Origin of the sequence: Martinezella rhizogenes, assembly GCF_000799715.1 — a bacterium.
In the GTDB taxonomy this organism is placed as follows: domain Bacteria; phylum Pseudomonadota; class Alphaproteobacteria; order Rhizobiales; family Rhizobiaceae; genus Rhizobium; species Rhizobium rhizogenes_C.
On record NZ_JUHG01000001.1, the window covers coordinates 113,997 to 171,364 of the forward strand.

Sequence of the window (57,368 nt, forward strand, 5' to 3'; positions counted from 1 at the left end):
GCAATCGGGATTGTCGATCTACGATACCGTTACCAGCATGTCGCTGCGTCGCTCCTGGTTGCGCGGTGACGGCGGCCCGCCCCGCGACGGCTTGCCGCTGACCTATGGATTGGCAAGCCAGGCGCTCGGATAGCATTCACTCGCCGGGGCTTCGCCATCAGGACGATCCTCTCCCTTTCGCCGCGTGCCATGGAAGTGCGCGCGGCGAAGGCAAGGAAGCCGGAATGGCTGCGTCCGGACATGCCGATGAACCGAAAAATCCGGCTCTCGAACCGGATGGATTATAGCGACAAACTTCGGCACTTGTTTGCTAAGCATCCATGACTATATTGGCCGTGCGCTCGGCCGCGTCTGTTTAGGCCGAGATTGCTCATGGCTGCATAGCTGCCTTCACCCGGCATTTGGCTTGCCGGTGGACTTTGGAAGGAGAAATTCATGTCCATTACCCCCAACAACCTCAATAGTTCGAAAGCTTCCGTGGTTCCTCATTCTGAAATCGGTACCGCCGTCAGGCGTTCCCGCGAGGCCATTGGCTATACGATCGCCGATCTGTCGGAGACCTGCGGCCTTACCCAAGACGAGATTTCCGAGATCGAGCTTGGTGCTGATGCAGATCCGGCAAAACTTCGGCGGCTCGCCGCTGCATTGCAGGTTGCGCCATCGACCTTTCTGGTCATGTGAAGACGGGGCGCACCCGTTCGGGTGCGCCACCCCACGATCGTTGCACGCTTTCCACAACTAGGCCATGTATTTCAAATGCCTGTAATTGGTGATTGAAATGCGTTGTCAGATTGCGTTGCCCCGTCGTGTCAGCTCCGACTTCATCTGGTCGAGAAGATTGCCGATCATCTGTTTGAGTTCATCAGTTGCCATGCTTTCCGGGTAGGAAATGGCGACGCCGATGATCTCGCCGCTCTCGGGATCGCGCAACGCAATGCCTTGAGAGGAAACGCCGTGCAGTGTTTCGTTGGAGGCGGAGGAGCGTCCTGTCGCCCGGATTTTCTGGATGCGTTTGAGAAGGGCATCGTGGTCGAGTGGACTGTTCGGCGATACGAAGGGCAGGGGATCCGGTAAACGGTGGCGCCATTCCCGATCGCTCAGCAATGCCAGCATGGCGCGACCGCTTGATGTCGCATGCAACGGCATGCGGTGGCCTGGCACCGCCGCGATCGCCAGTGGGCTGGAGCCGCGAACGATCCTGAGAGCGACTATCTGTGTGCCGTCGAACACGGAGATGTATCCCGTATGCCCCCCGATCCTGCAGATGTCTTCCAGGCGTTTCTGGACCATATCCAGAAAAGCATGATTGGCGCGACAGATCTGTCCGAGTTCGAAGAGCCGGAGGCCCGGAGAATAGAGTCTGCCTGTCGGTTCAAACTCCAGGATTCCACTCTCGCGCAAGGTGCGCATGACGCGCGAGACCGTCGCCTTCGGGCGCCCAACTCTCCGCGTCAGTTCTGCCTGTGTCAACGCCGGTTCTTCCGGTGAGAAGCAAGCCAGAATAGCGACGGCATCCTCAAGGGAACTCATTTTGACAGTCCTCAATGATGGCGGCCAAGTGTTCCAGTATTGGAACACGATGTCAAATATGAAACCGACGCTGGACACCACAACCAGAAAGTTTTATAAATATGCAAATCTAGAGAGAAGCCTAACAATTCGACACATACCAACGGAATGACTTTTATTGGTATTATGTCTGTCAAAAAATGCCGGACGGCCCTAATTGGGCCATGAGAATTGCTTTAGTGTGACTGGAATTATTAGTGAAGCACTGTATCGCGGCTGTGCAGGTCCGCTAGGGAGCGGGTTTGGTACGCAATTGTTAGGACATATTGGCATGCGGCAGAATAATAAGAGCCTTCGCGCCGACCTCGATATCGGCGGCACTTTTAGAGATTCTATCCCACTCGATGTCTCCCAATTTGCGATCCATACCCAGCCATGTTTGGCAATGTCAAAAGATCCATTGTTTGGTGGCTTGGAGGATGCTGGAACTGCAACCTCCGATCGCGATAATGTTGCTCATGGCGCGACGATCGAGAAAAAAATAGAGAAGATCGGCCGGGTAACCGCCAAACGTTTTCGAGAAATGCTCGAAAACGGCGTCGATTCGGCAGACGGCAGCCTTCCAGGCTTTGCGCCAGTCCAGATCGCGATCCGAAGTGGCGGCGGATACCTCGTTGTTGATAATGTCGAGAAAGCCGTCGGATGTCTTACGGATCTCTGGCCGGCTCGCAGCAAGGGCCAGGCTTTTGAGGAGGCGCTTCAGGCTTGCATCGATGGCATCAACCATCGGGTTTCATCGGAAAGCGTCCGGCAAGCCTTCATCAATGCCGCCAATGAGGCAGGCATCCGCATTCTCCTTTAACATGTCCGATCCCTGCCGCTTTCGATGGATCGCGCAGGCGTTCGCTGCGCGGCATGGGGGATGAGTTTTCCGGGAAAGTAGCCGAGATTGTTCTGCTTGCCGGCTTCTCAATGTTTGCCGGGCAAGCGAAGGACGGGTGATGTCGTCCTTTCAGGTGGTGGAGGTCCGACCACCGCTCCGAGCAAATAGCCGAACCTCCTGCCATCGCAATTTGGCGGTTGCGACAGCGGCCCAGATGTGTACCGCTTGCCGCGGTCAGTCCATGCGGGAAACGACAGCAGAAGTCTGATTGCGTCCGGAGGCTCAAATCCACGGTGGGGGCGAACGACCGGAGACGGTTTGTGCACGCCGAGACGCCATTCATCCGTAAAATCCGACATCGCGCCGAAATGGCTTCAGGGCTGTCGGTCTGGCTTCGACATGTGGGTCAGCATCGCCTCTCCGGTCGAATCAATGACAAGCAGAGCAGACGCATTGGAGTTTCAACGGATTTGTTCGTTGGAAGGTGCGGCGGCTTGGGTGATTAAGGGGAGGCTCAACGACCCAATTGAGTGGTCCGCCCCGTTGAGCCTCCGGCTGCCACAAATCTCAATCCGTAACAGCAGGACAAACCTGACGATTGTGGCAGAACCGGTCTATTTGAAAAACGACAGCACGGGCCCGATGACGTCAGCACCTAAGCCCATGATTGTGGATAGCAGTAAGGGGGAAGGTTTTTGTGCCGGACGAAGACGCCCGCTGCTTTGCTGACGCAAAACTGCCTGACGTCGAATCGGAGCCGACATATCGGCCTCTCGCATCAGCGAACAAAACGCGCGCATCGGCGCGAATATGGTCAGCTCTAAAAGGATAGTTCGCAATATTTTTCAATACGAATTACGACATACTTATACATGGAATGCTTACATATCGGAAATATATATGCGAATGTTCGTATTTACACATGTAATCAAGTCTATATTATGGCTGCGACGTCAACTTGCTGAAGTTGCATGTTAATCCATGATTTGCCTTGAGGAGAATTTTGAATGCATAAGCTACTCGGATCCACCGCTTTCCTTTTCGCGTTTGGTTTGGCGAGTGCGAGTTACGCAGCAGATCTCTCGGTTGAGACGCCGCCGGTGGCGCCAATCGAGCAGCCCGTATTCACCTGGACAGGCTTCTATGCCGGTGTGAACGGCGGCGGCGGCTTCGGCGTCCATGATGATTATGGTTTGCATTCCGGTGGCACCTTTCTTGGCAAGTTCGGTAAGCTTGAAGGGTCCGGCTTTTTCGGTGGTGGCCAGATCGGCTACAACTACCAGGTGGATCCGAACTGGGTGGTTGGCCTCGAAGCCGATTTCCAGGGCGCCAATATTAACGATTCACTTAGCAATGATGGTGCGCGTGGATCATCGAAGATCAACTGGTTCGGCACCGTTCGTCCGCGCGTCGGTTACGCCTATGACACCACCTTGTTCTATGCCACCGGCGGTCTCGCCTATGGGCATATCGACTACAAAGGATCGCTGGCTGGTGTCGGCAGCTTTGATGAAGACAAAACCAAGGTTGGTTGGGTACTCGGCGCCGGCGTCGAGCACGCCTTCACGGATCACGTGACCGCGAAGCTGGAATATCAATACATCGACTTTGGGAAATTCAATGCTGGGGGAGATAACCTGTGGAGCAAGGCAACCCCTGATTTCCACAGCATCCGCGTGGGGTTGAACTATAAATTCTGACAAGTGGCTCGTCTTAGTCTCAGAGAGAGGACAGTAACATGGCGTTGATTAATATTGGTCTCATCAATAATGGTACAACTACCATCGACAGCAGTAATGCTGGCACCGCTTCCGATACCATTGCACTCGGTCTGGTCTCCAACGGCACGGTGATTGTCGATGGTGTCGATGTCACCATCACCAACGTGATCGGCGGCGGTATCGTCTCGAACACGACAATCCAGGCGATCAACGGCGCCCACGTGCTCGTCAACAGCGACCTTGCAGGTGTATCGGCCGGCTCGACCTTCGTTTACCAGCCCGGAGCAAATTCCAGCGTCGAAGTTCAAACGGGCCTGCTTACCATCGGTCTGCTGAACGGCGTCACCGTTGACTTCGCCAACGCCAACGGCACCGGCACCTTCATCTATAATTCCGGCGGGATCAATCTGAACCTTTCGACGCCGCCGAATGTCATCAATGTTCAGGTCGGTGACAAGATCGAGGTTGTCGGAACGACCGCCGTCTCGCAAACGGGCAATACCGTTACCTTCACCACGCCTGGGCTCCTTGGTATCCCCACCACGGTCGCCTCCTACACGATCCCCGCTGGCGTCACCTATACCTACGACGACGCCACCGACACGCTGACCTTCACGAGCTGCTTCCTGCGCGGCACGCTCATCCGGACGCCGGAAGGCGATATACCGGTCGAGGAATTGCGCGTCGGCGATCTCGTGATCACTCACAAGGGTGTTGCGGATATCAGATGGGTCGGCCGCCGCCGGCTTGATCCGAAGGCGATCGACAAGCCGCGCGATACGCTGCCGGTCCGCATGAAGGCAGGCTCGATCGCGGAGAATATTCCGGAACGAGACCTCTTCATTTCTCCGGATCACTGCATGTTCCTGGAGGGGTCGCTGATTCCGGCAAAGTTCCTCGTCAACGGAACGACCGTCACCCAGGAGACGGCGCTCGACCCGTTCGAATATTACCACATCGAGCTGGAGCAACACAGCGTCGTCCTGGCGGAAGGCGCCCAGACCGAAACCTACCTCGATCTTGGCGGACGTCTGTCCTTCCTTGAGCCTGGCGTTCTGCGCTTTGGCGCATTTGGGACCGGGGCATCGCGGAACTGGAACGACTGGTGCTATCCGCCGGTCTACGCCGGAGCCGTCCTCGAAAAGGCCCGTCATGCTCTCAGCGTACGCGCCGAGGAACTGGGCTACATCGTCGAAGATGCAAAGGCTTCCTAAGCCTCAACTTGAGCCATAGGGCGGACGGCTTTAGCCGTCCGCTTCAAAAAAAATGAACCGGGAGGCGGTGATTCGGGCATTCAATCCTTCGTACAATAGGCGAAGCTTTGTTTCGCGCGGCATCCCGCCTGTTTCTTTTGTTGCGGGGCTTGGGAGTGGTGAATGCGTTATGAAGGTGCTGTGTCGCCCTATTCGCTTGATGCTGGTGGCATTGAGGAAAAATTATTAGTTGAAAAATTTGCCGGCAAAACCGTCTTTTACGACGGAGTATTCAAAGGCGATTATAGCCTTGCCATCGTCAATCGCAATTTCGCTCGCGCGCTGATTGATCTCGGCGTGAACCTGGTCTGCCACACGCCCGAAGAGGATTGGCAAACCGACGCCCGCCTCGTTGCCGCGCCTGACATCATGAGTCATATGCGCGAGGATTATCCCGCGAACGAAAAGTTTGACATCCATCTGAGAAATACCTGGCCACCAGCAACCCACGACATGGTTGGGCGTATCAATGTCTACGGCCCCTTCGCCTGGGAAGAGCTCGAATTCCCACAATATCTCGTGGACAGATTCAATCGCGATCTCGATCTCGTTATGGTGACGGCAAACTTCATCAAAGAGGGCTTTGCGCGCTCCGGCGTGACAATTCCGATCGAGGTCGTCGGGGCAGGTTGTGATCATATATCCAAATCCATCGATCATTCGCTGTCACCATTGCCGGAAAATGGGCGCAAACGTATCCTTCATGTTTCGTCCTGCTTCCCGCGCAAGGGCATTGATGTCCTGATCGAGGCGTTTCTGCGCAGCTTCCGGTCGGACGATGCGGTGGAATTGGTGATCAAGACCTTTCCGAACCCGGACACCATACTTTCATCCGTGCTTGCGGAGAGGCAAGACAGGTTAGCCGGCGCGCCTCCGATCACGGTTATCGATCAATATTATGATGAAGCCCAACTGCAGGCCCTTTATCGCTCTGCCGCCATGGTGGTTGCGCCCAGTCGGGGCGAGGGTTTCGCTTTGCCTCTGGCCGAGGCCATGCTGCTGAATATTCCCGTGGTGACGACCAATTACAGCGGTCAGCTTGATTTTTGTCGTCCCGATACCGCCTGGTTGGTCGATTTCCATATGTCCGCATCGAGGGCCCATGTGGCTGGCTCCTATAGTCTTTGGGCCGAGCCGTCGGTGGATCATCTGGGCGCACAGATGCGTGCCGTGCTCGATCATCCCGACGAGGCGCGCATGCGCTGCCAGCAGGCACAGAAGCTGCTGGCTGCTCATTTCACCTGGCGTTCGGTGGCGGTTCGCGCCCTTGCCGCCTTGGCCAAGCCGCCTGTCGTTGCCGCCGAGTCCAAAGGTGACTGGACCATCGATCTCGTTTCCTCATGGCAACAGCAATGCGGCATTGCCACCTATTCGCAGCATCTCTATTCGCAGCCTGCCTTTTCGAACAGGATCGACCACGTCTTTGCCCGGCGGATCATGAACGACGATCTGCCGGAACAATCGCCTGAAGAAGCCGATACCTCGCATCGCAGCATGTCCCGGCTCTGGGGCTACGATCTCTCCTCGCTGAAGCGTCTCGCCGGAAAGCTGGAACATGGACGGGCGGACGTATTGTGGATGCAGCATCATCCCGGCCATTTCTCCACGCCGGATATGGAACTGTTGGCGCAGGTGCTGCCATCAACCAGGTATCGGTTGCGCGTTCTCACGATGCACAGCGTGAAAGAGGCGCTTCGCGGCGGCTCGTTGCGGTGGACGAAAGCTTTTGACGTCGTCTTCGTGCATTCGGCGGAAGACGCCGCGACACTGTCCGCGGCGGGGCATCCGAACGCAATCGTGATCCCGCATGGTGTCCTTGTCGAGCCGGAGGGCGCGCCTAAGCCGGACCCGTCGCAGTTCACCATTGGCTCTTTCGGTTTCCTGATGCCACATAAGAATATCGATCGCCTGGTGCTCGCTTTCGCGGAAGCTCGGACCTACGATCCAAGATTGCGGCTGAAGTTGTTGAACTGCATGGTTCTAAATGATGAATCGCGTGCCGCGCGTGCCGCGATCGAGAACCTGATCGAGTATCTGGGTCTTTCGGAATATGTGACCGCACGTTTCGACTTCGTGCCCGAAGAGGAGTTGCGTCGCGAACTCATGACCTGCGACTTGCTTTCCTTCCTTTATGGCCACTCCACCGAAACGGCGACAGGGGCCGCGCGCATCGCGATGAGTGTGAATCGTCCGCTATTGTGCTCCCGCTCGCCGGTCCTGCGCGATATGTGGCCGATCAGCCATGTCATTAAAAGTACGGAGATTGAGTGCATCGCCGAGGCGCTGCTCAGTCTCGCCCAGAACCCGCTGTTGCTGCGAATGCGTGACAACGAACGCATTCAAGCGGCGCAATGGTATTCCTACCCGCGCACGGCTGCGCGGCATGTTATCGCGATCGAACAAATGTTAGGGGGCAATATTGACCGTCGCCGAGTTGCATAGACAACAACCCGTGAATGTTGTTCCGAAGGACATATTCACTTTGCCAGCCGAATCCTTTGTCGATGCCTGGGCATCGGCATTGGACTTGACGGACACCGATTTGACGCCGGATGACAGACTGTCCTTTGCGAACGCCATTCGCGGTGGAACCAACCGGCTGCGCATCGTCGATGCAATGAAGGCGCGCCGTTCTGTCCCGTCGGCGCTCAACGAACGATCCGGCATTCAGGCGATTCGTCGCGAGCCGGATCACTTCGCCATATTGGAGAATTTCACGCGGTTCGCGCCGGAGGACGATCCGACCTTCCTCCGCTATGCCTTTTCGCGGATATGTGGTCGCGAGCCGACATCGGCCGAGCGTCTTGGGCTGGAATTCGATCTCAGGCGCGGCGTGGTCACGCGGGCGGCGGTGGTGAAAAAGATCGTTGCCCTCGCACGCCGGGATGGCCAAACGGCTTTCTGGGACACGCTGCTGCCCGGAGATGAAAGCAACGCTCACGAAGGCTCCGATCCGTCCAATGCGCGCCTTTCACCAGCGGGCCTGCTGGTGAACATGGAGGGGCAGGCGACGGCAATCTTTGTGCGTGAAGTCGAGAATGTCGGCTGGATGATTGCTCCCGATCATCTTCGCCAGCCGCTTGAAATCAATGACGGGAACTGGAAGGTGCATCCCGGCTGGCTGCTGACTGGCCCCAAGCGCAGTTTTGCGGAGGGAAGCTGGCTGCTGGATCTTGATCTGATCCAGGCAGAGAATGCCAAGCTGGATGTTGAAATCGTTGCAAACTCCGGCTTGGATTTCCTGCAAAGTATCACGCTGACGGGCTCGTTTTCGGGAACCTTGTGCGTCGCCATTCGGCGGGAGCATCGGTTCATCGAGTTGCGTATACGCGTCCACGAACGCAGCCCGGAGGATTCCTGGCTACGTCCCCGCAACATCTCCATGCGGCAGGCGCCATGAGACGAGAGCTTCGTATCGCATCGACACTCCTGCGCGTCGGCCATGTGGCAGAGACCGAGATACAGGCCAATGCATTGGCTGAGGCAGATGCCGCTCGCGACCGGCGCGACTGGGAGAATGCGGCATTTTATTATCATGAGGCGCTGCAGCAGGATCCGACGCGGATAGGCCTGTTCGTACAACTCGGGCATGCCTATAAGGAACTCGGGGACTTTGACGCGGCGCTGGAAGCCTACGGGCAGTTCCTCGACAAGGAGCCGCATGATGCCGACATCCATCTGCAGCTTGGCCATCTTCACAACCGGATGAATGACCCCAGAGCCGCGCTCGAATGGTACAATCGTGCGCGTGCATTGGCTCCGAATGATCCCGAAATCGCGCGGCATGTCGATGCAGCAAGCCTGCGTCTGTCCCGTTACGGCATAGAGCTCCGGCGCCAAAAGGCCCTGGATTTCGTGCAGTCTGGACAATGGCAGCAGGCGCGCGAGCAGTTGCGGAGGTTGGTCGCGGTCGACGGAGAAGTCGACCTGATCGCCGTCTATGCGAATGTGACCAAGGAGGCCGGTGATTTCGAGGAGGCTCTACAGCTCTACGAAGCCTATCGTGCTTATGCCAAGGCCAATCATCCGACATCGCTTGGTGACGTTGATATTCAACTTGGGCATCTTTACAAGGCCAAGCGCGACGTGGGCTCTGCCTTGCAACACTACATTCGCGCCCGTGACGCGGAATTCCAACTATATGGCTACGTCGCGTCCGATTCCATCTGCGAGCGCGAAATCCGTTCGTGCATGGGTGAAATCTACACCTGCTTCTGGCAGGCGGACTGATAGGGCGGACCGACACATGGCCGACTGAAGTCGGCCATGTGTACCTTGCTTAGCCGTGGTCGTGATCCCGGATCGCGGTGAGCAGGAGCCAGCCGAGCAAGTAGGCGAGGCTTGTGGCCAGGAATACGATCAGGATATTCTTGAGAGCCAGCGGCAACTCGGCTTCGTCGGGCAAATGTGGTGGCACGACAACCTCCAGATAAAGCTGCTGTCGTCGCGCGTCGGCCCTTGCCACTTCGAGCGAATCGAGGGCTGAGACCATTGCTTTATTGGCAAATTCCCGCATGAGGACCAGGCTCTCATAATCCGCGATCCGCGGCGCAATGGAGCTATCGCTACCAACCATTTTGCTACGTTCCGACTCGATTTGTTGCTCGAGTGCGGCGATCTGGCTCGTTACGAACGGCACCGCGTTGCTGTCCGGAGCGGTCTTGCGCATCTCGGCGAGGCGCGCCCGCGCGTTGGCCAGCTGGACGGATAATTGGCTGATGAGTTCGACCATTGAGGTGGAAGTGGCGTTCGGATCGATCATCAGCTCCTTGTTGCGGAAGGTTGTGATTTTTTTCTGCGCATCGATGACCTGCTGTTCCGCTTCCTTCACTTCGTTATCGGCAAATCGGACGGCGTCGCCGCGGGCGCGATCGTTCATGCGCAGCAGCAGACCGCCACCAAGCGTAAGCAGCGTATTGTTCAAATCGTAGGCGTCTTGCGCATGGAAGGCGGTGGTGCGCAATACCGTGATGCCGGTCGTGTCGTTGTGGATGACTTCGACACGATCCGAATAATACTGGTAGAGTTCCTCTTCGCTATTGTTTTCCCAGAAACGCGGATAGCGCATCAGCCGGTCGGCCTGCGGACTTCCGAAAATCGCGCGCACGGGCATCTGTTCGCCAAGTTCCTTCAGCGCATCGCGCGAACGCAAGTATTCCTGAACGGAGAAAGTGTCGTCCTGCGAACGCGTTATGCCGCTGTTTTGCAGCAGGGAGCCAAAGGCACTTGAAGATGGCGGTGCGGCCATACGCACCACGAATGAAGCTTCCGATACGAAGATCGGCGCTGCGAAGAATGCATAATAGATGCTGACCGCCAGCGTGGGAAGCAGGACGATCAGCAGGAACATGTATCGCCGCTTGGATCGCTTTCGCCGCTTGCCGACTTTCGCCGGCTCAAAAGCCGGCGGCGTGGTCCGGTAAGCGAACGGCCGCGGGCGCTGCTTTTCATCGGGCATCTTGCCCTCGGCCTCGGGGTTCAGGAGAGCCATGGCAGCACCTTTCTAGTTGATTGTTTACTAATACGCCCGGACTTCCGCGCGTTATGTACCGTAATTGTCCAAAGCTGACGCAAAGAAGATTGAGCGGAGAACCTTGGCCGGTATCGTGGAACAACCCGCCGATAACGCACGGGTGAAGAAAAGGAGTCTTCCGCATGGACCCGATATATGGTGAAGCTCATGGCCGCGGGCAGTTCATCACGGGATTGAAGATTCAGGCCCGTGTTCTCGGTGCCATGATCATGCGTGAGGTGGTAACGCGTTACGGGCGCGAGAATATCGGTTTTCTCTGGCTGATGCTGGAGCCGATGATCCTTACGGGCGGCGTCATGATTATGTGGACGCTCCTGAGGCACGAAGCCCACGGGCTCACGGTCGTCGCCTTTGTTCTCAGTGGTTACATGCCGCTGACCCTCTGGCGTCATGTGACGGGTCATGCGGTCTCGTGTCTGCGCCAGAACCTGCCACTGATGTATCATCGCCAGATCCGCCTGGCTGATGCACTCATTTCCCGCGCGCTTCTGGAAATCGGTGGCACTACGACGGCGCTGATCGTCGTCTACATTGTGGTTCGACTGGCGGGGTTCATGCCACCCTACGAAAATCTCGGGATGCTCCTGGCGGGTTGGCTGTTCATGGCATGGTTCTCCTTTGCCGTCGGACTGATTTTTGCCGCTGGCTCGGAAAGATTCGAATTCGTGGAAAAGTTTGTGCAGCCGTTGCAATATCTCACGCTGCCAATCTCGGGCATGTTTTTCATGGTGGCGTGGCTGCCGAGTGGGGCGCAGAAGCTGGCGCTGTATGTTCCGCTCGTTCACTGCTTCGAAATGTTCCGTGCTGGCGTGTTCGGCGATACGGTGAAATCCTTTTATGATGTCGGCTATCTCGTTAAGAGCTGCCTGTTCACCACTGCCGTGGGCCTCTTTCTCGTCAACTGGGCACGTCGTCATGTGAAGTTCGAATAGAACGTCGTTGGTCATATGCCTGGTGGGTTCACTGCTTGGCATAATATTGCACCTGGTTCTGGAATTCGAACGAACGCAGTAGCGTGTCTCGTAGCTCCTTGCGGTTAGCGAGGGCGTAGTGGTTGAGAAAGGTCAGGGCCGATTCCGGCTCGCGACCGAGGATCCAACGAAAAGCCGCGACAACGTCGTTCGATTCGACGGGGTCGCCAAAATGGTTGTGTGCGGGGCTTTGGATTTTCGCAAACAAATAGGGCAGCGCGCCGTGCAGGATATCGAGCCCGAACCGCTGCAGGTTCGGGTTCGATAGGGCGGTCTTGGAAAAAGCATCCATGAGACCGGAATAGTTGGTGAGTGTCGACACAAGGTCGCACGAGCGCGACAGACCGTCAAAGCCGCCATTGGCGTGGAAGATTGCCGCCGTTTCTATCCAGACCTCCGCTGCATAATGCATCGGCGCCGGCCCATAGAGAGCCGTGTCGTCGGAGTAGATGGAAACTGGCGGTGTCAATACTCGGCTGTTTTTGATGCGTACGAGGCAGAAGTCGATCAGCATGCGGCAGATCGGATAGCGCATCTGCCACCGGCAGAAGTCCGTCATATAGGTGTTGCTGTCGATAAGGGTCCCGCGGTAGTCGGCCGTAGGCGGGACGTCGAGAAAGATCACTTCCGTATCCGGCAATTCCGCGTTTAGGAACTCGCAGAATTTCTGCATGGCGTCGGTTGCAAGCTGCCAAAATTCGCGACTTCCAAAAGGCACGATCTTGAAAAGGCTGAACGCTTCGAGCTGCTGATGTGAACCGGCCTCGAGCAATTCATAGGGGACGGTCAGTACGCTGTTCTTGTAGCGCATGATCGAGGCCCGCGACGCGCGGGAGAAGTCCACGACAAGCGTTTGCGGACCGGCTTCCTTCAGCCTTTCGCGAAAACCCTTCTTTGCCTCGTACAGCAATTTCTTTTTGATCGGCTCGGGCCACTGCTCGATACCCTTGATGCTGACCTTTCTGTGATCCATGAAGCTGGCAACGTTTATCCCATAGCAGAAGAAACCGAGCCTGCTTTCCGGAAAGGCATACTTCACAAATTCCTCGCTGGGACATGAGCCATAATAGGCGATGACGCTCATGCGATTGACCAGTTCATTGAATACTCCCCCTTATCAAGCATTGCCCGTCCGGCTTCCCCGACGAAGCCGGACGGAGATGTTGGTTAGAGCGCAGCCTCCTTCACACGGCCTCCTTGGCCTTCGATTTGATCGCCCTCACAGGCTGCTCAAACGCTTTCGCTTCCGAGGACCTTGCCGATTTCATCATTAGTTCTACGCCGGAGGACAGGAGGCGATCACGCACCTGGCCGAGACGATCTTGATGAATGGCCAGAATATTTCCGACCTTGCCGACCGAGAAATCCATGTCGAGTTCAGCGGCGGTCTCTACCTGGATCACCTGATCCTGGTCGCTATTCCAGATGCTGTAGCCCAGTTCAGATAGACGCCGGTGGATGGAGCCGGGCGTTGTTTTCGACAGGACGGCGAGCATGTCGCGGTTGATCTCCATCAACAGCGTCGGTTTGTGTGCAGCGAAAGTGCGTTTTGCGCCCTCGAGGAAAAGGCCTTCGGCACCTTCGATGTCCACTTTCATCGCGTCTGGTCGCATGTCGCCGACGACGCGATCGAGCGTTTCAACCTCGACCGTCCGTCCGAATTTCGCATCCTGGTTGTCGGCAACCAACCGTGTCGCTCCGGCATTGCTGGTGTCCTCGGCATTGTTGAGCCGCATTTCTCCCGGCAAATCGGCAAGGGCTTGCTGCCGGACACTGACGCGGTCGGCGAAGCCATTCTCCTGGATGGAGCGGTTGAAGAGGTCCCAAAGTTTCGGCAGCGGCTCGAAGGCAAGTATCTTGCCTCTGAATGTGGGGCGAGATGCCACGGAGAGCGAGTAATAGCCGACGTTGCCGCCAACATCGATGAATTGCCCGTCATCCGGCACGATTGCCTTGACCAAGTCGATGTCGAACTTCTCATATTCGCCACTCAAGATCCCGAAGGAAATGTGGTACTGCCTCAGGTCCAAATACAATTTGAAATTGTATTTGGTCTCGAAGAGTACGACGATCGATTTCGGAATGAAATTGTTGAAAAGCAGCTCGCCATGGCGATTGTGAAATTCGGACGAGGAAAGGAATCGCTTGCGATGCTCCTCCAGCGGAATGTCGGTGAGCTGCAGGAGATTCTTGCCAATGGCATCCCTTTCGTCTTCGTTGAGCGGACGACCAAGGATGAATTTGTAGCAGTTCTCAATATCGTAGTAGCTGGTCACGTTGCTGGCCCTTCCTCCTGCTGGAGACATGAAATTGTTCCGTTCCCTTGTGATGCGGATATCGCCTTTTGCTGAATCCACGTTACTGTTCATGACAACGCTCCCATCGGCATAGCCAAGGAGCGCTGCGGTGCACGTTGCGCGGAATAGCGGTGTGCCGCCACGTCGCTTTCGATCAGGGTTTCGAGATCCCCGAAGTGCATATCCCATCGGTTTGCAGCGCTTATTCTGGTCCGACGCAGTGGCGATGCCGTGATCGCATCCACTGCCGCGCGCCAGCTAAGGCCGTCGAGGGGGTCTAGGAAGGTCGCTTCATCGATACCCGCGGCCTCGCGATGCGACGTGATATTGGAGGCAATGACCGGCGTGCGCAGTGCGAGCGCTTCGGTGATCGGCATGCCGTATCCTTCGGCGAAGGACGGCGCGAGCAAGGCGGCGGCGCCAGAGATGAGCCGAGCCAGTGCCGCGTCTTCCAGCCCCGGCACCTCGATCACGAGCCCCGGCAAGGCAGGGCAGCGTTCGAGCATCGCAAGGACATGGCTGTTCTCCCACCCTCTCTTGCCGACGATCACCAGGCGAGGTGCTTTGGGGCCGTCGCGCTCGGCCAGATGTTGCCAGAGGCGGAGCAGCAATATGTGGTTCTTGCGCGGCTCGATGGTGCCGACCGTGACAAAATAGGGATTCTGAGGGCGCTGGATGTCTTGCGACGCATTCAGGAAGCACTGCTCGACACCCGGCGGCAGCACGGCAATCGAAGGCAGCTTCCGATTGCTCTCCTGAGCGTAGGTGCGAAGAGCTCGGGCGGTAACCTGCGAATTGCAGAGGACGAGCGCGGCATGCTGCAACACGGTGTCCATCCTGCGGCGATGCCGTTCGGGCTCCTCAGGCCGGACAAATTCTGGATGGGACAGCGGAATGAGGTCATGCACATAGAATATGCCATTGCGACCCGTTTCCTTGAGCCAGGAAAAAGCGGAGGTCCGCTCGAGCCGGCTATGGGACACATGCACGAACGACGCGTCGCGCGGTACCGCCGGGCCATGGGAAAAGTGGCTGGCGACCGCATGCGCAAGCTTCCGCAGCTTCTGCGAATGCGCGCCGCCGTCCTTCGTCGCTGCTGTCGGTTGCCAGGGAATTTTGCCATCGATCGCCGCGAAGATTTTTTCCAGAAGCGCTGCCTGGGAAGACGAGATTTCGGTTGTGGCCCAGCGCCCGTTGAGGGTGGAGATCAGGCCATCTGCCCGATCGGTTCCAACTGATATCGCTCCATGATAGCCGGTCTCGATGAACGATGGAGATTGCGAGAGCTGGATAGCATCCGATGGGATAGCTTGTTTTTTGCGGCGCTCGTTGAGCCAGAGCGCGTAGTGCAGTTCGTAGCGATCAATACCGGTCGGCGTCGGGCAATGCGCCCGCTCCATGAGCCGGGAAATATCCATGACAACAGAGTTCATCGCAGCCTTCTTATTCCAGACATGTGGATCATATGCGCCAGCCAGCGGCGCTTTGAGGGGTCCGGCGCCGTGCCCTGGCGGGCGCGGTACAATTCGGCAATGACATCTTCCACCTCGCAAGGCAGATCAGCGATATTCGACCAATAATGCGGGTAGAGGATGAGGGCGCCGGCCACGAGCGCGTCGAGGCTCAAGGTTCGTTTGCGTCGGAGCGAGACGACGGCGTCGTTGGTCAGGCCCCAGCCGGCGTAGAAAGGTAGCCCGTAGCACCACACCGGCCGTTCCCGCAGGAGGGCTTCGAAGCCGATCTGCGAGGTCGCGACATGGACTTCATCGGCTGCGTGAAGCAGGCCGTTCAGATCGACATTACCGACGACAAGGTCGGCGATGTCGTGTGATGGCCGGTTTCGGGCCGGATGCATGAAGGGCTCGGCAAGAAGGTCCGGATGCTGTTTGTAGACAATGAATGCATCGCCGCGGGCGCGCCGGACGGCGTTCAGAAGTTCGGCATCGGAATCGTGGCTCGCCATGCCAAGCCGCAGCGAGGCATCGTTTGGCACCTGTCCGGCGACGAGGACAACGGCTCGTCCCTTGGCTTGCTCGCGGTAATCGGGTGAGAGCTGCGCCGGCAAATTATATTTGGTTATGCCCATCGAGACGATGGTTTGACGGAGCCTTTTTGCGCGTTCGAGGAGCACGCTGTCGAATTCCGTGGTGCTCAGCATCATTTCAAGCCTGCTTGGCTTGGAGGCATCGAAATAGATGCCCTCGGCATCGAAGCAAAGCGAGGAGGGCGGAACGAGCGACGTTCCGAGCCCGGCGGAGCGGATGAACCCGTCTTCCACCCGGATGATCGACCGCCTGCCCCCCTGTTTCCATAGGGTGCTTTCCTCCGGCGGAGCGCTGTTGCCCCACAAAACGATCTTGTCCGCCGCCTGGATCTGGGCGACCGTGGGTCTGTTCGCGAATTGGACCTGGGAGCAGGGGCTTGTCAGGTAGCGACGCAGGACCGAGCGCTTGTGCAGAGAGAAATTGACGCAAAGGTAGCGACCGGAGAGTGAGGACGCGCGGCGACGCCATTCCAGCAATCGTTCGACAGCCTGTTCCGCCACGATTGGCTGGCGTGTAACCGGATCGACGTAGAGTGAATATTGAAGAAGCATGGCGTCGGCGAGCTCGTCGATGCCGACGCGACGTGTTCGGCGCGCGCGCGCCGTAACCGCGACAAGGCTGTCGGCGCGGTCCTGCGTCAGGCCCCATCCCGCGTAAGCAGGCATGCCGAATGTCACGACGGTCATGCCGCGCAGCAGCGCGTCCAGGCCGAGCTGGCTCGAGACGGTCCAGACTTCGTCCACGATATCCAGAACAGAATGAGGAGAAATGGCGCTGTCGACGAACTGAACACGGCTTTCGCGCGCATACGAGGCCAGATAGCCTTTCGCACGGCCAGCCACGACATCGGGGTGGCTTTTGATAATGATATCCGCGTTGCTCTCGGCGCGCGCGGCACCCAACATCCTGAGAAAGGTTTCGGCATTGGCACCCGAGCCGGCAATGGAGCGGTCACCGACGACCTGATCTACAAGCAGGATGCGCTTGCGACGGGTAGGGCGAAGCGAGACGTTTCCCTCGGGCAAATGATTGTATTTGGAAAGCCGCTCATGGACGATCCATTCACGCAGTTTTTTGGCTCGCGCCAGATCGGCGCCCGGCGTGCCGTCTTGCAGCAATGTTTCAAGCCGGGACGGCGCATGAGCCGAGAAATGAATGCCGAGATCATCCGCGATCAGGGAAACGGAGGGGGCACCGGCCTTGCCGAGGCCGACAGAGCGCAGGAAACCGTCTTCCAGGGTCCAGTAGGGAAGTTTGCGCATGTGAGCGTAGCGGCGAGCGAGGCGAGCAAGCGGCTTGTCACCCCAGCCAACCACGCCGTCGGCCTCTCGCCCGATACGCTCGATCGGCTGAAGCGACGCGGAGAGAGTGGAGCCGATCAGCGGGAAACGCCAGCGTGTCGGAAGGAACGCTAGAAGCTGTGCATCCGTCGGCGGCAACCAGACCGCGCGCTCATTCGGCTCCGCCGGTATTGGCCGCTGCTCGTTGGGAAAGAGTGTGAAATCCGAAAACATTTGCAATCTCCCGATCTCACTTCACGATCTGCTGCGACCGCCGAAATCCGGCTGTTCCAGCAGTGTTGTGTTGTCCGGGCGCAGAAAAGCGATCGTCTTGGCCCGAGCGGTGGAGGGAAGTTGCAGGCGAATGCGCTGCACGACGCGCTCGGCGGTGTCTCCGACATGGGCGCGGAGATAGAAACTGCCGTTAATAAGGCTCTGGCGATACATGTGGCGAACGAATTGCTGCACCCGTTCCTTCTGCGGAGCGATCGGATTTTGCCAGAAGTCGTCTATCGACCTGGCGGACAACGCATCATTCTTGGGCAGGGTTGCAAGTCCCTCGGCACCATAGAAGGTGTCGCCGAGTGCGAGGAGCGGTTTTCCATGGTTGAGCGCAAGAAGGCCGGATGTGCTGTTGACGGTGATCAGGCCGAGTGAATGACGGATGAGAAGGCCGATCGATCCGTCGTCGAGCACCTGCACGCGCTCCTCACATTTGCTGAGCAGGGCCAATTGCTTCACGAAGGGCCGATAGCTCTTGTGTCCGCGATCCATGGGGTGAATTTTGAAGACCAGTTGATGCGTCGGGTCCGCACAGCGCGCGAAGGATCTGATCGTCTCGGTGATCAGCCGTTCCATCGTCCAGCCGCGACCATGGCTCAGAAGCTGCTGGTCATCATGGACCTGCAGCGCGACGACGAAGTAGTGGCTTTCCTGATTCTCGATCAGGTCGATCGTCAGGTGGTTGTTTCTGGGGTAGTAGCGCAGTTTGCGATAGAAATTGCGCGCCCAAAGGATCACTTCCGACGATATTGCCCGGTCGCGGTGATGCTCGTTGCCGAAGAAGAATGGTGCTCCCACCGCTTTCGCCAGGTAATAGGCGATACCTTCCATCGCCATTGACCGAAACAGATTGCCCCGCATCAATTCCGCGGGCTCCAGTTGCGTTTCCGGATCTGCGGCCGCGGGTGTGTTGATGCGTAACGGCGAGCGGGCATTGTTGCCGCCCCACTCGCAGGAAATGAAATGGGGGCGGGCATAGCCTTCTTCAAAACAAAGTACGGGCACGCCCAGCTGCCCCGCGACGTTGATAGCCGTCCGATGATACGGGCGGCAGTCACCGAAGAGCACAATGACCAGTGGCGCGTCCCTCTTGATGAAGGCTTGCAGCCAATCTGCCCAGGCATCGGTCGTGCCGCAGAAATTCACTGTGCCCTTGCCATGGGAAAAGACCCAATCGCCGCCATTGAAGTTGACCTTCAGCGTGTCATAGCCCCCCGCCCCGAGAGCTCTTGCGAGAGTATCGAAGAATGGGCCGACCGGCCCCTGCAGAAGGAGAACGAGGGATTTCGAAGCGGACGCGTCGCCACCGGGCGCTTGGGAGTGATTGGCCGCCCTGAAGTTCATGTGATCGCGCAGGTTTACAAAGTTGCTGCCGCGATCCGAGATTCCTCCGAGCTTTCCCATTCCGAATTCCTTGAACAGCAATGAAGGAGTAGCGGCTAAGTGACTGACATTTATTGCTGCGACATTTTACCCACGCCATACTGATCGCGCCGCCAAAGTATTAATTACGACAGAACGTCATCTATTTGAATTTATAAGGAGAAAAACTCAGTTTACCGCGAAATATATTTGACTTTAGAAGGATATATGGGAATCTGTCGCGTAAATGCGTGTCTCTCTTGGTGTTGTACAGCCGTGAGACATGATGATTTGGCTCGTTCGAGATGGGAGGCTCTCTGACGTCTTGATGATGACTCCGGAAAACTACAGAGATGTACCCATTATTCTCCGAGAGAGAGATTTGACGGCCCTCAAATGACCCGCATCGAGAACAACAGAGAGTTCACCGATTTCGTCACTCTGGTAACCGTGCGTTCGTCCGCTACGGTCTCCGGCGGAGATTTGAGCTGGTGGAGCGCGTTTACACGTCGGCTCCGGCCGCATTTTCTGCTGCTTCTGCTGGTCGTTATTCCCGGATTGCTCGGCGCCGCCTACTACGCTTTTATCTGTTCCAATCAGTATGTATCCGAAACGCAGTTCGTTGTTCGTAGTCCCAATCGGAATGCGGCGGGGCTGCTCAGTGGCTTCCTGCAGAGCACCGGCTTCGTGCGGGCGCAGGACGACAGTTATATTGTCAGCGAATTCATGATGTCGCGCGCCGCCGTGGCTGAACTCGTCGCGAAGAACGGTTTAGAGGATATCATGTCTCGCCCCGAGGGCGACTTTTTGAACCGGTATCCGCTGCCGTGGACCGAGGCGAACAATGAGGAGCTATTCCAGCACTACAAGAATTTCGTCAAGGTCGATACGAATAGCGGCAGTGGTGTGACGACCTTGGAGGTTCACGCCTTCCGGGCCGAGGACTCCTTCAATCTTGCGAATGCCCTGGTCCAGCATGCCGAAGAACTCATCAATCGCCTTAACGACCGGGCGCGAGGGGATGCCATCCGCTACACGCAGGTCGAGCTGAACGACAGTCAGGACAGATTGCAGGCCACGCAAAAAAACCTGACTGATTTCCGCAATCGGGAAACGCTTATCGATCCCACCAAGCAGTCGGCCGCGGCGCTCGACTTGATCGCGCGGCTCTCCGACGATGTGGCCGACAGCAAGGCGCGACTGGCGGCACTTGATGACCAGGCGCCCCAGAGCCCACAGGGGGAGGCATTGCGGGCACGGGTGACCGCGATGGAACGTCAGGTCAGCGACGAGCGGGCGCGGGTCGTGGGTAGCGACAGTTCGATGGCGCCGCGTATTGCGCAGTATGAGCAGCTTCTGCTGGAAAGGGAAATGGCGGCCAAGATGCTGGCTTCAGCCACCACCTCGCTGGAAAATGCCAAGATCGATGCGCAGCGCCAGCAGCTCTATCTCGAGCGCATTTCCAATCCAAACCTGCCCGATCATCCGCTCTATCCGAAACGTATCATGTCGTTTCTGATGTTCCTCGCGATATGCGGCGCCATCTATGTGATCGTGCGGTTCTTTGTCTCCCAAGTTCTGGAGCATGCGGCATCGCAATGAACAGTATCCCGTCCAGCCTCGCCGAATTCGCAACACCGAAGGAACCGGCTCAGAACGGTGTTTCAACGCAGCCGGAAGGGATCGTCGGCGTGTTCGACGTCGTCAAGGAATACGATGTTCATGGCCGCATGCGTCGCGTGCTGGATGGCATCAGCTTCCAGATTTCGCGCGGGGAGAAGATCGCGGTGCTCGGCCACAACGGCGCCGGCAAGTCCACGCTCGTGCGTTTGATTGCTGGGATCGAGGAACCTACCTCCGGTAAGATCGTGCGCAGCATGTCCATGTCCTGGCCCATCGCGCTCAGTGGCGGTTTCGGCGGGTCGATGACGGGCTACGACTGCATGCGGTTCTTATCGCGCGTCTACGATAAGCCATTCGATGAAATCCGGGACGTGGTGGAGGATTTCAGCGATCTCGGCAAATATCTGCGCATGCCGCTCAAAACCTATTCGTCGGGCATGCGCGCACGGCTGGCCTTCGGCATGTCGCTGGCCATTGATTTTGACTGCTATCTCATCGACGAGGTGATGGCTGTCGGCGACAAGCGGTTTCAGACCCGCTCCTTCGAAGAGCTTTTCGTCAAGCGGAAGGACCGCTCGATGATCGTCGTCGGACATAACTTAAATGTGATCGGCGATATCTGCACCTCGGCCCTGGTTTTGAAGAACGGTCGCGGCCGTGTTTTCGATGATGTCGAGTATGCTTTTCGTATTTATTCGACATTGTGACCGATTCGTTTTGGGATCATCGATCTCGAAATGCCGGTTCCGCCTGTAAATCGTCTCAAAATGGCACAGTATCCTTAGAAGCCGGTCGTTCGCCAGCTATAGGATCAAGCTTGCCATCCAGGTGGATTTAAACGGCGCATGATCCACCTGGGAACTCATTCAAGTAAACTATACTAAATTAGCATAATGGAAATTAATTCCGTATATAGATGGTTGCTCAAGGCACGCACTCTTGCAGGGAGCGATTCTACCGATGCTTTTATGCCTTCTCGCCGCGACTGTTTTCGTCTGGGTTTGATCTTGCATTTTAGCGATTCGTTCTGCAACCTAGGACGGTTATTCGAGATATGAGCAAAAGCTCTGACGGCCGTTTTTTGTCCTATGTCGTCTTAACCAAAAATTCACGTCCTGCGGGAGAAGCCCAATGGCGTAAATATGTATAACATTGTCATTATCTGTACTGTTCGGGAGAAATATGCTGTGCTAATTTAACAGCGCTTAATGTAATTTAAGCTGAATGATTATGCCGCGTTAGGACGACTGAAGGAGTGCGCCTATGGTCTCACCCTTAAAGGGAATCCGCGAAATCTGGCCTAAATGAAAATCGAGTGCTTGCAATTGTTGGGATGCAACTTTAGATTTTGAGTAGGGTGGCAGATGACCATGTTGGGAAGAGTTGTCGAGCAATGCGTGGGCACCTTTGAGGTGTATTCTCGTGATGCGATTGTTCGCAATCTCGACGTTTTAGAACCGAATTGGAAATGGACGGTGCCGTCGGATCCCGGCGGAGATTATTCCTTCAAGTTCAGCAAGCAGCCTCTTCAGTCCGCGTCCATCGTCAGCGCTGAGCATTCTGGTAGCCTGGAGGGGGTTGCCAAACATGATATGCCTCGTGTCAGCATCGTCTTTGTGCTCGCGGGAGAGGTTGAGGCGCACGACAGGCGGACGCGTAGGTCGGTACGCATTTCCGCCAATAATGTTGCAAGTATCACTGACCGGATGGGAAAGCGGCTTGAGATAAAGCCGCGGAGCTCCTGGTTGATGTTCCAGGTTCCGGAAGCGGTGCTGCGTCAACATTTCGAGGAATTGACCGGCAGGCCCTATGTGCAGGAATTTGCTCTGTCTCCGGTCAGTTTTCGACAGGGTGGAGCGCAGGGGCTGTACCAGACGCTTCGCCAGGCTGAGAAGGATCTTATGTCGGCTCGTCCGGCGGAGCGGGTCATGCTCGCGAAAGCCTATAATGAGCTGGTGCTGGTCAAGCTTTTCGCGAAGCTGCCGCACAATCTATCCGACGCATTCGGTCGTGGTGCATTGGAAACAGCACCCCGGCAGCTTCTGAGAGCGGAAGCGTTCATGCGCGACAATCTGCACAATTCGGTCATGCTGGAAGATCTTGCCAATGCTGCAAGCTGCAGCCCGCGGGCGCTTCAGCGCATGTTCCGGACTTATCGGGGCGACACTCCGATGGGGATATTGTGCAATTATCGGCTTGCCGCCGCGCATGGCGCTATTAAGGGCGGGCAGGCTGAGAGTATAACGGATCTTGCGATGAGTCTTCAGTTCTCGAATCCGGGGCGATTCTCTGTTCTGTACAAGCACGCGTATGGTTTCAGCCCCTCGTCGATCCTCCGTTTTACCCGGGAGCGGAGCGACGAGGCCGGGATGGCATGATGCGCGTGCGGATCAGCATGAATTATAACTACCTCTGTGCCGCTCGGGATAGGTAATGCAGCTAAAAGTTGGAATTTTTTGTGTTCTGGCCTGTTTTTTGACGGGTTGTGGATTGCCTGAATCGGGTCCAAAAACCTCACGGATCCTGGAAGAAGCGGCCCGGGGGGCGGCGCCGCCATTTGCATTGGTCGACGTCAGCTCGCCGTCGATGGTACGGAATGTGGATCGCCCGCGACCGAGCCTTGCCGCCAAATTTGGTGAGGGGCCTCGTGATCCCGGTTTGCGCATCGCCGTGGGAGACGTGGTTTCCGTCAGTCTCTGGGAAGCGCCGCCCGGCAGCCTGTTCGGCACCGCCGCCAGCAGCTCCGGCCAGCAACAGGCTTCCGGCAGTTCCGTGACCATTCCGCCCCAGGTCGTGAGCAGCGACCGGACCATCGGTATTCCCTATGTGGGTCGCATTAATGCGGCTGGCCGCACGCCGGCGCAGGTCGAGAACTTGGTGATTGCCGGCCTTGCCGGCAAGGCCGTCCAGCCACAGGCGCTGGTGACGGTGCAGCAGAGCACGGCCAATACAGTCACCGTTACCGGTGAAGTCGCCGGCGGTGCGCGTGTGACGCTTTCACCGGCAGGAGACCGTATATTGGACGTAATTGCCACTGCCGGCGGATTGCGCGCGGGCGTCAATGAGAGCGTCGTTTATCTGACGAGACGAGGGGCAACGGTTGCTCTTCCCTTCGAGGCGATCGTTCAGTCGCCGCGCGAGAATATACGGCTGCGTCCGGAGGACGTCGTGACGGTGGTGCGTGAACCAAGGACCTTTACGATTCTTGGCGCGACTGGACAAAACGGGGAAGTGCCCTTCAGCTCGCAACGCGTCACCATGGCTAACGCGGTGGCGCGCGCGGGCGGGCTCCAGGACAACCGAGCCGATGTATCTGGCGTGTTCCTGCTTCGCTACGAACCGTCTGATATTGCGCGTCGCATTGTTCCTCCGAGCAATCCGATTCTGCGCAGAGGCGGGCCGGTGCCGATTGTTTATCGGTTCAATCTTAAGAATGCGACGACATTGCTGGCGATGCAGGATTTCGAGATTCAGCCGCGCGATATCGTCTACGTTTCCAATGCGGGCTCCGTCGATGTGCAGAAGTTCATGGGCTTGTTCCAGGGGCTCACCTCGCAGGCGCTATCGGCTACATCCGTTGGCATATCCGCCGCAGCGGCGAATTGATAAAATTAGTATGTTTGCTGGTTTGTGAATGAAGGACATCGAGATGCGAACACGAGCAGAAAGGGGCCGTTACTATGATGTCGGGCTTGCGGACTGTTCTGCGTGCCGGTTGGTCGCGGAGAGCTGACATGAGTACGTCACCGCTGCTTCACCTTCATGAACTTATGGCCTTCGATCGGCATCAAGCGGAGACGGCCATTCTTCAGCGCGTGACAAGCACCTATCTCGGCGATCATACGGCTTTGGTGCGTGTCCTCGGGCGTTACAAGCTTTATGTGGACACGCGCGACAGAGGGTTCGGTTCGCACATCCTGCTTGATGGCTTCTGGGAGATCTGGCTCACGCTGTTCTGCGCCCGCAACGTCAAACGCGGCATGACCGCCGTCGATGTCGGTGCGAATTTTGGATATTATTCCGTGCTTCTGGCTGAGCTGGTCGGCGATGAGGGTCAGCTTATCTCAGTGGAGCCCAATCCCCACGCGGCGGATTTCCTGAATCGTAGCGTCGATCTGAACGGTCTGTCCAGGCGAACGAAGATCGAGACCGTTGCCCTCGGTGGTGCGAACGAGGGTGAGGCGTCACTCTATGTTCCCCACAACGAACCGAAGAATGCGTCGATCGTTTCGAATGATTTTGCTTTGCGTTCAGAGAATGGCAGGGTGATCAAGGTTCCGGTCACCACGCTCGACCAGCTTTGCGCTACGTATGAGCGGATCGATTTCATCAAGATCGATGCAGAGGGGGCGGAGGAGGCCATATTTGAGGGGATGAGCGAGACGATCGCCCGTCACAAGCCGATTATCGTCGTTGAGTTTAACGCCGGCCGCTATGGCGATGCGGGCGGCTTTCTTGATCGGTTGGCCGCTATCTACGGATCGCTCCGTCGTCTCGATTTCAGTGGCGAATCGCTGCCGGTCACGCGCGACCAGCTTCTGACTGTGTATGGGGGCGACGATGCGCTTCTCGTCCTTTCCCGCGACAAGCCGGACTAACGCCGCTGTCCAAGCAAGTAATGAGTAATGATGGTGGGAGAGACGAGTGAGTCAGACGATTCTTTACGACGGTCTCAACCTTTCGCTCAAGAAAGGCACGGGTGTCGCCACCTATACCCGGAGCCTGATGTCGACGGCACGGGCTCTCGGCTATCAGACTGGCGTCGTCCATGGCATTCAGGGAAATATTCCGCGCGATCCGATGTTGCGCGAAGTCATCCTGTTCGATGACAGCAGCGAACGCTCGACCGGACCGCTCTTCATTACCAAGCGCTGGTTACGGCGGCGCATTGCCGCCCCGTTCGGCGTGAAGCCTGTTCCCATTCCGCTAAACGGCACGGTTATTCTCAAATCGCTTCAGGCACAACTTGGCGATTCCGGATTGCTCTACGCCTCGAACGACCTTTTCAATCTCGCGCGACATCATTTCAAGCGCTATGGCAACAATCTCGCCTTGAGCTTCGAAAACCAGCCGGATCTCCTGCATTGTACCTATCCAATGCCGATCGCCGCGAAGAAAGCGTTGAATGTCTACACGATCCACGATCTCGTGCCGTTGCGACTGCCTTATCTGACCGAGGACGACAAACGCTATCACTACAGGATGCTGCGGTCCCTGGCGCGTCGCGCGGACCATATCATCACGGTCTCCGAAACCTCCCGCGCCGATATCATCAAGGTGCTGGGTGTGGACGAAAAGCGCGTCAGCAATACCTACCAGGCCGTCCAGGTGCCGGATGCTCTCCGCGCGAAGCCGGACGATGTGGTGGCCGACGAGATCGCTGGCATCTTCCATCTGGACTGGAAGGGATACTTCCTGTTTTTTGGCGCCTTCGAACCGAAAAAGAATATTGCGCGCCTGATTGAGGCTTACCTCGCCAGCAAGACGGATCTGCCATTGATTATTGTCGGAGCACCTGGCTGGAAAGGTGATGCAACGCAAGAATTGATCGACGACGAGCGTTTTCGTTTCTTTCGGCGCGCCGACGATCGGATCATTCCACAACGCCAGATCCAGCGTTTCGATTTCGTCTCTTATCCGTTGCTCATCAGCCTGATCAGGGGCGCGCGGGCTGTGCTTTTCCCCTCGCTCTACGAGGGTTTCGGATTGCCGGTGCTCGAATCCATGCAGTTGGGAACCCCTGTTCTCAGTTCGACGGAAGGGTCGATTCCGGAGATCGCCGGCAAGGCTGCCTTGCTCGTCGACCCGTACAATACGGATGACATGCGCAAGGCGATATCGAGCCTCGCGCAGGATGACGGGCTTTGCTCGCATTTCACCGAGGTTGGTCCGAAGCAGGCGGCTCGTTTTTCCGCGGACCGGTACCATCAAAGGGTTGGCGAACTCTATGACACTCTCTTTCATGGATAGATCGGGGAGGATGCTTGCATGACGATCCTCTTTGCCTTCGGCATGCCAGGCGTGATGTCGTCGTGGGGCGTTGCGGCGCTTCATGCAGCGGCGCGCGAGGCATTTGGTGATTATGCGGTCATTTCGACCGATAAGGTGGAGGATCTCAGGCAGTATGTGCAAAATCGGACGAAGGCGCATGCCGTCCTCGTTTCACAGTTTCCCGAGGCGAAGCTGTCGGAGCTGATCCTGCGGGTAAACTTGCCCTTCATGCTGTTCCTCGAAGATCCGGTTGATGCTGTTTCCTATCTCGCGCGTTCCACCGGGCAACAGGATGTCGGACTGATCAGGGCCGTCTCGGCAAGCCTTGCCTGCCTCGAGCCCATCGCACACGCTTCCAACGCGCTAATCATGCGCCGCAACGACGCCGGCGGGCGGAGCGGTATCGATATGCTGCTGAAGAGAATAGACGAACATTTCAATATCGATCTCGTGCCCGATCAGATCGCCAATGCCTTGCTGCACCTTGGCATGACGGCGCCGGGTAAAAAATTGCTGGTAACACCACCGAAGTTGGAGGAAGCAGCGGCGACGGTTATTGCCGGGTATGCGCCACCGCAGAAGGACGGATCCGAACTCAGCGAATCTCTGCAACAGGTGATCGAGAAGGTTCTCCTTCCGCTGGAGATCGGGCGTGGCGATAATTCCGGGCAGTCTATTTCCTGGCCGCGAGAGACGTTCTTTTCGGGTGACAAGCCCGGGGAAAGCCTTGAGGATTCGGTCGATCTCACCGGCGGCGCTCGGTGCATCATCTATGGCCCTTACTTTCATCTTCCCGCGGGCCGTTGGAACGCCAAGCTGGCCTTCGATATCGATGAGGACTGCTATGGTCAGATCTTCACCATAGAGGTCCATTCCGGAGAAACGCTCGGCAAGCTCCGGATTTGCCCGGAGGGGACAGGCTCTTTTGAGGCGACCATGCGCGTTGACATCGTCGAACCGCAAATCGGCATCGAAGTCCGGTTCATGATGGACAGCGGTGCCATCGAGGGCCGTCTTTCCGGTTGGAGCATCGAATGGTTGCGCGCGGCATAGCCTATTTGCACCCGGCGCCCGCCCTGCTTCATTGCTCAACATTTCCCTCGGCTGGATTTTTGTAAACCAATGTTTCTTGCAGGAAATTTTGCGCGTCTTGCCTGTGAAAAGTCTTCTTTTGGATGGGAGTTGGTATAAAACTTAGCAAAAATGGAACCGTGCCCATGTCACTGACTGCCGCGCCTGATGTCCTTATCGTTGACGACGACCACGAAATTCGCGCGCTCCTCAGTCGCTATCTGGAGGAGCAGGGTTTCCGTGTCTCGACGGCAAGCGATTTGCGCGGCTGCAACGACGCTCTCAATCGGCGCCCCCCGGATTTGCTCGTTCTCGATGTCATGCTGCCTGACGGATCGGGCCTTGATCTCTGCCGTGATCTCAGAAACCGCCGGCCCCGCGTGCCTGTCATTCTCCTGACCGCTTTGAAGGAGGATATCGACCGGATCCTGGGGCTTGAGATCGGCGCCGACGACTATCTTGGCAAGCCGTTCAATCCGCGAGAGCTGGCGGCGCGCATTCGGGCCGTTCTTCGCCGGGTAAACGAAGATTTGTCTCCGGAGCCGGAACAGCGGCGTTATCATTTCGCTGAGATGACCCTGGACCCGCAGCTCCGCCGCGTCACCAAGGACAACGGTGAGATCATTGGGTTGACGGGTGCCGAATTCGATCTGCTCAAGGCTTTTCTCGAAAGATCCGGCCGGCTGCTGTCCCGCGACCAGTTGCTGGACCTGACGCAGGGGCGGGATCGCGATCCGGCGGATCGTTCGATTGACGTATTGATGAGCCGGTTGCGCCGTAAGCTGGGCGAAACTGTTGACGATCCGGTCTTCAGGACGATCCGCAATAGCGGATATCAGCTCGTTGTTCCGGTGACGGCGGTCAAGGGCGATCCATGAAATCGCTGGGCGCTCGTCTGGCGCTTCTCCTGCTGACGGCCATTGTTCTGGTCGTCATCACGTCGTCTTTCGTGGCGAGCCTTGTGATGCGCGGCCCTCGACCGGACATGACGATGGAGCCGGTGGCGCGCCAATTGTCGATCCTTGCGACATTTGCGGAGCAAGATCGTGCGGCCGCGGTGTCTTCTGGCCTGGTGATTGCCGCTCTTCCGGCGGATGGGCCTCGCGATGAGCCGCTTTCCAGATTTCTGATGGACGCGCTGGATCGCGTTTCGGCAGCGCGATATGCAACCATAACCCGACCGCCGGCGGGGGAGGCGATTGCTTCTCTCAAGCTTTCCGATGGCAATTGGATGGTGATGCCGATGCCGGAATTCGGTCCGCCACCCGGAGGCTGGATGATTCTGGTAGGATGGCTCGGCCTCATCATCACGGGGAGCGTGCTGGTATCCATCTTCGCCGCCTCGAAGATCATGAAACCGCTGCGCATGCTGGAGCGCGCCGTGGCCGAGATCGGCCCGGACGGAACGCTTCCGCATGTGCCGGAAACCGGACCGGGCGAAATTCGCGTTACCGCGCAGGCCTTGAACGGATTATCCGCTCGAGTGAAGGCTGCGACGGAAAGCCGGATGCGGCTGGTGGCCGCCGCCGGGCATGATCTTCGAACCCCCATGACACGCATGCGGCTACGCGCCGAATTCATCAAGGACGATGAAGACCGGCGCAAATGGCTCGCCGATCTGGAGGAACTCGATACGATTGCCGATAGCGCCATAGGGCTGGTTCGCGAGGAGATATCCAGCGATGGCCTTCAATGCGTGAGGCTCGATGCGATCGTGGCGGATATCGTGGAGGAACTTGCCGCAATCGGCATGAACATCGAGAGCGGAGAGTTGCAGCCGGCGTCGATCTCCGCCGGCCTCCTGGCGGTCACCAGAGCTTTGCGCAATCTCCTCATCAATGCCGCAACGCATGGTGAATCGGCAATCGTCACTGTCGCCCATTTTGGCGACAAAGCCGTCGTCAGAATTGTCGATACCGGCCCGGGCATTCCCGAGGAGCGCTTGAATCAGGTGTTCGAACCTTTCTTCCGCATCGATATTGCCCGCCAAAGATCCTTTCCGGGGGCAGGTCTCGGAATGGCCATCGCCAAGGAGATCATCTCTAGGTTCGATGGCGAGATCGTCGTGCGCAATCGGCATCCTCGCGGCTTGGAACAATTGATTACCTTCAAGAGTCCCGGCCAGAGAATCAGCGGCAGACCTGCATCCTGACGGGTTGTTCGTCGCTGCCACCATCCGCGAGGGTGCAAAGTTGCCGCTATGTGGGATCTCGATCGCAATTTAGCGCTATGACGAATAGTGTGCTTGTCAGAAGTCTGGAAAACTGGCTGATTGCGACGCACAATAACGTCGCAAATCTTATTAAATAAGGGCTGCTGGAGAAATGTCGGGACAATAAAATCCCCGAAAATGCCTCTTTTCAGCAATGTTCGGAAATGTTCAGGCCGCCGTCTCATGTAGAATTGTTTCTGGTCGGAAGCTTTGCTCGAGCAAGCTTTTGACCGCCCCCGCATACCGGCTTCGCCATGACGCCCCCCAACACGGATGGCGAAGCCGGATTACCTCTCAATCCCGTATTCCTGGTTCCGGATGGATCAGTCTCTTGACAGGGCTGCGACCGGATCGAGCCTGGAAGCATTGCGGGCAGGCAGATAGCCGAAGGTGAGGCCGATCATGCATGAGCATGTGAAGGCAAGGGCAATCGAACTTACCGAATAGACCAGGGTGAAGTTGGAACTAAGCCGGTTGAAGGCAAAGCCGAAGCCGAGTGCTAAGGCGATACCAAGCCCGCCACCCAGCAGGCAGACCAGGACGGCTTCGATCAGGAACTGCTGCAAGATATCCTGTCGCCGCGCGCCAACCGCCATGCGAACCCCGATCTCCGCGATACGCTCGGACACCGAGACCAGCATGATATTCATGACGCCGATGCCGCCGACCAGCAGCGAAATGACGGCAATCGCGGAGACGAGCAAGGTCATTGTCCGGATCGTGCTGGTGATCGCCTGGCGGATATCGTCGGTGTTGAGAATGAAGAAGTCCCTGGCCTTGTGACGGCGCTCCAAAAATTGCGTTACCGCCGCTTCGGCGGTCGTGCTTTCGGTATCGTCGCTGACGCGCACGGTGATGCTGCGCAGCGACATGTCGCCCAGGAACCTTGCCTGCACGCTGGTATAGGGAAGATAGATCGAGAGATTATCGCTGGAGCCGAAACCTCCCTGCTGCGAGGCAATGACGCCGATAACCCGCACCGGTACCTTACCGAGGAAGATCGTCTGCCCCAACGGATCGACATCTTTGTCTTCAAAAAGCGTCGTGGCCGTGTTCTGGTCGATGACCACGTCTTGCGCCATTCGATGGACGCTGTCGCCGTCGAACAGGCGGCCGGCGACGAGCTTTGAACCCTTGACCGAGAAATAGGCGTCGCCGACACCGTTGATCAGTGCGTTGGCCTCCGTCGAACCGAACCGCGCGGTACTGCTGGTCGAGACCGTCGGTGTCACGGCGGCGACATAGGTAAGCTCGGCCAAGGCATCCGCGTCGCTGACCATCAGGGTCTTGATGCGTCCGGAGCGCATGTCCCCGAAGCTCTTTCCGGGAAAGATCTCCAGCGTATTGGTGCCGAGATTGTTAATGTTCGACAATACCTTGCGCTGGGATCCTTCACCGAGCGCGATGACGCAGACCACCGAGGCGATACCGATGATGATGCCGAGCATGGTGAGGAAGGTGCGTAGCCGATGGGCTTTCAGCGCCAGGACCGCCATGAGGAAGGCCTCGGTCAGGCGGCCGCCCAGCTCGCGCCATCCGGCCTTGCCTGCAGCCGTTTTGGGCGAGGAGCGGTGAGCGCAAGGATTTCCGTCGGATGAGCGCCTGTCGGCGATGATATCCCCGTCGGAAATCTCGATAATGCGGTCGGCGCGGGCCGCGACTTGCATATCGTGGGTGACGATGATGACCGTATGGCCTTCGGCATGCAGCTCGGCGAGGATGCGCAGCACCTCTTCGCCGCTCTCTCGATCGAGCGCGCCGGTCGGCTCGTCTGCCAGAATGACTTGGCCATTGTTCATCAGGGCGCGCGCAATGGAAACACGCTGCTGCTGGCCGCCGGAAAGCTGACCCGGCCGGTGTCCCGATCTTTCGGCCATGCCGAGGCGATGAAGAAGAGTGGCGGCGCGCTCGGCGCGCGCCTCGCCGGGTTGCCCCGCATAGATCGCCGGCACTTCGACATTGCCGAGCGCCGTCAATTCCGAAAGCAGATGATAGCGCTGGAAGATGAAGCCGAAATGCTCACGCCGAAGCTGCGAAAGCGCATCGCTGTCGAGGAGATGCGTTTCAGACCCGGCGATGGCATAGGTGCCGTTGGTCGGGCGGTCGAGCAGACCGATGATATTCATCAGCGTCGACTTGCCGGAGCCGGAGGGGCCGACAATGGCCACCATTTCGCCTTCGGCAATCGACAGATCGATGTCCTTCAGTACCGCGATGGTGCGATCACCGGACTGATATTCGCGGCGGACGTTTTTCAATTCTATGAGAGGAGATGACACGGCTCAGAACCCCATCGGCGGTGGGCCGCCACCCATGCTGCTTTTCGTCACCGTTGCGCTTGCCTCGCCGATCACGACGCGGTCACCTTCCGAAAGGCCGGACAGAACCTCGGCGGTGACATTGTTGTTGAGCCCGATGACGACTGTTCGCGCCGCCTGCTTGCCGTCGGCGCCAACCACCTGCACGCCATAGGAGCCATCGGTGGCTTTCGCGCCGAGCGCGGAGGAAGGAATGGTCAGCGCATTTTTGGCGGCACCAAGCACAATATGGACTTCGGCCGACATATAGGTGCGGAAATGGTTGTCCTGGTTCGGCACGGCGAAGACGCCGTTGTAATAGATCGCGGAGGACGAGGAAGATGACGTCGAGCTGCTGCTGGAGGAGGAAGTGGTGGTGCTCGAAGATGTGACGCTGCTATCGCTGGTGATCGATTCAGGTGCCGGCTCGATCGATTGCAGTACGGCATCGTAGCGGGTGGCGGGGTCGCCGAGGATGGTAAAATAGACCGGCTGGCCCATCTTGACCTTGACGACGTCGGCTTCCGAGATTTCTGTGCGGACGACCATCGTATCGAGCTCGCCGAGAATGACGATCGTCGGCGCTGATTGAGCCGCGTTGACGGTCTGGCCCTGCTGGTTGACGATGGCAAGCACGGTGCCATCCATCGGTGCGGTGATGTGGGTGTAGGATAAATTGGCCCGCGCCGTCTCCACCGCAACCTCCGCTGCTATGATCTGCGCATCGAGAGCCGCGATCTGGGCGGTGATCTTCTTGACGCTGGCTGTCGCCGTATCGAGGTCGGCCTTGGAGCCGGCCTGGCTGCGAAAGATGGTCTGCTGCCGCGTCAGCGTCAGTTGCGCATTCTCGAGATCGGCTTCGCTTTCCTGGCGCTGCGCCTTGACATTGGCAAGCGAAGCCTGGGCGGTCTTCAGATCGTTGCTCTGTGTCGTGGAGTCGATCTCGGCAATCAACGTGTCCTTCTGGACCTTGTCGCCAAGCTTGACATTCAGCGCCGTGATCCGCCCGGAAACCTGCGCCCCGACGGCGACGAGCTTGTTCGGCTTGAATGTACCCGACGCGAGTACCGCTTCCTCGACATCGCCGCGGGTAACCGGTGCCGTGATGGCGGAGGAGGTCTGCTCTGGGAAGATTGCGTTATGAAACAGGAATGCGCCGGTGCAGACAAGCAGAGTCGTAGCGGCCAGAACCAGCAGGCCTGGACGTCGAAACCGCTTGTGTCGCGAGGGGCTCAATGGCAGCGCGCGCAACACGGTTTCGCGCGCCTGCTCCAGTTCAGTTCGTGTCGATATCCGGTTCGGGGAATTCAGCATGTCATCATCTGTTTGCGGTCAAGTTGGGAGTTGTCGATCCGGCTGATCCATTCTCCGGGGAGGCGCTGGTTGTCTCCGGTGAGAGATAACCTTGCATGAATTGGTCCGAGGACGCCGGGCGGGGCGTCCTCGGACCTGTCGGCCCTTTGCGGTGGGCCGCTCCTTCCACCCGATGAGGATCGGATAACCGCGTCCGGTGTGGGGCGATCCTCAGTGGGTGGAGGCGGAGGTGGAATGATTTGGTCGAGATTTGCTTCGCCCTAGTGGAAACCGTGGGGGCCTGGACCTGGAGCCGGACCGCGATCGAGCGATCGTTCAGCATCTTCGAGCTTGGCGAACTGGTCCGGGGTCAGAACGTTGTGAAGCGCCGTCGCCTTGTCCTTCAGGACACGCGCCTTGGCGGCGCGGTCCAGCGCGCGATCGGCGGCCTCTTCGCCGAACAGTTCACCGGGCTTCCCGGCGTCATTGTCGGCATTTGCCGGCTTTGCTCCGTCGGCAGGCGGTGGCCCCATCGGCTCATGTTTCGGCGGAGCGAAGAAATCAGTTAGAGCGCCGGTATAGTCCCTCCAGGCATCCAGCTGGGCGGAATGGATGCCGATCAATGTCTCCAGTGCGGACAGCTTGGCTGCAAGCTCGAGCGCGGGGTCGGGCCGATGAAAATCACTGGGCATTCCATGAGGTGGCGGGAAGGGCATGCCTCTCCCGAATGCCATCACGTGCTCATCCATCTGAGGGCCACCGCAAGAGCCAGGGCACGGCGGTCCTTGCGGCGCCATGGCTTCGGGCATGGGGTGGTTGATCTCGACGCCGGCGAGGGGCTGGTCGATGGGCGTGATTGCGGGCTCGGCGGCAAGAACTGGGGTGCTCATGCCGCCGATGGCGGTCATCAATACAGTCGCGACGATACGCAGTTGCCTCATGATCAGTGCCTTTAGTCTGGTTCAATTCACTGAAGCTAATCTAGTGAGGCTAGGTGGCTGCAATGCGTCTCCGTGTTTCTGAATGTTTCCGCGGACGGTGACTATTGCGAACGAAGTTTGCAGGAAGCCCTCCTGCCACAATTGATTACAAATTTTTCCGTAGCTCGTTCGCGCTACCCAAGCCTCCACCACAGTGATCGTCGGGAATCGTCAAATGATTCCCGACGAGAAAATGTTGCCGGAGGCGACATCGGTAACGAAACAGGCTTGAACATCACTATCGATGCGGATGAAGATCGGCTGGAGAGCCGTTGGAAATAAACAGGGATAACGATCACGAAACCGGGGTATTGAAATGACATTCGATGGGGAAAAGCTGAGCGCGCTCCGCAAGAAGTATGGCGAGAACCACGGCGGCGAGCTGTTCGATGCCAAGTTCCGCAAGGTCGCCGACAAGATCTTCTCGAAAAGCGGAACGCGGCTTGCGCCCTATGCGGGCGTGCCGACCTTCCTTTCGGCGCCCTACATGCCGGTCGATGCCGAAAATCCGGAGTTTGGGAACCTGCAGGTCGCGATCCTGGGCGTGCCGATGGACCTTGGCGTCACCAACCGGCCCGGCTCCCGCTTTGGGCCGCGCGCTCTGCGCACGATCGAGCGTATCGGCCCCTATAATCATGTCCTTGGCTGTGCACCCGTTTTTGATCTCAGGGTTGCCGACATCGGCGATGTTCCATTTCAGAGCCGCTATCGCCTCGAACTCAGCCATGACGATATCGAGAAACGTATCAATCAGATCATCGACGCGGGCGTGATCCCACTTTCGGTCGGCGGCGACCATTCCATCACTCATCCGATCATGAAGGCCGTCGGCAAGAGAACGCCGGTCGGCATGATCCATATCGATGCCCATTGCGATACCGGCGGATCGTTCGACCAGACGAAATTTCATCATGGTGGCCCCTTCAGAAATGCTGTTCTCGACGGCGTGCTCGACCCGACGCGAACGATCCAGATCGGGATCCGAGGCTCGGCGGAGTATCTTTGGGAGTTTTCCTATGAGTCCGGGATGACAGTCATTCATGCGGAGGAGGTGACAGGCCTTGGCATCCCAGCAATCATCGAAAAGGCGAAGAAGATTGTCGGCGATGGTCCGACCTATCTCTCCTTCGACATCGACAGCCTTGATCCGAGCTTTGCACCCGGCACGGGAACGCCTGAGATCGGCGGGCTCACGACCCGCGAAGTGCTCGAACTCATTCGCGGCCTGAAGGGTATCAATCTTGTTGGTGGTGATGTTGTCGAGGTGGCGCCGCAATATGATGCGACCACCAACACCGCCCACGCCGGTGCGCAGGTGCTGTTCGAGATTCTGAGCCTGATGGTCTTCAGTCCTTCGATAAAATAGGGCCGGCGGCCGATAGTTTGATGTCGAGCGGAGTGACGACAGGGCTGCGGAGGAGATTCCGCTGCCTATTCTGCTCGTACCTTCCGATAAAGCGGTTGAGAAGGCGATCGATATCGGTGTAGCAATCGGTTTCAAAAGGATAATCGATATGCCCGCCGCAGAACCAAATTCTCTCATCGCACGTCTTTCCCCGCCGCCCATCCCATCCGTCGTTGCCTGGAGCCGTGAATATTCCGGCGACCGAGGGCCACTGATTGATCTGTCGCAGGCCGTGCCAGGATACCCCGCGCATCCAGAGATGCTCCGGCTTCTTGGGGAGGCGGCCTCGTTGCAGGCGATGACCGGATATGGGCCGATCGAGGGGGAAGAGGTGTTGCGGGACGTCTATGCGCGGCATGTGAGCGAGGTTTACCGCGCACCTGTCCAGACGGAAAATGTCCACATCACCTCTGGCTGCAATCAGGCGTTCATGTCCACGGCAATCGCGCTTGCCGGGGCAGGCGATACCGTGGCACTGACGAACCCCTTCTATTTCAATCACGAGACAACCCTGTCGATGCTCGGCATCAAGCGCGCACTGGTGAAATGTGATGCGGCGAACGGCTTCCTTCCGGATATCGCCTCTGCTGAACAGGCGCTTGCCGCCGGCGCACGGGTGCTGGCGGTCGTCACGCCCAACAATCCGACCGGCGCCGTCTATCCGCCGGCGCTGCTGCGTGAGCTTTTCCTGCTCTGCCGGAAATACGGTGCATGGCTGATTATCGATGAAACCTATCGCGACTTCCTTGCCGAGGGCTACGGACCGCCGCATGCGCTCTTGTCCGAGCCGGGCTGGGAAGACACGCTCGTCCTGCTCTACAGCTTCTCCAAATCCTTCTGCATTCCCGGCCACAGGCTGGGCGCGGTAACGGCGGGGCCAAAGCTTCTCGCTGAGATCACCAAGGTCATGGACAACATGCAGATCTGCGCGCCGCGTTCCGCGCAGCATGCCGTGGCCGCGGCGCTGCCCATCCTCGCCGACTGGCGGGCCAGCAACCGGCTGGAGATTGCCCGCCGCGCGGACGCGCTGAAGAGCACCATGTCGGAATTGCCCGGCTGGGATATCGCCGCGATCGGCGCTTATTTTGCCTTCATCCGCCATCCCTTTGCCGAACAATCGTCCGCATCGGTCGCCGAGAGGCTGGCGAAGCAGGTGGGGATTATCTCGATCCCCGGAAGCTATTTCGGCGAGGGGCAGGAAGGTTACCTGCGCCTAGCCTTCGCCAACGCCGATGTTGCCTCCATCGGTCTGCTGGGCGAACGCCTGCGGTGATGCAGGCTATACCTTCGCAAACCGATTGACAGGCATTGAGAGCCCGAGATTTTCCCGGAGGGTCGAGCCCTCGTATTCCTCGCGGAAAAGCCCACGACGGCGTAATTCCGGCAGGACGAGCGTGACGAAGTCGTCAAGGCTTGCCGGCAAGGTCGGGAACATCAGGATGAAACCGTCGGCGGCGCGCGTCTCGAACCATTCCTCCATGAAGTCGGCGATCTGCGTTGGTGTGCCGGTGATGCCGTTGCCTGTGTGTTTCTCGGCATAGTGGCGGATGAGTTCTCCGACGGTGCGGCCGCTCTTGACGAAGTCGACGAGCTCGTCGAAGAGCGCTCGCGAGCCCTTGGGTGCTGCGGGCAGCCGGTCCATTGGAAAGGGCTGATCCAGCGGCACGCCGCGTAGATCCGCCTCGAGGAACTCGGAGAGCATCAACCGGCCGACATCCGGATGCATCTTGTCGATCAGATAGTTGACCTTCGCTTGCGCCTCGGCCTCGGTCTCGCCGACATTGATGACGACGCCGGGCATGATCTTCAGATCGTCCGGATCGCGACCATAGGCTGGCATGCGTTTCTTGACATTGTCGTAGAAGGCCCGGTTGCGGTCGATGTTGGAGGCGAGGCTGAAGACGATCTCGGCGGTGCGGGCCGCCATGTCCATCCCTGGCTCCGATCCGCCAGCCTGCGCAATGATCGGCCGTCCTTGTGGCGAGCGGGCGATGTTGAGCGGGCCGCGCACCTGGAAATGCTTGCCCTTGTGGTTCAGCGTGTGATGCTTCGTCTTGTCGTAATAGATGCCGCTTTCCCGGTCGAGCAGCAGGGCACCCTCCTCGAAACTGTCCCAGAGGCCGAAGACGACGTCGACGAATTCATTGCCGCGTTCATAGCGTAGGGCATGCGGGTCCAGTCCCTCGCGGTTGAAATTGTAGCCCGTTTCGTCATGATCGGAGGTAACGACATTCCAACAGGCCCGGCCGCCGCTCAGGTGATCGATCGAGGCGAAGAGGCGGGCGACATTGTAGGGCTCGTAATAGCTCGTCGAAACGGTTGCGACGAGACCGAGATTCTGGGTGGTGACCGACAGGGCCGAGAGCAGCGACAGCGGCTCGAAGCGGTTCATCTTTGTCGGAATGCGCGCAAGGGCATCGGGATCACCAACGGCCGCGGCCGGCGAATCCGCCATGAACATGAAATCGAATTTTGCCGCCTCGGAGCGTCTTGCTACATCAAGAAGATGGCGGAAGTCATTGGCGCCGTTGACATCGCTCTCGGGATGAAGCCAGGACGCCGGATGGAAACCGAATGTGTAGACAAAGGTGCCGAGCTTCATCTTGTCGGTGCGTGCCATGAAATGCTTCCAATCTCGATCATTGATGCCTGCGCAAATTATCGCCACGCACGTTTTTTCATCAATATCGCTGGAGCTATCTTCCGTTTTAGTTTTTCTAAAACGTCACGACGGAGCGGAGATCCGTGCCTGCTGACGGGAAATGGCAACGACCCAGTCGCGAAACGCGCCGCCATGGGGTTTCTGAAGAGCGGATCTATCCCAGGCCAGGAAATAGCTTTCGCGAAGCGGGATGCGGATATCGACGGGAATGACGAGCGTTTGGGCCTCCAGCTCATCGGCGATCATCGACATCTGCGCGAGAACGACACCCCGTTTGTTGATGGCTGCGTCGATTGCGCTGCTCGACAGGGTGAAGGACAGTCCGGGTGCCGTTTCCTTGAGCGATATGCCCACTTTCGCGGCGAATTCCGTCCAACTGGGATAGGGCGTGAAATGCCGCTCCCATTCGACATGCAGCAACGGATACGAGATAAGCTCTGGAACTGAGGGTTCATGGCTCTGTATCAGCGACGGCGAGCAGGCGGGGACAACCCAGTCGCGGAACAGTTCGGCATAGTGTTCATGCTGCAGCACGTCCGACCCGTAGCTGATGCGGAAGTCGATCTCATCGAAGCCCATGCGGGGTTCCTTGTCGCGACCGATAATCCTCACATGGGCGTCGGGATGGAGAGCCTGCCAATCGAAAATCCGCCGGCCGATCCATTTGTTGACGACGGAAGACAGCGCGCTGAGCACCAGGGCGTTCTCGTTGCGTGCCCGCTCAAGCATCTGTTCGGCGATCGCGAACTGCTCGAAACCCCTAGATATCTCCTGGTGGTAGAGCCTGCCCCATACTGTCAGCTCGGCGGTGCGGCCGTTGCGCTCCAAAAGTGTGACGCCGAGAAAGCTCTCGATCTTGCGGACCTGCTGGCTGATCGCGCCGGGGGAGACCTTCAATTCCAGGGCCGCAGCCGTGACGCTGCCACAGCGGCCGACAGCTTCGAAGGCCTGAAGTCCCTTGAGCGGAATGGTCTTGAAGGGGCGCTTTTCGGTCACGTCGCGCTTCTCCGGGCCATGTGGTCAGATGCGTCCTTCTCAGCCGGCTGAAAGTCTCCGGCGAATTGAAAGCGGTCGCCGGGATGCGTGATCTCGACATAGGTGACCGTGTGGCCATTCTGCCATGTCTGGCGGATGAGCGTGAGGCAAGCTTCGCCGCGTTCGGTTTCAAGCAGGCGCGCTGTCGCAGCATCGGCCGAAACCGCGCGAATAATATGCCGGGCTTTCGACCACGGAACCTGCTCCAGCAGCCACTTGGCCGGCGGCACGGAGGCAAAGGTCTCGTCTCTGGCGAGCGGCACTGCGTCGAGCATGATGATCCGCCGCTCGATGGCGTTGGGTTTGCCATCGACCAGATGCAGGCATTGAAGCCGCAGAATTTCCGCACCCGCCGGCTCGCGCAGCAGCGCGGCGTCGGACGCATCCAGCTTTTCGACCCTGCGCATCAGCATCCGATAGTCATGTTGATATCCGGCAAGCTCTGCCTCTGTGCTGATGTCCTGGATGTCCATCACCGTGCGGTCGATCTGTTGCGTGGCGACGAAGGAACCAGCCTTGCGGCGGCGCACGATCATGCCGCGCTCCGCCAGAGCCGACAGCGCCTTGTTGACCGTCATCCGCGAGCATCGATATTCCGCGGCGAGTTCGTGCTCGATAGGGATGCGCTGGCCGGGCTGCCAGTCGCCGCTCATGATCCTCGTCTCGATATCCCGGAAGATTCTCTGATGAATTGAGACCAACACTTAACCTCGATCCAGCGACGCGTTCAAATCCGGAAGCCTGCATCCGCTGCTTCCAACTTGGCCGTCCGGCACAATTTTTGCGTTCCTAGAGTTTTACATTGACAGTGTAGGCCTGCCTATATCTATTTGTATAGACAAAAGCGGGTCATAGAAGCCCGCTCAGTGGGAATACACTGGGGAACTTAGACCCTTCCGCTGGAAGGGCAAAAAAACTGGAGAGAAGACCATGAAGAAAAATTCATTGCTCAAGGGGCTGGTCGGCGCCGCGTTCCTGTTCGGAGCGACGCTTTCCGCGCATGCGGCCGACACGCTCGCAGCCGTCAAGGCGGCTGGAACCCTGAAGGTGGGGACCGAAACGGCCTTTGCGCCGTTCGACTTTATCGATGCTGGCGAACATGCCGGTTTGAACGTCGACCTTTTCGTCGAGATCGGCAAGGAACTCGGCGTTAAGATCGAATGGGTGGCGCTTCCCTGGGACGGCGTTTTCCCCGCTCTCGAGGCCGGCAAGTTCGACATCGTCGCAGGCCCGGCGACGATCACCAAGAAGCGCATGGAGCGCTATCGCTTTACGCCGCCGATCGCCGAAGCCACCATCGCCATCCTCAAGAAGGCCGGCGACACGACGATCAGCAAGCCGGAGGATATCGCCGGCAAGAAGATCGGCGTCGGCAAGGCGACCTCGCAACTCGACCAGCTCAAGGAATTTTCCGATACGCTGCCGACGAAGGCGGAAATCCGCGAGTATCCGGCCTTCACAGAATCCTACGCGGATCTGGCTGCTGGCCGTATCGCCGGCGTTGCCAACTCGCTGCCGAATATCGCCTTTGTCGCCAAGCAGCGTGAAGGCACCTTCGAAGTCGTGCTGCCGCCCTTCGGTAAGAAGTCCTATTTCGGCTTCATCGGCCTGAAAGATGCCGATCATGCACGGTTGATGGACGCTGTCGACGCAGCACTCCTGAAGATCAAGGCCGATGGTCGCATGGCCGCGCTGCAGAAGAAGTGGTTCGGTGCGAGCTTCGATACCCCGGATTCGATCAAGGACCCGGCATTCTGATAGACCTGTCAGCAATCGATCATGCCTCGGCTTTTGCCGGGGCGTGATCCGCGACGGTCAAGTGGGCAACATCCGAACATATGTCCTTCAAACTCTTTGAATTGCTGCTGCAGGCGTCGATCTACACTGTGGCGATCAGCGTCGTGTCGATCCTGATCGGCTTTGCGATCGCGATCCTGCTGTCGGGAATGCTCCTGTCGCAGCGGCGGCACCTCATCCTGCCTGCCCAGATTTTCATCAGCTTTTTCCGAGGCGTGCCGCTGCTCGTGCAACTGCTCTTGATCTACAATCTGCTGCCGGTCATCGGCATCAATGTCCCGAGCATCGTCGCGGCCATCATCGGCTTGTCGCTGTGCACGGCGGCCTATCAGGCGGAGAATCTGCGCGGCGGCTTTGCCAGCGTTCCCACCGGCCTGGTGGAATCCGCCGAGATGGTCGGCCTGTCGCCGAGCCAGATTTTTCGACGCATCAAGGTTCCGATTGCCCTGCGGCTTACCTTTCCGGCGCTCGTCAACGAAGCGATCCTCATTCTCAAGGCGTCGTCTCTGGTCTCCGTCGTCGGCATCGTCGAATTAACGCGCATGGCGCAGGATCTCGCCGGCAGCACCTTCCTGCCGTTGCAGCTTTTCGCGTCCGCCGGTCTCATCTATCTGGCGATCAACTGGATCGTCGCGCTTGCCGGTGGCCTGATCGAGCGCCGCCTTCCGGGAGTGCCGCGATGAGCTTCGACATCAATGTCCTCCTCGATCAATGGCCGGCCATCGTCAGCGGCGCCGGCGTCACGATCATGATCTGGATTTTGGGCACGATCGCCGCCGCTATCATCGGCTTTCTGGTGGCTGTAGGGCGGCAATATGGCGGGCTGTTGCTCGACAAGGCGCTTGGCTTCGTCGTCGCGATCCTGCGCGGCACGCCCTTCCTGATTCAGATCTTCCTGGTCTATTATGGCGGTCCCTTCGTGGGCCTGTCGCTCGATCCGCTGCCGGCTGGGCTGATCGGCATCTCGATCTATGGCGCCGCCTATTTCAGCGAAATCTTCCGCTCCGGTTTCCAGGCTGTGCCACGGGGCCATATCGAGGCCGGCGAGTGCGTCGGCCTGACCCAGGGCCAGATTGTCAGGCGCATTCTGTTGCCGGAAATGACCATGCTGGTGCTGCCGCCGTCGCTGAACATGGCGATCATCCTGATGAAGGAAACGGCAGTGCTGTCGATCATCACGGTACCGGAATTGACGGCGACGCTGAGTGCCATCGGTTCGCAACAATATGCCTTCGTCGAGGCGCTCTCCATGCTCGCGCTCTTCTACTGGGTGCTTGTCGAACTCACCGGTTGGCTTGGCAATCTCGCCGAAACGAAACTCTCCAGATTCAGGTTTTTCAACGCATGAGCGTTCCCGCGATAGCAGTCAAAAATCTCGTCAAGAAGTTCGGGGACAGTACCGTCCTGCACGGTATCGACGTCGAGATCGCACAAGGCCAGGTCTCCTGCCTGATTGGTCCGTCCGGCTCTGGCAAGAGCACGCTTCTACGCTGCATGGCCTTTCTCGAGGAGGCGACGCGGGGTACGATTACGATCAACGGCGAGGTGCTTGGGTTCAGCGAGAGTGTTCAAGGCGTGCGCGAGCGCATTCCGGCCGCCACCAACCGATCGATCCGCGCCCAGATCGGCATGGTCTTCCAGCAGTTCAATCTCTGGCCGCATATGACGGCGCTTGGCAATGTCAGCGAGGCGTTGAAGACGGTGCACAAGATGAGCCGCAAGGCGGCCGAGGATGTGGCGATGGCACAGCTCGTCAAGGTCGGGCTGGAAGCGCGGGCGGGGCACTATCCCTCGCAGCTTTCCGGCGGACAGCAGCAGCGCGTTGCCATTGCGCGAGCCCTGGCGCTCAAGCCGAAGATCATGCTGTTTGACGAGCCGACCTCCTCGCTCGACCCGGAACTGACGGGCGAAGTGCTGAACGTCATGCGAGACCTGGCGGCCGAGGGGATGACCATGGTGGTCGTTTCCCACGAAATCGGCTTTGCCGCGACCGTGGGCCAGCAGATCATCTTTCTCGATCACGGCAAGGTGCTGTTTACCGGCAAGCCGAAAGACGTTTTCAAGAAGCCCAGAAATCCGCGCCTCGAACAGTTCCTGGACACCTATCTCGATCGTGGCGCGTCGATGCTTCTTTAGGCATTACAAATCATTACAGGGAGAGGCTACGATACCGGTTCGCTTGGATCGGGGCTGGCTGTGGCTGCACCGACGATCTCTTTGGCAAGGAAACTTGGCCGGGCCGCGGTGCCTCACGACAGTATTCAAGCTCGATACCAAGCAGCGTCACGGCCTCGGCGAGTTCCTTTTCCGCGTCGGAGAAGGGCAGCGTCAAGCCTTGCTCTCTCGCACGGCTGTATATTTCAGCTGCAGTGATGACGCGCTCGGCATGATAACGGCATTCGGGCGTCAGTTCGACGAACTTCAGAGCGAGCCGGACATTGGCGGCAACCTGAAGGGTGAAGGCCGCTGCCGAAAAATCCACAACGGCGCCGGGCGGATGGGCCTGATCGAGATATATCTTCCAATCTTTGCTCATTTCGACCTCTTTCGCATCAAGCTGGTTCGGAATGGAGTTGAAAGGGCAGGCGATGCCATTGCAGCTGTCGCGCGATACCGTTCCCTGTCCCGCTTACTCAACGCCCTGTTTGCGACCGCTGCGCCGCAGGCGCGCGGATTGTCCAAGATGCCCATGACAAATTGTCCCGTTTTCATCGGCGTCAAAGCACAATGAGGAATACTCGTCCTCATCCACCTGCTCCGATCCATCCGCTACCTTGGAGATAGTAGTAACCGCTGGCCGAAGCCTCTTTCAATCATGCTCTTTGCCACTTGGGCTTCAGTCGGGTTCGTCTTCAGACCTTGGTCTGATGTGCGGCGGGCCGAAGGTCCTGTTTGGGGCTTGCAAAAGCCCAAAATATGCATTTTAGCCAAGACAACGGTTGACGCTTGTGCCGGGCAAGCGATCTGATGTCGTTGCGAGGCCGCTGCTTCAGATGCAATGAACAGCGAATCGTTCCCGACCGCCGGATGCGTCTCAAGGAGTGCTTGGAAACCCCTCATGTCTTTCAGCCAAAAATCGATCGCCGTTCTTCTCGGCACCTTGTTTACGCTGGTGCTTACCGCAACCCCTTATCGCATCGAGATTCAGGGAACGTCGATTGCGTTCGTGGCTCAGAGCGCGGACGCAAAAAACGGTGGCAACGGGAACGGAGGAGGCAACGGCGGCGGTAACGGAAATGGGGGCGGCAATGGCAATGGCGGCGGCAATAGCGGCAATGGGAGTGGGAACGGCAGCAGTAGCAACGGTAAGAATTCGAGCGGAAGAAATACCAAACAAGATCAGGATGATACTGACAATTCTTCCAGTTCGAGCGATACCTCGATGGAAGTTGAGCACACCGACGGCATGAGCGAAGCCATCCAAAACGGGCGGTATGTCATGAAGGATTCAAAGGGACGCACCATCATCAATCGCGGCGCGACTGCGGCCGACCAGAAGCGACTGAAATCCTTGCTTCACTAGCCGTTTCTTTCAAGCGCATCGCGAAACGCCATTGCCGCTTCCGTGCGGTTTGTGACGCCCAGCTTCGTGAAGATCTGGGTCATATGATGCTTGACTGTCTTCTCGTGGAGATCGAGCTTGAGACCGATCTGCTTGTTGCTGAGTCCTGTTGCCACGAGCTGAAGCACTTCGCTTTCCCTGTCCGTTAGTTCGCGGATAAGATCTGCCTTTCCGGGTGCATTGCCTTGGCCGGAGATCAGGCGGGCGGAAAGGGTCGGCGCAACGTAGCTTTCACCCGAGGCCACCGTGCGGAGGATCTCTGCCAGTGTTCTTGATCCGACGCCCTTGAGCACGTATCCCTTCGCGCCGTTTCTGAGCGCCGTCGTCACATCGTCGCTTGCTTCGGAGACAGTCAGCATCACGATCTTCTGGTCCGGCACGCGCTCAAGGATCGACGGGATCGCTTCCAGACCACCGCCGGGCATGGAGATATCCATCAGCAGAACATCCGGACGCGCCTCGGCGGCTATTCGCACGGCATCGTCCTTCGTGCTGCCTTCGCCCACGATCGAAAAACCGCCGATCTCGGCAAGGCTGCGAATGACGCCTTCCCGGAACAGCGGATGGTCGTCGATGACCGCTAGGCTGATTGCTGTCGTCATGTCTGTTCCATTTCCATCGCGCTCAGCGACATCCGCACGATCGTTCCGTCCTTCGACGAACTAAGTTCGAACGCGCCACCAAGGCTTTCCACTCTTTCCCTGAGGCCTGCCAAACCGAGGCTGCTCTCAGGAATATATGCCGGATCGAAACCCGGCCCATCATCTGATACCGCAATCGTGACGTGTTTGCCATCGGTGCCCTGGTCAACTCGCTGTGCCGCGCCGTCGCCGTGACGATAACCATTGTTCAGCGCCTCTTGAACGAAGCGGTATATGCAGATCTTGGCGGAGGTCGACAGCTCCTGCGCCATGTCGGACAAAGACAGGCCGACCACGGTTCCCGTTCGCTGTTCGTGGGCGCGAACCGCGCGTTGCAACAACTCCGAGAGGTTCGCCGTCTCGATCTGCGGCAGGATAAGCCCGCTGCAAATGCTTCTGATCTCCGTCATGGCATCGTCGAGGCTCGATTTGATTGCGGCGAGTGCCTGCTCTCGCTCCTGCCCCGGCGCGGCCGGATTTACCAAGGCCTCGCTGTCCAATCGCAACGACGCATAGGCAACGAGCTGCGCGGGGCCGTCGTGCAGATCGGCGCCGATGCGCCGGAGGTAGCTTTCGTTGAGGGCGGCGGCACGTTGCGAAGCCCTTTGAACGCGGGTGCGCAGGATTTCGTTCTGCTGCAGGAGAGCCGAAAGCTCGCCGATGCGCGCCTTGAGCGCGCCGCGCTGGCTTTCGATCGTCCGGCTTCCGCGAAGGACGATCATCGAAAGGATAAGAAAGAAGGCCAGAGTGAAGCCGCCGACGGCCAACCAGCTTCGAAAGCGCGCCTGGTTCAAGCTGCGCTGGAAATCATACGCTACTTCATGGAATTCCGAGACCGCGACGACATTGCCCGACCAAGGTTGGAGGACCGGATTGTAGATCTCCAGGAGCGGCTTACCACTGGTTTGCTCGGCAACGCTCCCCACGTCGTCGCGCTGATTGAACTGCGCCGTCATCGTTCCGGAAAAGGCCGCCTTCAGATCATCGCTCAGCGGGAACTGCTTTCCCATCAGGTTCTTGTCGTTGGAGTAGAGAACGGTGCCGTCGCTGCGCCAGAGGCGAAAGGACATCAGGCGGCTGCCGAGCGCACCTTCGCCAAGTGTTTCGTCCAGCGCGCGCGTCACCGTATCGTCCAGCACCTTGGTCGTCTGCATATCCGGGAGAAGCGGCGCGATGACGCTGTCGACATAAAGAGCGGTGCTGGCGGCGGAGTTGCGCGTGACGGCATCCTCGATGAGGCTGGTGACAACGGCGCCGACGACAAGCATGGCGCAGGCGGCGACGAGGCCGCCGATCAGCAGGAATTGCCGTGCCAGGGATTGGGAGTTCCAGCCGGCGATCAAGCGAACCGGCGACAGCAGTGATTTGAGATTTGTCTGCATGTCTGGCTACTTTCAGCGATGATCATCCAAATGCCGGCGGATCCCAGGATTGATGCAAATTCCCATCGATCGCCCTTCTGGACTTTCGGCCTTCGGCAATCAGGCTAAGGTCTGATCCCCAGAGGCATTGGTCCGTCCCCCGTGGAAACTTCCATTTCCAGCAATATTATGGCGGGCAGCATGAATGCTCGTCCCGCGCCGTAGTTGTACAGCGTTGGCAGAGCATAATCTGGAATGAGAGGAATACGCAGATGAAATTCAGTTCAGCTTTTGGAACGACTGTTGTTGCCTTGGCATTGTCTGTCGCTCCGGTAGCCGGCGGCGCCCTCGGCTTTGCAAACATGGCCTATGCCAAGGGCGGCAACGGCAATGGAGGCGGCAATGGAAATGGCGGGAGCCACAGCAGCAGCAATTCCAGCCATGGAACGTCAAGTGCCGCGCAATCGGACGACAGCGATGATACTGATGGAAGCGTCGGGAACCCGAAACGCACGGGGCATTCCTCAAAGTCCGCGTCTACAAACAGGAAACTCGAAAAGACGAACTCCACGAAAGTGAAGACGGCAGCGGCAGAGCTTGGCAGCCTCAATTCCCTGAAGCGGAACTATCACGCCTATATGAATTCCAAGGATCCGAAGATGGCGGCCATTAGGGCCTATGTCATGGATTATGCCGAGTTCGAACTCCAGAACGGAACCAATGCCGTGCCGACGGACCCGGCGCTCAGTGACGAGGCGCTGCGTTCGGCTCTGGCTCAATCGTCGAAGACAGGTGTCGTGACCAACAAGACGCTGGCGGAAGCCAAGGGTATTCTGGGCGTTGGCCCTGCCGTCGGGAAAATAGATCAGGTGCGCGACGCGTTGGAGCAATCCACAGTCACAACGACGCCTGCGAACTGAACGTCTTTATGGAAAAGCAGAGCCGGCAATCGCTGAACCGCGATTGCCGGCTTTTCTGTATCAGGCGGCCTGGGGCACCTTAGAGGGGCGGGTGACTTCCGCGCGGCGGGTGCCGGACAACGGCAGGCGCGGCCTTCAGGATCGTGCGCTTTTCCTCCGGGTCGAGCGAGTTGTTCTCGCCGCAGGTGCCCATGACGATCAGCCCGTTGACGCCGTCGTTGACGAGAGCGTCCTGAACGCCCTTCCATCCAGTCGTCATCGCTTGATCCTCATTGAAAAGCTGACGGCCCTATATACAAATTGTCGACAAAGCTCACGAAGCGGGCTAGAAAAAGTTTCGGGAAGGGCAGGTGGTCTTGCTAGCGCCTGCTAAAACGACATACGAAGATGCTGGTTGCGAAGGGTATCCGAATGCAGGGCGATGTGGAAAATGTGCGCGCGCGCGGATCAGGCACGCAAAGCGTCTACGCTGCGCTGCGCCGGGAAATCCTGTCGATGGCGCTTGAGCCTGGCAGCCCGCTCGATGAGGTGCGGCTGTCGGAGCGCTTCAAGATGTCGAGAACGCCCATCCGCGAGGCGCTGTTGCGGCTCGTGGGTGAGGGGCTGGCAACGACCTTGCCGAATAGGAACACCATAGTTGCGATCATCGATTTTGCGGGTCTGCCCACCTATTTCGAGGCCCTTACGCTGATGTATCGCGTCACCACGCGCGGCGCGGCCGAACGGCGGGATGCCGGGATCATGAAGACCATCCGTGCCCATCAGCAGGATTTTGCTGACGCCGTCATTGCCCGCGATGCCTATGCGATGATCGAGGCGAACCGCGAGTTTCATGTCGCGATCGCCGAATTGGCCGGCAATTCCTACTACACGAGTTTTTTCGCCCGGCTGCTCGACGAAGGCCGGCGCATCCTTCGTCTCTATTACTCGACATTCGATGATCGCCTGCCGCGCCAATATGTCGATGAGCATGAGGAGATGATCGCCGCGATCGAAGCGGGCGATGTCGACCGTGCCGACCGGTTGGCGATCGATCACGCCGCGCAGATCGTTCGGCAGATCCAGGACTATATTGCCCGCAACCTGGACCGGCCGGTGGCGATCCCGTTGTCCTGAAATCTCCCGACGAAAACACTTTTATCTCCGCCTCTCGATCGAATGGATTGGAAAACCGCATGTCTTGGCAGCATCCCGTACCCCGCATCACTCAGGATGAGAGAAAGCTTCGTCTCGCAAAGCTCCGTCAGTCTATCGAGGCCGAAGGCTTGGGCGGCATGCTTCTGGGGCCAACCGAGAGCCTGCGCTATTTTACGGGACTGGTCTGGCATTTGAGCGAACGGTTTCTCGGCGCGCTGGTAACCCCGACCGAGCTCTATTACATCGTTCCGGGCTTCGAGCGCAGCCGCGTCGAGACGCTCCCGCATTTGCCCGGAAATATCCTGGTCTGGCAGGAAGAGGAAAGCAGCGTCGCGCTGATTTCCAGTCTTGTCGGCGGTTCCGGCACGTTGGCTCTCGATGATGACTTACCGCTTTTCTTCTATCACGCGCTGGCGGCGGAAATCGGCGTCGAAAGGCTGACGGATGGCGGCCGGCTGACCCGCGATCTGCGCCGGATCAAATCGCCGGCGGAAATCGCGCTCATTCGATATGTGATGAATCTGACGCTCGACGTCCATAAGCAAGCACATGCGCTTCTAAAGTCGGGGATCAAGGCATCCGAGGTGGTCGATTTCATCGACCGGCGGCATCGCGATGTAGGGGCCGATGGCAGCTCGACCTTCTGCATCGTTTCCTTCGGCACGGCGACCTCGCTTCCGCATGGGGCGGATGGCGACCAGACCCTTGCTGATGGCGATGTCATTCTGGTCGACACCGGCTGCCGGCTCGACGGCTATCATTCGGACATCACCCGAACCTATACCCTGGAGAGCGGCCACAAGGAATTCGAACAGGCTTGGGCGATCGAGCGCGAGGCACAACAGGCCGTATTCGACGCGGCAAAGTTGGGGGCGGCATGTTCTAGCCTCGATGATGCAGCCCGCGCGGTGCTCGCGAAGCATTCTCTCGGTCCGGACTATAGTCTGCCGGGATTGCCACACCGCGCCGGTCATGGCCTCGGCCTGGAGATCCACGAAGAGCCCTATATCGTCCGTGGCAACGCGACGCCGCTCGCAGCCGGCATGGTTTTCTCCAACGAGCCGATGATCGTCTTTCCGGAAAGGTTCGGTATCCGGCTGGAGGACCACATCTATATGACGGAATCCGGGCCGTGCTGGTTCACTAAGCCGGCGAAGGGGCCGACCGAACCCTTTGCCGATTGAGGAGCCCTTAACTCCGGGCGCGCTGAGCAAGGTATCCCCTAGCTCACGCCGCCCGTTTGCCGTCTTCGTCGAACACATGCAGATGCTGCGCCGGGAACGATACGTTCACTTGCGGACCGGCGCTCAGTGCCTCGCGATTAAGCGTGAACACCTTGAACGGCAGGCCGTGCAGCGACAGGTGAAGAATGATGCCGAAGCCGGTCGGTTCGATCAGCTCTACATTGGCGCTGAGATCGGCACCATCCGTTGACAAAACCACATGCTCGGGCCGAATTCCAACTGTCGCCTTGGCGCCGACCGGCAGGTTCAGCGGAGCCGGCAGCGGGACAATGGTTCCATCCTTCAGCCTCATGCCGTCGGTGTCGTAGGTGGCGTCGAGAAAGTTCATCCCCGGCGAGCCAATGAAGCCGGCAACGAAGAGGTTGGCGGGGCGGTCGTAAAGTTCAAGCGGACTGCCGACCTGCTGCACCACCCCGCCATGCATGGCGACGATCCGGTCCGCCAGCGTCATTGCCTCGATCTGGTCGTGCGTCACGTAGATCGAGGTCGCTTTCAGGTCGCCATGCAATTTCTTGATCTCGGCCCGCATCTGCTCGCGCAGGCGCGCATCGAGGTTCGACAGCGGCTCGTCGAACAGAAAGGCCTTTGGTTGGCGCACGATGGCGCGCCCCATGGCGACGCGCTGACGCTGGCCACCCGAAAGTGCTTTCGGGCGACGTTCGAGTAGAGGATCGAGGCCGAGCTTCGACGCGGCGGCGGCGACGATGCTCGTAATCTTGTCCTTTGCGACTTTGCGAAGCTTGAGGCTGTAGCTCATATTGCCGGCGACGTTCATGTGCGGATAGAGCGCATAGGACTGAAACACCATGGCGATGTCGCGGTCCTTCGGATGCAGCTCGTTGACGCGCTTGCCGGCAATGCGAACCTCGCCGCCGCTGATGTCCTCGAGACCGGCAATCATCCGGAGCAGCGTGGACTTGCCGCAACCCGATGGACCGACGAGAACGACGAATTCGCCATCCTTGATCTGGAGATCGATGTCGTGCAGCACCTGCACATGCCCATAGGCTTTTCTGACGTTCTGAATATCGATCGATGCCATTTGACTAACCCTTGACCGCGCCGGCCGTCAGGCCCTGCACGAGATAACGCTGAATAAGCAGGAAGAAGAGGCAGGCCGGAATGAGCGCCATGACGCCCGCCGCCATCATCTGCCCGAAATCCACGGAAAATTTCGAAACGAAGGTGAGAAGCCCGACGGGGAAGGTCGCGGCCTGATTGCCGTTGATGAGCATCAGGGCGAAGAGCAGTTCGCTCCAGGCGGCCGTGAAGACGAAACCGAGCGTCGCGGCGATGCCGGGTAGCGTCAGCGGTAGGATGATCTGCCGGAACGCGGTGAACTGTGTCGCGCCGTCGATCATCGCTGCCTCTTCCAGATCCTTCGGAATGCCGTCGAAGAAGGACTGCATCAGAAAGGTAGCAAAAGGCACGTTAAAGGCCGTGTAGACGATGACGAGGCCCGTCAGGCTGTTGGTCAGATGCAGCGGCGTCAGAATCTTGAAGATCGGCGCCACCAGCATGACCAACGGGAACATCTGCGTCAGCAGCATCAAGGCCACGATCCAGTATTTGGTGCGGAAATTGAAGCGCGAGAGCGCATAGCCGGAGAGCGATGCACAGATGGTCACCGCAATCGCCGTCGATCCGGAGACGATCAGGCTATTCTTGAAGAACGTCGGGAAGTCGCTGTGTTGCAGCACGAAAGCATAGTGCTCCCATGTCGTGCGCGACGGCCACATACGCACGCCTTCCGTATAAAGCAGGTCGTTCGGGGTGAGCGAGACCTTGAACAGCCAGAAGAGCGGGAAGAGCGCGAAGATGACGTAGCAGAGGATAGCCAGGCGATGCGCGATGGTGGGGAGGATTGATCGTCTCATGGCTCAATCCTTGTTCAGCAGGGTCTGCCGCAGCAGGATGATCAGCATGGAGTAGGCGAGCAGCAGGACCAGCAGCACCAGCGCGATGGCAGAGGCATAGCCGAAATCCAGTCGCTTGAAGGCCTGGGTGAAGATGTAGCTTGCGACGATCTGGGTACGATCGGCCGGTCCGCCTCCGGTCATGACCACGATCAGATCGGCGAAGTTCGAGACCCAGACCGTGCGCAGCAAGACCGTGATGGCGATGGTCGGCGCGAGAAAGGGGAGCGTGATCGAACCGAAGCGCTGGAACCAGCCGGCACCGTCGATGGAGGCTGCCTCATAGAGATCGCGCGGGATCGCCTGGAGGGCAGCCAGCAGCGTGATCGCAAAGAAGGGAATGCCCCACCAGACATTGGCGACGATCGGTCCCCACATTGCATATTGCGGATCGGAGAGGATGTTGCGGGGCTCGCTCATCAAGCCGAGATCGAAGAGCCAATGCGGGATTGGCCCGATCACCGGATTGAACAACCATGCCCAGTTGAGGCCGGCCAGGAAGGAGGGAACCGCCCAGGGCAGAAACACCAAAGCCTGCACCAGTGCCCGGCCGAAAAACGGCTTGTCCAACAGCAGCGCCAGGATCAGCCCGAAGACGAATTGCAGGAGAACCGAGGCGCCGGTCCACCAGAGCGTATTCTTTAGCGCGCCATAAAAGGCGGCGTCCTTGGAGAGCTCACGGAAATGCTCCAGGCCGATAAAGCCGCCGGAAAACGGATTGAGTAGCTGGATATCGCGAAACGCATAGGAAATGCCGATCGTCAGCGGCACCAGCATGACGGCGATAATGAGGATGAGTGCAGGGGCGCTGTAAAGATAAGGTTCCGCAGCATCGGCAAGACGCTTCAGCCACGGCCTGCGGTCGCGACGCCTGTCGGCGGTCATGGTCATAAGTCAGTTCCCATTCGCGGCGTTCGGGCGCCGTCTGTGTCGTGTGCGGAAAAACGGCGGCGGATTGCTCCGCCGCCGGGGATGGTCTTATTTCTTGGCAAGGAACTTCTGCTGCGCCTTGGTCAGGTAGTCGGCCCATTGGTCGGCCAGATCCTTCGCCGAGATATCGCCGATCAGCGCCTGCTGCGAGGTCTTGATGGCGAGCGAATCTTTGAAGAAGGCGAATTCCTCGAGATAGGTCGGCATCACGGTCGGCACCGTGTTCTTGTCAGCCAGTTCCTCGAACCAGCCCTTGAACTGATCGGTCGCATAGAAGGGATCCTTCTCGGCCGAGGTATAGGCCGGCAGGGCGCCGATCTTCTTGTTCCATTCGAGGTTGCCTTCCTTGCCTTCAAGTGTTGCTATCAGTTTCCAGGACAAATCCTTGTTCTGACTGGTAGAAAACATCGACCAACCGGCATAACCGATGGTCGGGAAAGACTTGCCGTCCGGTCCCTTCGGGAGCGGCATGACGCCGAAATCGTCCTTGCTCATACGCTCGGCGATCGCGATCAGGGCATCCGGGTCCTGGTCGAGGAAGGCGCAGGTGCCGGAATAGAAGCCGGCGACGACTTCATTGAAGCCCCAGTTGACGCTATCCTTCGGCGCCAATCCCTTCTTGTAGAGATCGACCATCCATTCGATGCCCTTCGCCCAGCCGGCGCTGTTCATCGTGGAGGTGCCATCGACGGTGAAATACTTGTTGTCGCCGGCCATGGAGGCGGCGAAAATCATCCAGCCGTTCAGGCCGCCGGGGCCGCCGCGCATGCAGTAGCCGTATTTTCCAGGCAACTTGGCGACCGCCTCGGAGGCCTTGACGAACTCATCCATCGTCTTCGGTGGTTCGCTGACGCCAGCTTCCCTCAGCAGCTTCTTGTTGTAGAACATGGCGCGAAGATAGAAGCCGTAGGGCAGCATATAGGCGGTGTTCTTCACGTCGCGGCCAAGCTCGAGGGCACGCGGCGTCAGTTCCTTGGTGTTGTCCCATTTGGCGAGATAGGGCTCGAGGCTTTCGAGCATGCCGTTATTGCCGTAGAGCGACAGCCAGGTATCCGGCATTTCCATCACGTCAGGCGTATCGCCGGCTGAAACCATGGTCGCGAACTTCTGGAAGGCTTCGTTCCAGGGCAGCGAGATGATATCGACCTTCGTGCCCGGATTGGCCGCCTCGAACTTGCCGACGATGGACTTCAGCGTCTCGGTGCGTTCAGGGCTGGTGATGACTTCGACGAGTTTCAGGGTCGTGTCGGCAAAGGCCGTGCCTGCCATCATTGCGGTAAAGAGTGCTGCTGTTATCAGTCTTTTCATGCTCAGTTCCCCCTTTTTAGGTTTTTCTCTTCAGGTTGCAGGCTTTACGAGGCAGCGGCGATCGCTTGCTCGATATCTCTCCACAGCGCCTCGGTTCCCTCGAGACCGACATGGAGACGTACGGACCTCGGGTTGATACCAAAGGTATGCGCGGAATTCGGTTGTGCCTTCTGCTGAAGCACGACTTCGCCCGGTACGATCAGGCTTTCGTGCCCACCCCAGCTCACACCCAGTTTGAAGAGCTTGAGGCTATCGGCGAAGGCCCTGATATCGACGCCTTCGCGGAAGATGAAGGAAAACAGACCCGAGGTGCCATTGAGACCGGCGGGCAGGCGGTTGGCGAGGCCCGGATGGCAGACCTGCTCGACAGCGTCGAGTTCCTGCAGCCGGCGCGCGATCGTGATGGCCGCGGTTTCATGGGCCTGCATGCGGATCGGCAGGGTGCGAAGGCCACGGATCAAGAGCCAGGCATCGAACGGCGACAGCTTGCCGCCGAGATAGGGATAGGCTTCGGCCTTCAGTCGCGCGATCATCTCTTTCGAGCCGGCAACCACGCCGGCGACGACGTCGCTGTGACCGCCCAGATATTTGGAAGCGGAGTGGATGACGAGATCGACGCCGAGCGTCAGCGGCCGCTGGAAATAGGGCGTGGCCCAACTGTTATCGATCATCGAGACGACGCCATGCCGTTTTGCAAGCGCGGCCAGCGCGCCAACATCATGGGCTTCCATCACCCAGCTTGTCGGGCTTTCCATATAAAAGACCTTAGCGCCCGGGAGCGCCTTGGCGACGGCTTCCTCGTCGCGGCCATCGACATAGGTCACCTCGACCTTCATCCGCTTCAGGATGGTGCCGAAGAGGCGGAAGGCATCGGGATAGATATGCTTGACCGCAACGATCCGGTCGCCCGGTTCGACGAAGCTCAATACGGCAGACGAAATCGCGGCCATGCCGCTTGCAAAGCCGAGCGCATCTTCGGCGCCCTCAAGTTTCGCCAGCATTTCCTCGAACATGCGCACGGTCGGATTGAGGCCGCGCGTATAGATCGGCCGTATCTTCTCGCCGCGATAGCAGGAGATCATCTCGTCGTAGCTGGAAAAGGTGAAAAGCGATGTCTGGAAAATCGGCGGCACGACGGCTTCTGCAAAATTGCCTTCGTCATGGGCCGTAATCAGAGAAGCGAGTTCGAACGGCTCTAGCCCGTCAGTCATTTGGACATTTCCTTGATGTCTTCCTCGACGACGTCGAGAATTTTCAGTGTTTCGGCGCGTGCCGCCTCGGGATCCTGGGCGACGATCGCGTTGAACAGGGTGCGGTGAAAGGGAAAGGACCGGCGGGCGAAATCCTGCCGGTCGAAAGGGTGCGTCCAGAAGCGTTCGAAGGTTCCACGCATCTGTTCGAGAAGCTGTTTGAACAGCGGATTGTGGCTGGCGTCGTAGACGGCAAGATGAAACGCGAGATCCTCCGGACCGGAGGTGCCCTTGGCGATATGGACGCGCTCCATCTCGTTGAGTTTTACCTCGATGATCGCGATATCGCTGGCCGTGCGCTTCCTGGCGGCGACCATTCCGGCCTCGCACTCGATGCCCCGGCGAACCTCAAGGGTCTGCAGCAGCACATCACGCAGATGCGTGGTGTCGAGCGACAAAGGCATATGGATGGTCGACTTGGAAACCGGCTTCAGCAGATAGGTGCCGCTGCCCTTGCGGGTTTCCATTACGCCCAGGGCCTGGAAATGCGTGAGCACCTCCCGGATCGTCGAGCGGCCCACCGAGAGGGCGGCCATCAACTCACGCTCGGTCGGGAGCCGTTCACCGGCCTTCAGTTCCGACGACTCGATGAAATCGGACAGCGCGTCGATCACTTGCTGCATCCGGTCGATCGAGGGGAGTGGGGTAAGCATCGCCTTGGTCATCATGGCAGTCAAATTGGTCTGACATCTGCTGTCAGGTCAATCTCTTTTCCTGTCCGTCACCCTCTTTTTTTGGGGGTGCTTTGGTCAAGGCTGTGGCGTCATCTCTCTTCAAGAGCGGGAAAAGCCCTGATAGAAGAAGCCTGATTGAGTCCCGGATTGGAAAAGAATGGCTGCGCGAGATCGATATTCACGAAAGCTGGAATGCTCGAAGTGCGGCCATGCCGGCTTCGCGGAAGTTTCCGAAAGCGACGATCGCTCTGGATTCAGCCGAGATTTCAGGATCGACGAAATGCCGCGCGGCTTTTCCACGGAACGGCCATCGGCCGATCCGCGCAAGCACATGATTCGTTGCAGCTGCGGCACCGTCTTCCGCTTCGAGCAGAAAACCGTCTATGCGCCTGGCGGCGAACCCCGACGATAAAGCAGGGAAAGAGCAGCGTCTCGGCCAGCACAATCGTCACAAAAGAAAAAAAGGCCCCGCGAAAGCGAGGCCAAGCTTATGCTGCTCCGGGGAAATCGGAAGCAGCGCGGCGTGGTTTAGCTCCGGTGCTTCGCGGCGACTAGGTCATATTACGTCATATCGGTACGGCTGGCGGAAAAAGCTCTCAGGGAAATCAATTTTTTCCAAATCCAACATCGCTCTTTGCGGCCGCAATCTTCTCCAGAAGGCAAAGAAAGCCGATTGCATTGCCTCTTTTCGGCAAATCTCAGGTGCAGCGAGCAACATGTTGGCTCGCTTATAAAGTGCGTGCATGTTCAGCTAACGTTCATTTAGCGGAAGGCAAATAGGTAATCGCCGCAACGCCTTGCGGCTGGTTGAGGCTCGACTACTGATAAAGCTCACGAGGCCGGTGGTCGGGCCTCTCACGTTCCAAAAGAACATGGATGTTCGCATGCGGCTGTTTCAAGCTTTGATTGACTGGATCGTTAGG

The 57,368-nt window shown here is 58.4% G+C and carries 52 protein-coding genes and 1 pseudogene (2 of these 53 cut by a window edge); 31 read left to right on the top strand and 22 right to left on the bottom strand.

What is annotated here, in order from left to right:
• Both EX00_RS00520 and EX00_RS00525 read left to right on the top strand, forming a co-directional pair.
• Positions 1-133, top strand: the 3' end of a protein-coding gene (locus EX00_RS00520) for a GNAT family N-acetyltransferase (RefSeq protein ID WP_047453067.1). It extends 767 nt beyond the left edge of the window; 133 of the gene's 900 nt are visible here — the last part of the coding sequence; its start codon lies off the left edge, out of view; the stop codon is at positions 131-133.
• Between the two features lie 302 nt (positions 134-435).
• Positions 436-681, top strand: coding sequence for a helix-turn-helix domain-containing protein (locus EX00_RS00525; RefSeq protein ID WP_047453068.1), 246 nt, complete (start codon positions 436-438; stop codon positions 679-681).
• A 105-nt stretch (positions 682-786) separates the two neighbouring features.
• On the opposite strand, the gene EX00_RS00530 is transcribed toward EX00_RS00525, so the two are convergent.
• Complete coding sequence (locus EX00_RS00530) at positions 787-1,530, bottom strand: IclR family transcriptional regulator (protein ID WP_047453070.1); 744 nt, start codon at positions 1,528-1,530, stop codon at positions 787-789.
• 310 nt (positions 1,531-1,840) lie between these two features.
• Between EX00_RS00530 and EX00_RS30880 the strand changes: the two genes are divergently transcribed.
• From EX00_RS30880 to EX00_RS00560, 6 genes are all read left to right on the top strand, one after another.
• A complete protein-coding gene (locus EX00_RS30880) occupies positions 1,841-2,371 on the top strand; it encodes a DUF982 domain-containing protein (RefSeq protein WP_080761175.1) in 531 nt (176 codons plus the stop codon).
• A gap of 1,028 nt (positions 2,372-3,399) precedes the next feature.
• Positions 3,400-4,092, top strand: a complete 693-nt coding sequence (locus EX00_RS00540; RefSeq protein WP_047453073.1) for an outer membrane protein — start codon at positions 3,400-3,402, stop codon at positions 4,090-4,092.
• A gap of 38 nt (positions 4,093-4,130) precedes the next feature.
• Positions 4,131-5,327 (top strand): Hint domain-containing protein, encoded by a 1,197-nt coding sequence (locus tag EX00_RS00545; RefSeq protein WP_047453075.1) that lies wholly within the window; start codon positions 4,131-4,133, stop codon positions 5,325-5,327.
• Positions 5,328-5,489: 162 nt separating this feature from the next.
• Entirely contained in the window at positions 5,490-7,808 is a 2,319-nt protein-coding gene (locus EX00_RS00550; protein WP_047453076.1) for a glycosyltransferase family 4 protein, read from the top strand.
• Complete coding sequence (locus EX00_RS00555) at positions 7,786-8,766, top strand: hypothetical protein (protein WP_047453079.1); 981 nt, start codon at positions 7,786-7,788, stop codon at positions 8,764-8,766. Before EX00_RS00550 ends, EX00_RS00555 begins: the two co-directional genes overlap by 23 nt.
• A complete protein-coding gene (locus EX00_RS00560; RefSeq protein WP_047453081.1) occupies positions 8,763-9,596 on the top strand; it encodes a tetratricopeptide repeat protein in 834 nt (277 codons plus the stop codon). The genes EX00_RS00555 and EX00_RS00560 overlap by 4 nt, the downstream gene beginning before the upstream one ends.
• 49 nt (positions 9,597-9,645) lie before the next feature.
• On the opposite strand, the gene EX00_RS00565 is transcribed toward EX00_RS00560, so the two are convergent.
• Positions 9,646-10,857, bottom strand: coding sequence for a KpsE/RkpR family capsule polysaccharide export protein (locus EX00_RS00565; RefSeq protein ID WP_047453083.1), 1,212 nt, complete (start codon positions 10,855-10,857; stop codon positions 9,646-9,648).
• A 164-nt stretch (positions 10,858-11,021) separates the two neighbouring features.
• Here EX00_RS00565 and EX00_RS00570 point away from each other — a divergent pair, with 164 nt between their 5' ends.
• Positions 11,022-11,831: an ABC transporter permease gene (locus tag EX00_RS00570; protein WP_052210607.1), complete on the top strand. Its 810-nt coding sequence runs from the start codon at positions 11,022-11,024 to the stop codon at positions 11,829-11,831.
• A 28-nt stretch (positions 11,832-11,859) separates the two neighbouring features.
• On the opposite strand, the gene EX00_RS00575 is transcribed toward EX00_RS00570, so the two are convergent.
• The 5 genes from EX00_RS00575 to EX00_RS00595 form a co-directional block, all read right to left on the bottom strand.
• Positions 11,860-12,954: a DUF6270 domain-containing protein gene (locus tag EX00_RS00575; protein WP_047453085.1), complete on the bottom strand. Its 1,095-nt coding sequence runs from the start codon at positions 12,952-12,954 to the stop codon at positions 11,860-11,862.
• 100 nt (positions 12,955-13,054) lie between these two features.
• A complete protein-coding gene (locus EX00_RS00580; RefSeq protein WP_052210608.1) occupies positions 13,055-14,146 on the bottom strand; it encodes an FkbM family methyltransferase in 1,092 nt (363 codons plus the stop codon).
• An 89-nt stretch (positions 14,147-14,235) separates the two neighbouring features.
• Entirely contained in the window at positions 14,236-15,600 is a 1,365-nt protein-coding gene (locus EX00_RS00585; protein WP_047453087.1) for a glycosyltransferase family 4 protein, read from the bottom strand.
• Positions 15,597-17,726, bottom strand: a complete 2,130-nt coding sequence (locus EX00_RS00590; RefSeq protein WP_047453089.1) for a capsular polysaccharide biosynthesis protein — start codon at positions 17,724-17,726, stop codon at positions 15,597-15,599. The genes EX00_RS00585 and EX00_RS00590 overlap by 4 nt, the downstream gene beginning before the upstream one ends.
• A gap of 21 nt (positions 17,727-17,747) precedes the next feature.
• Positions 17,748-19,178 carry a capsular biosynthesis protein gene (locus tag EX00_RS00595; RefSeq protein WP_047453091.1) on the bottom strand — a complete coding sequence of 477 codons (1,431 nt, stop codon included), beginning with the start codon at positions 19,176-19,178 and terminating at the stop codon, positions 17,748-17,750.
• A 354-nt stretch (positions 19,179-19,532) separates the two neighbouring features.
• On the opposite strand from EX00_RS00595, the gene EX00_RS00600 reads away from it, so the two are divergent.
• The 9 genes from EX00_RS00600 (at position 19,533) to EX00_RS00640 (ending at position 29,973) form a co-directional block, all read left to right on the top strand.
• On the top strand, positions 19,533-20,738 hold the full coding sequence (locus EX00_RS00600) for a KpsE/RkpR family capsule polysaccharide export protein (RefSeq protein ID WP_047453093.1): 1,206 nt from the start codon (positions 19,533-19,535) through the stop codon (positions 20,736-20,738).
• Entirely contained in the window at positions 20,735-21,466 is a 732-nt protein-coding gene (locus tag EX00_RS00605; RefSeq protein ID WP_080761176.1) for an ABC transporter ATP-binding protein, read from the top strand. Before EX00_RS00600 ends, EX00_RS00605 begins: the two co-directional genes overlap by 4 nt.
• Positions 21,467-22,123: 657 nt before the next feature.
• On the top strand, positions 22,124-23,137 hold the full coding sequence (locus tag EX00_RS00610; protein ID WP_047453095.1) for a helix-turn-helix transcriptional regulator: 1,014 nt from the start codon (positions 22,124-22,126) through the stop codon (positions 23,135-23,137).
• 55 nt (positions 23,138-23,192) lie between these two features.
• Positions 23,193-24,365 carry a polysaccharide biosynthesis/export family protein gene (locus EX00_RS00615; RefSeq protein ID WP_047453097.1) on the top strand — a complete coding sequence of 391 codons (1,173 nt, stop codon included), beginning with the start codon at positions 23,193-23,195 and terminating at the stop codon, positions 24,363-24,365.
• Between the two features lie 128 nt (positions 24,366-24,493).
• Complete coding sequence (locus EX00_RS00620; RefSeq protein ID WP_234708940.1) at positions 24,494-25,357, top strand: FkbM family methyltransferase; 864 nt, start codon at positions 24,494-24,496, stop codon at positions 25,355-25,357.
• Positions 25,358-25,403: 46 nt separating this feature from the next.
• Positions 25,404-26,729 (top strand): glycosyltransferase family 4 protein, encoded by a 1,326-nt coding sequence (locus tag EX00_RS00625; protein WP_052210609.1) that lies wholly within the window; start codon positions 25,404-25,406, stop codon positions 26,727-26,729.
• An 18-nt stretch (positions 26,730-26,747) separates the two neighbouring features.
• Positions 26,748-27,803: a hypothetical protein gene (locus tag EX00_RS00630; protein WP_047453101.1), complete on the top strand. Its 1,056-nt coding sequence runs from the start codon at positions 26,748-26,750 to the stop codon at positions 27,801-27,803.
• 164 nt (positions 27,804-27,967) lie between these two features.
• A complete protein-coding gene (locus tag EX00_RS00635) occupies positions 27,968-28,699 on the top strand; it encodes a response regulator (RefSeq protein WP_047453104.1) in 732 nt (243 codons plus the stop codon).
• A complete protein-coding gene (locus EX00_RS00640) occupies positions 28,696-29,973 on the top strand; it encodes an ATP-binding protein (RefSeq protein ID WP_047453105.1) in 1,278 nt (425 codons plus the stop codon). The genes EX00_RS00635 and EX00_RS00640 overlap by 4 nt, the downstream gene beginning before the upstream one ends.
• Positions 29,974-30,356: 383 nt before the next feature.
• Here EX00_RS00640 and EX00_RS00645 read toward each other — a convergent pair whose 3' ends face one another.
• From EX00_RS00645 to EX00_RS00655, 3 genes are all read right to left on the bottom strand, one after another.
• Positions 30,357-32,312: a MacB family efflux pump subunit gene (locus EX00_RS00645; RefSeq protein WP_047453108.1), complete on the bottom strand. Its 1,956-nt coding sequence runs from the start codon at positions 32,310-32,312 to the stop codon at positions 30,357-30,359.
• Positions 32,313-32,315: 3 nt separating this feature from the next.
• Positions 32,316-33,644 carry an efflux RND transporter periplasmic adaptor subunit gene (locus tag EX00_RS00650; RefSeq protein WP_047453110.1) on the bottom strand — a complete coding sequence of 443 codons (1,329 nt, stop codon included), beginning with the start codon at positions 33,642-33,644 and terminating at the stop codon, positions 32,316-32,318.
• 260 nt (positions 33,645-33,904) lie between these two features.
• The gene (locus EX00_RS00655; protein WP_047453112.1) at positions 33,905-34,564 is read right to left on the bottom strand and encodes a hypothetical protein; all 660 of its coding nucleotides are present in this window, start codon (positions 34,562-34,564) and stop codon (positions 33,905-33,907) included.
• A 355-nt stretch (positions 34,565-34,919) separates the two neighbouring features.
• Here EX00_RS00655 and speB point away from each other — a divergent pair, with 355 nt between their 5' ends.
• Together speB and EX00_RS00665 are read left to right on the top strand one after the other, a co-directional pair.
• Positions 34,920-35,969, top strand: coding sequence for an agmatinase (gene speB, locus EX00_RS00660; protein WP_047453114.1), 1,050 nt, complete (start codon positions 34,920-34,922; stop codon positions 35,967-35,969).
• A 148-nt stretch (positions 35,970-36,117) separates the two neighbouring features.
• Positions 36,118-37,281: an aminotransferase gene (locus tag EX00_RS00665; RefSeq protein ID WP_047453116.1), complete on the top strand. Its 1,164-nt coding sequence runs from the start codon at positions 36,118-36,120 to the stop codon at positions 37,279-37,281.
• A 6-nt stretch (positions 37,282-37,287) separates the two neighbouring features.
• Here EX00_RS00665 and EX00_RS00670 read toward each other — a convergent pair whose 3' ends face one another.
• The 3 genes from EX00_RS00670 to EX00_RS00680 form a co-directional block, all read right to left on the bottom strand.
• Positions 37,288-38,628 (bottom strand): LLM class flavin-dependent oxidoreductase, encoded by a 1,341-nt coding sequence (locus EX00_RS00670; protein ID WP_047453118.1) that lies wholly within the window; start codon positions 38,626-38,628, stop codon positions 37,288-37,290.
• 105 nt (positions 38,629-38,733) lie between these two features.
• Positions 38,734-39,666, bottom strand: a complete 933-nt coding sequence (locus EX00_RS00675) for a LysR family transcriptional regulator (RefSeq protein WP_047453120.1) — start codon at positions 39,664-39,666, stop codon at positions 38,734-38,736.
• The gene (locus EX00_RS00680; RefSeq protein ID WP_047453123.1) at positions 39,663-40,406 is read right to left on the bottom strand and encodes a UTRA domain-containing protein; all 744 of its coding nucleotides are present in this window, start codon (positions 40,404-40,406) and stop codon (positions 39,663-39,665) included. Before EX00_RS00680 ends, EX00_RS00675 begins: the two co-directional genes overlap by 4 nt.
• Before the next feature lie 229 nt (positions 40,407-40,635).
• Between EX00_RS00680 and EX00_RS00685 the strand changes: the two genes are divergently transcribed.
• From EX00_RS00685 to EX00_RS31370, 6 genes are all read left to right on the top strand, one after another.
• Positions 40,636-41,463: a transporter substrate-binding domain-containing protein gene (locus tag EX00_RS00685; RefSeq protein ID WP_047453125.1), complete on the top strand. Its 828-nt coding sequence runs from the start codon at positions 40,636-40,638 to the stop codon at positions 41,461-41,463.
• A gap of 80 nt (positions 41,464-41,543) precedes the next feature.
• Positions 41,544-42,185, top strand: a complete 642-nt coding sequence (locus tag EX00_RS00690) for an amino acid ABC transporter permease (protein ID WP_047453127.1) — start codon at positions 41,544-41,546, stop codon at positions 42,183-42,185.
• Positions 42,182-42,850, top strand: coding sequence for an amino acid ABC transporter permease (locus EX00_RS00695; protein ID WP_047453129.1), 669 nt, complete (start codon positions 42,182-42,184; stop codon positions 42,848-42,850). Before EX00_RS00690 ends, EX00_RS00695 begins: the two co-directional genes overlap by 4 nt.
• On the top strand, positions 42,847-43,638 hold the full coding sequence (locus tag EX00_RS00700; protein ID WP_047453131.1) for an amino acid ABC transporter ATP-binding protein: 792 nt from the start codon (positions 42,847-42,849) through the stop codon (positions 43,636-43,638). The genes EX00_RS00695 and EX00_RS00700 overlap by 4 nt, the downstream gene beginning before the upstream one ends.
• Positions 43,639-43,732: 94 nt before the next feature.
• Positions 43,733-44,233, top strand: a complete 501-nt coding sequence (locus EX00_RS31365) for a hypothetical protein (RefSeq protein WP_047453133.1) — start codon at positions 43,733-43,735, stop codon at positions 44,231-44,233.
• A 327-nt stretch (positions 44,234-44,560) separates the two neighbouring features.
• Positions 44,561-45,025 (top strand): hypothetical protein, encoded by a 465-nt coding sequence (locus EX00_RS31370; RefSeq protein WP_047453134.1) that lies wholly within the window; start codon positions 44,561-44,563, stop codon positions 45,023-45,025.
• On the opposite strand, the gene EX00_RS00715 is transcribed toward EX00_RS31370, so the two are convergent.
• Both EX00_RS00715 and EX00_RS00720 read right to left on the bottom strand, forming a co-directional pair.
• Positions 45,022-45,666, bottom strand: a complete 645-nt coding sequence (locus EX00_RS00715) for a LuxR C-terminal-related transcriptional regulator (RefSeq protein ID WP_047453136.1) — start codon at positions 45,664-45,666, stop codon at positions 45,022-45,024. The two genes, EX00_RS31370 and EX00_RS00715, sit on opposite strands and share 4 nt — an antisense overlap.
• Positions 45,663-47,087 carry a sensor histidine kinase gene (locus EX00_RS00720; protein ID WP_047453138.1) on the bottom strand — a complete coding sequence of 475 codons (1,425 nt, stop codon included), beginning with the start codon at positions 47,085-47,087 and terminating at the stop codon, positions 45,663-45,665. Before EX00_RS00720 ends, EX00_RS00715 begins: the two co-directional genes overlap by 4 nt.
• Before the next feature lie 251 nt (positions 47,088-47,338).
• Between EX00_RS00720 and EX00_RS00725 the strand changes: the two genes are divergently transcribed.
• Positions 47,339-47,986 (top strand): hypothetical protein, encoded by a 648-nt coding sequence (locus EX00_RS00725; protein WP_047453140.1) that lies wholly within the window; start codon positions 47,339-47,341, stop codon positions 47,984-47,986.
• A 115-nt stretch (positions 47,987-48,101) separates the two neighbouring features.
• Here the strand turns inward: EX00_RS00725 and EX00_RS00730 are convergent.
• A pseudogene (locus tag EX00_RS00730) lies at positions 48,102-48,245 on the bottom strand (dihydrodipicolinate synthase family protein); the annotation flags it as partial.
• 152 nt (positions 48,246-48,397) lie between these two features.
• On the opposite strand from EX00_RS00730, the gene EX00_RS00735 reads away from it, so the two are divergent.
• Positions 48,398-49,102, top strand: a complete 705-nt coding sequence (locus EX00_RS00735) for a GntR family transcriptional regulator (protein ID WP_047453317.1) — start codon at positions 48,398-48,400, stop codon at positions 49,100-49,102.
• A gap of 59 nt (positions 49,103-49,161) precedes the next feature.
• Entirely contained in the window at positions 49,162-50,307 is a 1,146-nt protein-coding gene (locus tag EX00_RS00740; RefSeq protein WP_047453144.1) for a M24 family metallopeptidase, read from the top strand.
• A gap of 43 nt (positions 50,308-50,350) precedes the next feature.
• Here the strand turns inward: EX00_RS00740 and EX00_RS00745 are convergent, their stop codons facing one another.
• The 6 genes from EX00_RS00745 to EX00_RS00770 all read right to left on the bottom strand — a co-directional run bounded on the left by EX00_RS00745 (position 50,351) and on the right by EX00_RS00770 (position 56,424).
• Positions 50,351-51,409, bottom strand: coding sequence for an ABC transporter ATP-binding protein (locus EX00_RS00745; RefSeq protein WP_047453146.1), 1,059 nt, complete (start codon positions 51,407-51,409; stop codon positions 50,351-50,353).
• Between the two features lie 4 nt (positions 51,410-51,413).
• Positions 51,414-52,244, bottom strand: coding sequence for a carbohydrate ABC transporter permease (locus EX00_RS00750; protein WP_047453148.1), 831 nt, complete (start codon positions 52,242-52,244; stop codon positions 51,414-51,416).
• Between the two features lie 3 nt (positions 52,245-52,247).
• Positions 52,248-53,174 carry a carbohydrate ABC transporter permease gene (locus EX00_RS00755; RefSeq protein ID WP_047453150.1) on the bottom strand — a complete coding sequence of 309 codons (927 nt, stop codon included), beginning with the start codon at positions 53,172-53,174 and terminating at the stop codon, positions 52,248-52,250.
• 87 nt (positions 53,175-53,261) lie between these two features.
• Positions 53,262-54,521 (bottom strand): ABC transporter substrate-binding protein, encoded by a 1,260-nt coding sequence (locus EX00_RS00760; RefSeq protein WP_047453151.1) that lies wholly within the window; start codon positions 54,519-54,521, stop codon positions 53,262-53,264.
• 44 nt (positions 54,522-54,565) lie between these two features.
• Positions 54,566-55,732 carry a PLP-dependent transferase gene (locus EX00_RS00765; protein ID WP_047453153.1) on the bottom strand — a complete coding sequence of 389 codons (1,167 nt, stop codon included), beginning with the start codon at positions 55,730-55,732 and terminating at the stop codon, positions 54,566-54,568.
• Positions 55,729-56,424 (bottom strand): FadR/GntR family transcriptional regulator, encoded by a 696-nt coding sequence (locus tag EX00_RS00770; protein ID WP_404944001.1) that lies wholly within the window; start codon positions 56,422-56,424, stop codon positions 55,729-55,731. Before EX00_RS00770 ends, EX00_RS00765 begins: the two co-directional genes overlap by 4 nt.
• Positions 56,425-56,602: 178 nt before the next feature.
• On the opposite strand from EX00_RS00770, the gene EX00_RS32195 reads away from it, so the two are divergent.
• Both EX00_RS32195 and EX00_RS31660 read left to right on the top strand, forming a co-directional pair.
• Positions 56,603-56,857: a hypothetical protein gene (locus EX00_RS32195; protein WP_047453155.1), complete on the top strand. Its 255-nt coding sequence runs from the start codon at positions 56,603-56,605 to the stop codon at positions 56,855-56,857.
• Positions 56,858-57,329: 472 nt separating this feature from the next.
• A protein-coding gene (locus tag EX00_RS31660) for a hypothetical protein (RefSeq protein ID WP_202903672.1) crosses the window boundary here: on the top strand, positions 57,330-57,368 show its beginning. Its footprint extends 105 nt past the window's final position; only the first 39 of its 144 coding nucleotides appear in the window; the start codon lies at positions 57,330-57,332; the stop codon falls past the right edge of the window.

Excerpts from the sequence above, each read along its gene's own strand:
- EX00_RS00525 (WP_047453068.1), top strand. The coding sequence starts at position 436 with ATGTCCATTACCCCCAACAACCTCAATAGTTCGAAAGCTTCCGTGGTT.
- EX00_RS00530 (WP_047453070.1), bottom strand. The coding sequence starts at position 1,530 with ATGAGTTCCCTTGAGGATGCCGTCGCTATTCTGGCTTGCTTCTCACCG.
- EX00_RS30880 (WP_080761175.1), top strand. The coding sequence starts at position 1,841 with ATGCGGCAGAATAATAAGAGCCTTCGCGCCGACCTCGATATCGGCGGC.
- EX00_RS00540 (WP_047453073.1), top strand. The coding sequence starts at position 3,400 with ATGCATAAGCTACTCGGATCCACCGCTTTCCTTTTCGCGTTTGGTTTG.
- EX00_RS00545 (WP_047453075.1), top strand. The coding sequence starts at position 4,131 with ATGGCGTTGATTAATATTGGTCTCATCAATAATGGTACAACTACCATC.
- EX00_RS00550 (WP_047453076.1), top strand. The coding sequence starts at position 5,490 with ATGCGTTATGAAGGTGCTGTGTCGCCCTATTCGCTTGATGCTGGTGGC.
- EX00_RS00560 (WP_047453081.1), top strand. The coding sequence starts at position 8,763 with ATGAGACGAGAGCTTCGTATCGCATCGACACTCCTGCGCGTCGGCCAT.
- EX00_RS00565 (WP_047453083.1), bottom strand. The coding sequence starts at position 10,857 with ATGGCTCTCCTGAACCCCGAGGCCGAGGGCAAGATGCCCGATGAAAAG.
- EX00_RS00570 (WP_052210607.1), top strand. The coding sequence starts at position 11,022 with ATGGACCCGATATATGGTGAAGCTCATGGCCGCGGGCAGTTCATCACG.
- EX00_RS00575 (WP_047453085.1), bottom strand. The coding sequence starts at position 12,954 with ATGAGCGTCATCGCCTATTATGGCTCATGTCCCAGCGAGGAATTTGTG.
- EX00_RS00585 (WP_047453087.1), bottom strand. The coding sequence starts at position 15,600 with ATGAACTCTGTTGTCATGGATATTTCCCGGCTCATGGAGCGGGCGCAT.
- EX00_RS00590 (WP_047453089.1), bottom strand. The coding sequence starts at position 17,726 with ATGTTTTCGGATTTCACACTCTTTCCCAACGAGCAGCGGCCAATACCG.
- EX00_RS00595 (WP_047453091.1), bottom strand. The coding sequence starts at position 19,178 with ATGGGAAAGCTCGGAGGAATCTCGGATCGCGGCAGCAACTTTGTAAAC.
- EX00_RS00600 (WP_047453093.1), top strand. The coding sequence starts at position 19,533 with ATGACCCGCATCGAGAACAACAGAGAGTTCACCGATTTCGTCACTCTG.
- EX00_RS00605 (WP_080761176.1), top strand. The coding sequence starts at position 20,735 with ATGAACAGTATCCCGTCCAGCCTCGCCGAATTCGCAACACCGAAGGAA.
- EX00_RS00610 (WP_047453095.1), top strand. The coding sequence starts at position 22,124 with ATGACCATGTTGGGAAGAGTTGTCGAGCAATGCGTGGGCACCTTTGAG.
- EX00_RS00615 (WP_047453097.1), top strand. The coding sequence starts at position 23,193 with ATGCAGCTAAAAGTTGGAATTTTTTGTGTTCTGGCCTGTTTTTTGACG.
- EX00_RS00620 (WP_234708940.1), top strand. The coding sequence starts at position 24,494 with ATGAGTACGTCACCGCTGCTTCACCTTCATGAACTTATGGCCTTCGAT.
- EX00_RS00630 (WP_047453101.1), top strand. The coding sequence starts at position 26,748 with ATGACGATCCTCTTTGCCTTCGGCATGCCAGGCGTGATGTCGTCGTGG.
- EX00_RS00635 (WP_047453104.1), top strand. The coding sequence starts at position 27,968 with ATGTCACTGACTGCCGCGCCTGATGTCCTTATCGTTGACGACGACCAC.
- EX00_RS00640 (WP_047453105.1), top strand. The coding sequence starts at position 28,696 with ATGAAATCGCTGGGCGCTCGTCTGGCGCTTCTCCTGCTGACGGCCATT.
- EX00_RS00650 (WP_047453110.1), bottom strand. The coding sequence starts at position 33,644 with ATGCTGAATTCCCCGAACCGGATATCGACACGAACTGAACTGGAGCAG.
- EX00_RS00655 (WP_047453112.1), bottom strand. The coding sequence starts at position 34,564 with ATGAGGCAACTGCGTATCGTCGCGACTGTATTGATGACCGCCATCGGC.
- speB (WP_047453114.1), top strand. The coding sequence starts at position 34,920 with ATGACATTCGATGGGGAAAAGCTGAGCGCGCTCCGCAAGAAGTATGGC.
- EX00_RS00665 (WP_047453116.1), top strand. The coding sequence starts at position 36,118 with ATGCCCGCCGCAGAACCAAATTCTCTCATCGCACGTCTTTCCCCGCCG.
- EX00_RS00670 (WP_047453118.1), bottom strand. The coding sequence starts at position 38,628 with ATGGCACGCACCGACAAGATGAAGCTCGGCACCTTTGTCTACACATTC.
- EX00_RS00685 (WP_047453125.1), top strand. The coding sequence starts at position 40,636 with ATGAAGAAAAATTCATTGCTCAAGGGGCTGGTCGGCGCCGCGTTCCTG.
- EX00_RS00690 (WP_047453127.1), top strand. The coding sequence starts at position 41,544 with ATGTCCTTCAAACTCTTTGAATTGCTGCTGCAGGCGTCGATCTACACT.
- EX00_RS00695 (WP_047453129.1), top strand. The coding sequence starts at position 42,182 with ATGAGCTTCGACATCAATGTCCTCCTCGATCAATGGCCGGCCATCGTC.
- EX00_RS00700 (WP_047453131.1), top strand. The coding sequence starts at position 42,847 with ATGAGCGTTCCCGCGATAGCAGTCAAAAATCTCGTCAAGAAGTTCGGG.
- EX00_RS31370 (WP_047453134.1), top strand. The coding sequence starts at position 44,561 with ATGTCTTTCAGCCAAAAATCGATCGCCGTTCTTCTCGGCACCTTGTTT.
- EX00_RS00715 (WP_047453136.1), bottom strand. The coding sequence starts at position 45,666 with ATGACGACAGCAATCAGCCTAGCGGTCATCGACGACCATCCGCTGTTC.
- EX00_RS00720 (WP_047453138.1), bottom strand. The coding sequence starts at position 47,087 with ATGCAGACAAATCTCAAATCACTGCTGTCGCCGGTTCGCTTGATCGCC.
- EX00_RS00725 (WP_047453140.1), top strand. The coding sequence starts at position 47,339 with ATGAAATTCAGTTCAGCTTTTGGAACGACTGTTGTTGCCTTGGCATTG.
- EX00_RS00735 (WP_047453317.1), top strand. The coding sequence starts at position 48,398 with ATGCAGGGCGATGTGGAAAATGTGCGCGCGCGCGGATCAGGCACGCAA.
- EX00_RS00740 (WP_047453144.1), top strand. The coding sequence starts at position 49,162 with ATGTCTTGGCAGCATCCCGTACCCCGCATCACTCAGGATGAGAGAAAG.
- EX00_RS00745 (WP_047453146.1), bottom strand. The coding sequence starts at position 51,409 with ATGGCATCGATCGATATTCAGAACGTCAGAAAAGCCTATGGGCATGTG.
- EX00_RS00750 (WP_047453148.1), bottom strand. The coding sequence starts at position 52,244 with ATGAGACGATCAATCCTCCCCACCATCGCGCATCGCCTGGCTATCCTC.
- EX00_RS00755 (WP_047453150.1), bottom strand. The coding sequence starts at position 53,174 with ATGACCATGACCGCCGACAGGCGTCGCGACCGCAGGCCGTGGCTGAAG.
- EX00_RS00760 (WP_047453151.1), bottom strand. The coding sequence starts at position 54,521 with ATGAAAAGACTGATAACAGCAGCACTCTTTACCGCAATGATGGCAGGC.
- EX00_RS00765 (WP_047453153.1), bottom strand. The coding sequence starts at position 55,732 with ATGACTGACGGGCTAGAGCCGTTCGAACTCGCTTCTCTGATTACGGCC.
- EX00_RS00770 (WP_404944001.1), bottom strand. The coding sequence starts at position 56,424 with ATGCTTACCCCACTCCCCTCGATCGACCGGATGCAGCAAGTGATCGAC.
- EX00_RS32195 (WP_047453155.1), top strand. The coding sequence starts at position 56,603 with ATGGCTGCGCGAGATCGATATTCACGAAAGCTGGAATGCTCGAAGTGC.